55 protein-coding genes and 2 pseudogenes are annotated in these 57,671 nt (G+C 32.4%); 24 read left to right on the top strand and 33 right to left on the bottom strand.

Annotation, left to right across the window (positions count from 1 at the left end; translation table 11 throughout):
• Positions 1–169: 169 nt before the first annotated feature.
• From adcA to NST87_RS02675, 5 genes are all read right to left on the bottom strand, one after another.
• The gene (gene adcA / locus NST87_RS02695) at positions 170–1,708 is read right to left on the bottom strand and encodes a zinc ABC transporter substrate-binding lipoprotein AdcA (protein ID WP_340721291.1); all 1,539 of its coding nucleotides are present in this window, start codon (positions 1,706–1,708) and stop codon (positions 170–172) included.
• Positions 1,709–1,923: 215 nt separating this feature from the next.
• A complete protein-coding gene (locus NST87_RS02690) occupies positions 1,924–2,532 on the bottom strand; it encodes a DsbA family protein (RefSeq protein ID WP_019468824.1) in 609 nt (202 codons plus the stop codon).
• A 29-nt stretch (positions 2,533–2,561) separates the two neighbouring features.
• Complete coding sequence (locus NST87_RS02685) at positions 2,562–2,930, bottom strand: DUF4467 domain-containing protein (protein ID WP_019468823.1); 369 nt, start codon at positions 2,928–2,930, stop codon at positions 2,562–2,564.
• Positions 2,931–3,168: 238 nt separating this feature from the next.
• Entirely contained in the window at positions 3,169–3,498 is a 330-nt protein-coding gene (locus NST87_RS02680; protein WP_019468822.1) for an ASCH domain-containing protein, read from the bottom strand.
• Positions 3,499–3,617: 119 nt separating this feature from the next.
• Complete coding sequence (locus NST87_RS02675; RefSeq protein WP_019468821.1) at positions 3,618–5,066, bottom strand: MDR family MFS transporter; 1,449 nt, start codon at positions 5,064–5,066, stop codon at positions 3,618–3,620.
• Positions 5,067–5,287: 221 nt separating this feature from the next.
• Between NST87_RS02675 and NST87_RS02670 the strand changes: the two genes are divergently transcribed.
• The gene (locus tag NST87_RS02670) at positions 5,288–5,392 is read left to right on the top strand and encodes a putative metal homeostasis protein (protein ID WP_017722768.1); all 105 of its coding nucleotides are present in this window, start codon (positions 5,288–5,290) and stop codon (positions 5,390–5,392) included.
• 179 nt (positions 5,393–5,571) lie between these two features.
• Here the strand turns inward: NST87_RS02670 and NST87_RS02665 are convergent, their stop codons facing one another.
• Positions 5,572–6,258 (bottom strand): 2,3-diphosphoglycerate-dependent phosphoglycerate mutase, encoded by a 687-nt coding sequence (locus NST87_RS02665; protein ID WP_040030126.1) that lies wholly within the window; start codon positions 6,256–6,258, stop codon positions 5,572–5,574.
• Positions 6,259–6,616: 358 nt separating this feature from the next.
• On the opposite strand from NST87_RS02665, the gene NST87_RS02660 reads away from it, so the two are divergent.
• The gene (locus NST87_RS02660; RefSeq protein WP_019468819.1) at positions 6,617–6,979 is read left to right on the top strand and encodes a hypothetical protein; all 363 of its coding nucleotides are present in this window, start codon (positions 6,617–6,619) and stop codon (positions 6,977–6,979) included.
• Positions 6,980–7,321: 342 nt separating this feature from the next.
• On the opposite strand, the gene NST87_RS02655 is transcribed toward NST87_RS02660, so the two are convergent.
• Together NST87_RS02655 and NST87_RS02650 are read right to left on the bottom strand one after the other, a co-directional pair.
• Positions 7,322–8,191, bottom strand: a complete 870-nt coding sequence (locus tag NST87_RS02655) for a cation diffusion facilitator family transporter (RefSeq protein ID WP_019468818.1) — start codon at positions 8,189–8,191, stop codon at positions 7,322–7,324.
• A 241-nt stretch (positions 8,192–8,432) separates the two neighbouring features.
• Positions 8,433–8,813 (bottom strand): GtrA family protein, encoded by a 381-nt coding sequence (locus NST87_RS02650; RefSeq protein WP_019468817.1) that lies wholly within the window; start codon positions 8,811–8,813, stop codon positions 8,433–8,435.
• 257 nt (positions 8,814–9,070) lie between these two features.
• Between NST87_RS02650 and NST87_RS02645 the strand changes: the two genes are divergently transcribed.
• Positions 9,071–10,276 (top strand): multidrug effflux MFS transporter, encoded by a 1,206-nt coding sequence (locus tag NST87_RS02645; RefSeq protein ID WP_019468816.1) that lies wholly within the window; start codon positions 9,071–9,073, stop codon positions 10,274–10,276.
• A 276-nt stretch (positions 10,277–10,552) separates the two neighbouring features.
• Here the strand turns inward: NST87_RS02645 and NST87_RS02640 are convergent, their stop codons facing one another.
• Together NST87_RS02640 and NST87_RS02635 are read right to left on the bottom strand one after the other, a co-directional pair.
• Positions 10,553–10,915, bottom strand: a complete 363-nt coding sequence (locus NST87_RS02640; RefSeq protein ID WP_230620698.1) for a GyrI-like domain-containing protein — start codon at positions 10,913–10,915, stop codon at positions 10,553–10,555.
• A complete protein-coding gene (locus NST87_RS02635; RefSeq protein ID WP_019468815.1) occupies positions 10,894–11,037 on the bottom strand; it encodes a hypothetical protein in 144 nt (47 codons plus the stop codon). Before NST87_RS02635 ends, NST87_RS02640 begins: the two co-directional genes overlap by 22 nt.
• A 164-nt stretch (positions 11,038–11,201) precedes the next feature.
• Between NST87_RS02635 and NST87_RS02630 the strand changes: the two genes are divergently transcribed.
• Positions 11,202–11,813, top strand: coding sequence for a C39 family peptidase (locus tag NST87_RS02630; RefSeq protein WP_019468814.1), 612 nt, complete (start codon positions 11,202–11,204; stop codon positions 11,811–11,813).
• Here the strand turns inward: NST87_RS02630 and NST87_RS02625 are convergent, their stop codons facing one another.
• Entirely contained in the window at positions 11,814–12,626 is an 813-nt protein-coding gene (locus NST87_RS02625; protein WP_019468813.1) for a metallophosphoesterase, read from the bottom strand.
• A gap of 236 nt (positions 12,627–12,862) precedes the next feature.
• On the opposite strand from NST87_RS02625, the gene yidC reads away from it, so the two are divergent.
• The 3 genes from yidC (at position 12,863) to NST87_RS02610 (ending at position 14,307) form a co-directional block, all read left to right on the top strand.
• The gene (yidC, locus tag NST87_RS02620; protein ID WP_019468812.1) at positions 12,863–13,663 is read left to right on the top strand and encodes a membrane protein insertase YidC; all 801 of its coding nucleotides are present in this window, start codon (positions 12,863–12,865) and stop codon (positions 13,661–13,663) included.
• Positions 13,664–13,806: 143 nt separating this feature from the next.
• Complete coding sequence (locus NST87_RS02615) at positions 13,807–14,055, top strand: hypothetical protein (protein ID WP_019468811.1); 249 nt, start codon at positions 13,807–13,809, stop codon at positions 14,053–14,055.
• Between the two features lie 6 nt (positions 14,056–14,061).
• Entirely contained in the window at positions 14,062–14,307 is a 246-nt protein-coding gene (locus NST87_RS02610) for a GNAT family N-acetyltransferase (RefSeq protein WP_256217599.1), read from the top strand.
• Between the two features lie 119 nt (positions 14,308–14,426).
• On the opposite strand, the gene pcp is transcribed toward NST87_RS02610, so the two are convergent.
• The 6 genes and pseudogenes from pcp to NST87_RS02580 form a co-directional block, all read right to left on the bottom strand.
• Entirely contained in the window at positions 14,427–15,068 is a 642-nt protein-coding gene (gene pcp / locus NST87_RS02605) for a pyroglutamyl-peptidase I (protein ID WP_040030127.1), read from the bottom strand.
• A 44-nt stretch (positions 15,069–15,112) separates the two neighbouring features.
• Positions 15,113–16,039 carry a DUF979 domain-containing protein gene (locus tag NST87_RS02600; RefSeq protein WP_340721289.1) on the bottom strand — a complete coding sequence of 309 codons (927 nt, stop codon included), beginning with the start codon at positions 16,037–16,039 and terminating at the stop codon, positions 15,113–15,115.
• Positions 16,032–16,736 carry a DUF969 domain-containing protein gene (locus NST87_RS02595; RefSeq protein WP_340721288.1) on the bottom strand — a complete coding sequence of 235 codons (705 nt, stop codon included), beginning with the start codon at positions 16,734–16,736 and terminating at the stop codon, positions 16,032–16,034. Before NST87_RS02595 ends, NST87_RS02600 begins: the two co-directional genes overlap by 8 nt.
• A 302-nt stretch (positions 16,737–17,038) precedes the next feature.
• Positions 17,039–17,479: a DUF805 domain-containing protein gene (locus NST87_RS02590; protein WP_019468806.1), complete on the bottom strand. Its 441-nt coding sequence runs from the start codon at positions 17,477–17,479 to the stop codon at positions 17,039–17,041.
• A 98-nt stretch (positions 17,480–17,577) separates the two neighbouring features.
• Positions 17,578–19,173: a M20/M25/M40 family metallo-hydrolase gene (locus tag NST87_RS02585; protein WP_019468805.1), complete on the bottom strand. Its 1,596-nt coding sequence runs from the start codon at positions 19,171–19,173 to the stop codon at positions 17,578–17,580.
• A 229-nt stretch (positions 19,174–19,402) separates the two neighbouring features.
• Positions 19,403–20,796 (bottom strand): annotated as a pseudogene (locus NST87_RS02580) (MFS transporter).
• 346 nt (positions 20,797–21,142) lie between these two features.
• Between NST87_RS02580 and NST87_RS02575 the strand changes: the two are divergent.
• The 10 genes from NST87_RS02575 (at position 21,143) to NST87_RS13770 (ending at position 31,301) form a co-directional block, all read left to right on the top strand.
• Positions 21,143–22,900, top strand: coding sequence for a sensor histidine kinase (locus NST87_RS02575; protein WP_019468804.1), 1,758 nt, complete (start codon positions 21,143–21,145; stop codon positions 22,898–22,900).
• A complete protein-coding gene (locus NST87_RS02570) occupies positions 22,897–23,661 on the top strand; it encodes a response regulator transcription factor LytR (protein ID WP_019468803.1) in 765 nt (254 codons plus the stop codon). The genes NST87_RS02575 and NST87_RS02570 overlap by 4 nt, the downstream gene beginning before the upstream one ends.
• A gap of 120 nt (positions 23,662–23,781) precedes the next feature.
• A complete protein-coding gene (gene lrgA, locus NST87_RS02565; RefSeq protein WP_019468802.1) occupies positions 23,782–24,225 on the top strand; it encodes an antiholin-like murein hydrolase modulator LrgA in 444 nt (147 codons plus the stop codon).
• Positions 24,222–24,923, top strand: a complete 702-nt coding sequence (gene lrgB, locus NST87_RS02560) for an antiholin-like protein LrgB (RefSeq protein WP_019468801.1) — start codon at positions 24,222–24,224, stop codon at positions 24,921–24,923. The genes lrgA and lrgB overlap by 4 nt, the downstream gene beginning before the upstream one ends.
• A gap of 363 nt (positions 24,924–25,286) precedes the next feature.
• A complete protein-coding gene (locus tag NST87_RS02555) occupies positions 25,287–25,799 on the top strand; it encodes a DUF4242 domain-containing protein (protein WP_019468800.1) in 513 nt (170 codons plus the stop codon).
• Positions 25,800–26,051: 252 nt separating this feature from the next.
• On the top strand, positions 26,052–26,792 hold the full coding sequence (locus tag NST87_RS02550) for an ABC transporter ATP-binding protein (protein ID WP_019468799.1): 741 nt from the start codon (positions 26,052–26,054) through the stop codon (positions 26,790–26,792).
• A gap of 13 nt (positions 26,793–26,805) precedes the next feature.
• Positions 26,806–27,765 carry an ABC transporter substrate-binding protein gene (locus NST87_RS02545; protein WP_019468798.1) on the top strand — a complete coding sequence of 320 codons (960 nt, stop codon included), beginning with the start codon at positions 26,806–26,808 and terminating at the stop codon, positions 27,763–27,765.
• Between the two features lie 5 nt (positions 27,766–27,770).
• Positions 27,771–28,532, top strand: a complete 762-nt coding sequence (locus NST87_RS02540) for an ABC transporter permease (RefSeq protein ID WP_046207559.1) — start codon at positions 27,771–27,773, stop codon at positions 28,530–28,532.
• A gap of 13 nt (positions 28,533–28,545) precedes the next feature.
• Positions 28,546–29,583 (top strand): acyl-CoA/acyl-ACP dehydrogenase, encoded by a 1,038-nt coding sequence (locus NST87_RS02535; protein WP_019468796.1) that lies wholly within the window; start codon positions 28,546–28,548, stop codon positions 29,581–29,583.
• A gap of 174 nt (positions 29,584–29,757) precedes the next feature.
• Positions 29,758–31,301, top strand: a protein-coding gene (locus NST87_RS13770) for an IS3 family transposase (RefSeq protein ID WP_437129139.1) whose coding sequence is annotated in 2 segments (ribosomal slippage) — positions 29,758–30,432 and positions 30,435–31,301 — 1,542 coding nt in all. Because the reading frame shifts where the segments join, the coding sequence is not laid out codon by codon here.
• A 144-nt stretch (positions 31,302–31,445) separates the two neighbouring features.
• On the opposite strand, the gene NST87_RS02520 is transcribed toward NST87_RS13770, so the two are convergent.
• From NST87_RS02520 to NST87_RS02475, 10 genes are all read right to left on the bottom strand, one after another.
• Complete coding sequence (locus NST87_RS02520; protein WP_019470118.1) at positions 31,446–32,207, bottom strand: alpha/beta hydrolase; 762 nt, start codon at positions 32,205–32,207, stop codon at positions 31,446–31,448.
• Positions 32,208–32,222: 15 nt separating this feature from the next.
• A complete protein-coding gene (locus NST87_RS02515; protein WP_019470117.1) occupies positions 32,223–32,915 on the bottom strand; it encodes an ABC transporter permease in 693 nt (230 codons plus the stop codon).
• Positions 32,915–33,856 carry an osmoprotectant ABC transporter substrate-binding protein gene (locus NST87_RS02510; RefSeq protein WP_019470116.1) on the bottom strand — a complete coding sequence of 314 codons (942 nt, stop codon included), beginning with the start codon at positions 33,854–33,856 and terminating at the stop codon, positions 32,915–32,917. Before NST87_RS02510 ends, NST87_RS02515 begins: the two co-directional genes overlap by 1 nt.
• A gap of 15 nt (positions 33,857–33,871) precedes the next feature.
• Positions 33,872–34,507: an ABC transporter permease gene (locus NST87_RS02505; RefSeq protein ID WP_019470115.1), complete on the bottom strand. Its 636-nt coding sequence runs from the start codon at positions 34,505–34,507 to the stop codon at positions 33,872–33,874.
• Entirely contained in the window at positions 34,507–35,691 is a 1,185-nt protein-coding gene (locus tag NST87_RS02500; RefSeq protein ID WP_019470114.1) for a betaine/proline/choline family ABC transporter ATP-binding protein, read from the bottom strand. The genes NST87_RS02505 and NST87_RS02500 overlap by 1 nt, the downstream gene beginning before the upstream one ends.
• 289 nt (positions 35,692–35,980) lie before the next feature.
• Positions 35,981–36,448: a thioesterase family protein gene (locus NST87_RS02495; protein WP_019470113.1), complete on the bottom strand. Its 468-nt coding sequence runs from the start codon at positions 36,446–36,448 to the stop codon at positions 35,981–35,983.
• A 12-nt stretch (positions 36,449–36,460) separates the two neighbouring features.
• A complete protein-coding gene (locus NST87_RS02490; protein ID WP_019470112.1) occupies positions 36,461–37,414 on the bottom strand; it encodes a 3-hydroxyacyl-CoA dehydrogenase NAD-binding domain-containing protein in 954 nt (317 codons plus the stop codon).
• Positions 37,414–38,301 (bottom strand): BKACE family enzyme, encoded by an 888-nt coding sequence (locus tag NST87_RS02485; RefSeq protein ID WP_019470111.1) that lies wholly within the window; start codon positions 38,299–38,301, stop codon positions 37,414–37,416. The genes NST87_RS02490 and NST87_RS02485 overlap by 1 nt, the downstream gene beginning before the upstream one ends.
• Positions 38,302–38,480: 179 nt before the next feature.
• Positions 38,481–39,041: a TetR/AcrR family transcriptional regulator gene (locus NST87_RS02480; RefSeq protein ID WP_019470110.1), complete on the bottom strand. Its 561-nt coding sequence runs from the start codon at positions 39,039–39,041 to the stop codon at positions 38,481–38,483.
• 235 nt (positions 39,042–39,276) lie between these two features.
• Positions 39,277–39,873: a YdeI/OmpD-associated family protein gene (locus NST87_RS02475; RefSeq protein WP_019470109.1), complete on the bottom strand. Its 597-nt coding sequence runs from the start codon at positions 39,871–39,873 to the stop codon at positions 39,277–39,279.
• A gap of 409 nt (positions 39,874–40,282) precedes the next feature.
• On the opposite strand from NST87_RS02475, the gene NST87_RS02470 reads away from it, so the two are divergent.
• The gene (locus NST87_RS02470; protein ID WP_064264483.1) at positions 40,283–41,653 is read left to right on the top strand and encodes a CitMHS family transporter; all 1,371 of its coding nucleotides are present in this window, start codon (positions 40,283–40,285) and stop codon (positions 41,651–41,653) included.
• Positions 41,654–41,805: 152 nt separating this feature from the next.
• On the opposite strand, the gene NST87_RS02465 is transcribed toward NST87_RS02470, so the two are convergent.
• The 4 genes from NST87_RS02465 to NST87_RS02450 form a co-directional block, all read right to left on the bottom strand.
• Complete coding sequence (locus NST87_RS02465; RefSeq protein WP_019470107.1) at positions 41,806–42,987, bottom strand: MFS transporter; 1,182 nt, start codon at positions 42,985–42,987, stop codon at positions 41,806–41,808.
• Positions 42,988–43,244: 257 nt separating this feature from the next.
• A complete protein-coding gene (locus tag NST87_RS02460; RefSeq protein ID WP_037540022.1) occupies positions 43,245–44,018 on the bottom strand; it encodes an ABC transporter permease in 774 nt (257 codons plus the stop codon).
• On the bottom strand, positions 44,018–44,665 hold the full coding sequence (locus NST87_RS02455; protein ID WP_019470105.1) for an ABC transporter ATP-binding protein: 648 nt from the start codon (positions 44,663–44,665) through the stop codon (positions 44,018–44,020). The genes NST87_RS02460 and NST87_RS02455 overlap by 1 nt, the downstream gene beginning before the upstream one ends.
• A 115-nt stretch (positions 44,666–44,780) precedes the next feature.
• On the bottom strand, positions 44,781–45,554 hold the full coding sequence (locus NST87_RS02450; protein WP_019470104.1) for a CPBP family intramembrane glutamic endopeptidase: 774 nt from the start codon (positions 45,552–45,554) through the stop codon (positions 44,781–44,783).
• Between the two features lie 178 nt (positions 45,555–45,732).
• Here NST87_RS02450 and NST87_RS02445 point away from each other — a divergent pair, with 178 nt between their 5' ends.
• A complete protein-coding gene (locus tag NST87_RS02445) occupies positions 45,733–47,316 on the top strand; it encodes an FMN-binding glutamate synthase family protein (protein WP_019470103.1) in 1,584 nt (527 codons plus the stop codon).
• Between the two features lie 144 nt (positions 47,317–47,460).
• Here the strand turns inward: NST87_RS02445 and NST87_RS02440 are convergent, their stop codons facing one another.
• Complete coding sequence (locus NST87_RS02440) at positions 47,461–47,976, bottom strand: thioredoxin domain-containing protein (protein ID WP_019470102.1); 516 nt, start codon at positions 47,974–47,976, stop codon at positions 47,461–47,463.
• 199 nt (positions 47,977–48,175) lie between these two features.
• On the opposite strand from NST87_RS02440, the gene NST87_RS02435 reads away from it, so the two are divergent.
• Complete coding sequence (locus NST87_RS02435) at positions 48,176–49,252, top strand: M42 family metallopeptidase (protein ID WP_019470101.1); 1,077 nt, start codon at positions 48,176–48,178, stop codon at positions 49,250–49,252.
• A 115-nt stretch (positions 49,253–49,367) separates the two neighbouring features.
• Here the strand turns inward: NST87_RS02435 and NST87_RS02430 are convergent, their stop codons facing one another.
• The gene (locus NST87_RS02430; RefSeq protein WP_019470100.1) at positions 49,368–50,186 is read right to left on the bottom strand and encodes an SDR family oxidoreductase; all 819 of its coding nucleotides are present in this window, start codon (positions 50,184–50,186) and stop codon (positions 49,368–49,370) included.
• 193 nt (positions 50,187–50,379) lie between these two features.
• Between NST87_RS02430 and NST87_RS02425 the strand changes: the two are divergent.
• The 4 genes and pseudogenes from NST87_RS02425 to NST87_RS02410 all read left to right on the top strand — a co-directional run bounded on the left by NST87_RS02425 (position 50,380) and on the right by NST87_RS02410 (position 57,378).
• Positions 50,380–51,922 (top strand): annotated as a pseudogene (locus NST87_RS02425) (AbgT family transporter).
• Positions 51,923–52,084: 162 nt separating this feature from the next.
• Positions 52,085–53,614: an exopolyphosphatase gene (gene ppx, locus NST87_RS02420; RefSeq protein ID WP_026034838.1), complete on the top strand. Its 1,530-nt coding sequence runs from the start codon at positions 52,085–52,087 to the stop codon at positions 53,612–53,614.
• A 67-nt stretch (positions 53,615–53,681) separates the two neighbouring features.
• Positions 53,682–55,841 (top strand): RNA degradosome polyphosphate kinase, encoded by a 2,160-nt coding sequence (locus tag NST87_RS02415; RefSeq protein ID WP_019470097.1) that lies wholly within the window; start codon positions 53,682–53,684, stop codon positions 55,839–55,841.
• A 238-nt stretch (positions 55,842–56,079) separates the two neighbouring features.
• On the top strand, positions 56,080–57,378 hold the full coding sequence (locus NST87_RS02410) for a D-serine ammonia-lyase (protein WP_019470096.1): 1,299 nt from the start codon (positions 56,080–56,082) through the stop codon (positions 57,376–57,378).
• Positions 57,379–57,671: the final 293 nt, after the last annotated feature.

Genomic DNA, 57,671 nt, shown 5'->3' with positions numbered 1-57,671 from the left:
CCAAATTATTAACTTTCTATTGATGCATTTATTATATCAGGTATATTTTATATATCGATAGAAAAGCTCATATTTGTGTTTCTATGAAAAATATTCCCGTAAAACAAAATTTTACTCATTATCTATATAAATAATTAATTTCACTTAAATCCACACATTGATTTAGACTTTAATGTGCTAACATTTCTTTTTTAATTTGTGCTTTTGTTAATTCACTTGAGTAATATGTTGGCCAATTGTCTAATTCTTTTAATACTTTTTGTTTATTATCTCCCATAAATATATGGAAATGTACTGCTTTTTTAGGTGCAATATTATGATCGCTAAATTGTACATATTTTGGTAAATCTTTATTATAGCCTACTCGTTTAAATGAATATCTGACACCTCTATTACCTTTTTCATATTTCAAAATATCTTTCCCATCGTATTTGTATTGGCCAGTTAAGGTCTTACCGTCTTTTTTAAAAGTAATCGTATCCTCCGTAATATTTATATTACTAATATTTGTCTTATATCCTTTTTGGTAATATGCTTTATATTCTTTTGCAGTCATTTGATTATCTTCTTTTGCTTTGTGTTTCATGACATCATCTAACGTGCCATCTTTTAAAAACGGATAAACTGATTGCCATTCTCCTTCATAATCAGTTAATTTTCTATCTTTTACTTGACTATCCTTAAAGTAGCCATCAGCAATTGCTTTTTCATGTTTATCATGTGCGTGTTCATCATCTGTTTTAACATCGTCATTTAATGCCATATCAAGATGTTTTATATTTTTTTCCATTAGGGATTGATATGTCAGTTTATTATCTTCTGCTTGTTCTTTTGATAATGACTCCATGTTATTAAACTTCAATGGTTTTGCTTTTGTTTCTTTGCGAATCGTATCTGTGACTTTATTAGAAACATTGGCTTCATACAAAACGTATTTTGCGCCTGAATCATTAATCTCTTTCACAATTTTTGCTAATGCTTTTTGAGATGGATCTTCAGCATTCATATTTTGTATACCTTTTTGGACAAATCCATATCTTTCTGAAAGATAACCAATAGATTCATGTGATATATATACGGTATTACCTTGCTTATCTTCAGTGATGTTTTGCATTTTTTGATCTATACCCATCAAATCTTCTTTCAACTTATTATAGTTTTTTTCATAATAAGATTTGTGTTTAGGGTCTTGTTTTATTAATTTATCTCTGATCTCTTTTGCAAAGACTTGATTAAATTTTGGGTCTAACCATACATGAGGGTCATAGCCACCATGATGATGTCCATGTTCATGATGGTCACCATGTTCTTCATGTTCTTCGTCGTGTTGATCAGTTAATAATTCGCTTTTATCAATTTTATCTCCTAACGATACCTTTTTATCATCCTTTTTAATTGTTGCTGCCACTTCTTTAGCAATAGGATCCAAATCGTCACCTGTATACAGGAACATATCTGCTTTACTCGCATTCATAATATCTTTTTGTGTTGGCTCATATGTATGTAAATCTGCACCAGTAGGATAAATAGATTTAACTGAAACATACTTTCCACCTATTTGATTGGCAAATGATTTTAATGGAAATACAGTAGTATTAATTTTTATTTTGTCATTATCTTTTGATTCGTTAGACTTTGTGGCACTACAAGCAGTAACGATGATCGCTAATATAATGACAAATGACAGTATGTATATTGACTTTTTCATTCTTATTCCTCCTCAGATAGTAATCATTACGATTTAAAATTATAACTGTACTTTTCGAGATATGCAATACATATTTTGATTTTTTTCGTAATTGTTTCGATTCAATAAGTTAGTCCTTCTTTTTCATATAAACTAAAAAAGCCCGTTCCTAAATGTTTTATAAAACGTTCAGGAACGGGCTTTTGATATTAAAGTTTAAATCTAAATTTTAATATTTAACTTTCTTCAAGTATTTTTTTATAGTTCTTATATTTATACGGGTCCTCTACTTTTTTACCTGCTACAAAAACTGTAGGTGCTGTTTCAATATGGTTTTCTTTATATTGTTTTTGATCTTGTTCGGCTGCTTTCCATGATTCACTATCTTTTGTTTTATAACTCGCTTTTATCTTTTCTTTTTTACCATTTGAAATTTCCAATAGATTTATTTGTTGATCAACGAGTTGTTCGGTAATCCATTTTTTTTCTGAGTTCGGTTGTTGCTTAAACATTAACTTTTGAAATTTTAAATATTGTTTAGGTGCATATTGCCTTACTGCATGACCTGCCCTTGAACCTATAATTGAATCTTTTCCTAAAAATGCCATATTAACAAATTGATAATCTACTTTTTTCGTATCAATATATTCTTTTTTTAATTTAGGCATAATATGTTCTTCTACTTTTTTACAATATGGGCACTTAAAATCACCATACTCAATAATTTTAATCTTTCCACCTTTTCCATATTTGTCATCTTGATGTACATTTTGATTGTCATTCGAACATGCGGAAACAAAAATGACTACTGCCATTAATAACAAACTTAACCAACATTTCTTCATTTGTTAAAAACACACCTTCTTATCTTGTTTTATTCTTCTAAGTTCATATTTTCTTCTTTATAATCCGCATCATGTGCATGTGAATATGATTTTGAATTAAAGTTTTTTAAGTAATGTGCTTTACCATCTGTTATTTTATATGTATAAAAATGAACTTCATCATCATCTTTTAATGGTTTATAAGCAATAGTCACATATTTACCTTTGTCATACACATAGATATTCGCATTCTTTTTTTCAAACTTAGATTCCACATCGCCATTTTGCTTATCAGCTAAAATCTTTTGTTGTTTTTTCTGTTGATGCACTGCTTTGTCAATCTCATCAGCATATTTCCCACTACTGCACCCAGCTATAATGATTATTGAAATGAACACCATCGTCATTAATTTTTTCATATTTACACTCCTAATATTACTTCTCATATCTAATATTATTTAACCATAAGTTTTATCTTACAACGAAAATCTTTGATGTGCTAGAACTATAACATTATTTTTATATTTATATAAAAACACTTCCGAAAAATTCATTCATAAATGAATTTAACGAAAGTGTCATATTTACCGTAAAAAATTAAATTTTCACCTATGGTACAACTTTATCCTAGCTATAACTCAATTATTTTCATTTTCATCATATTAGTGCCACTTTGATTGCTAATGCACCGTAATTAAGTTCATCTGTTTGTGAATAAATTTGATATATAGCCGCTAATTTTTGAGAAAGTTGATCATCTGCTTTCGCTCCAACTTCTTCATTTGTATATTGATTCAACAGTGACTGAAACGAAGAAAACACTACAATTTCCTTAACTTGGACTGTTAATGTTTCTTCATTCATTAAATTTTGGAATACAATATAATCGCCGCTTTTAATTTCTTGTCTTTTTTCATCATTCAATCTAATTTCAATCGTTTTGACTTCGTTTTTCATTAATTGAAAAGGTTCATTATTTAAATGCATCGAGTGTTCTATAATCCATACGCTCCATTCATAATATTTATATTGATATCAAAGTATCATAATATTAATATCATTTACAAGACAATTTCGCTTAATGCAGTACGATGTCGCAAATTTAATTATTCAGCATTCTTTTCTTCTAATTTAAGTTGTCTTTTGCTTTTCAACATAAACACACTTATTAAACTAATAATTGATATAATGACTGCAAACCAAAAGGCACCGTGATACCCACTTAGCAATGCTTGATGTTGAATTTCTGCTGTCATTTGTTTTTGGCTCATATCTTTAAACTCAGACATATTTGGTGTGTAGTTTTTAGCAACCTGACTCATAATTGTAATCAAACCTGCTGTACCAATTGATGCAGATATTTGTTGTATAGTATTTGTCATCGATGAACCATGGGCATTCATTTCTGGCGCTAATTGATTCATTGTATGTGTCATTAATGGCATTAAACCAAGTGCGATACCAATCATACGAATAGCATATACAGTAGCTAATATCGCTGATGAAGTATGTTCATCCATGATTACAAAATAAGAAGTTGTTACAACTACAATAAACATACCAATGAATGCTAATATTTTAGCACCATATTTTTCATAGAGTAAACCTGAAATCACTGACATAATCCCCATTACGATAGCTCCAGGTAATAAAATCAATCCTGATTGAAGTGCTGAGTCATTCATAATATTCTGCACAAACATCGGTAACACAGTTTCAGAACCAATCATTGAAATCATCGTAAAAGCCATTATGATAATACCTACGGCAAATTGACTGTCTTTGAATACTGAAAAATCAAGCAGTGGATTTTCCAAACGTGTTTGACGAAATATAAAAGCAGCAACTAAAATAATGCCACCAATTACAGTAGTCAATACAATTGGATCGTTCCAGCCATCACGAGAAATTGAACTTGTACCGTATAGCAAACCACCAAAACCGAACACAGATAAGATTATTGATAAAATATCAATACGTGTCTTTCGATTAGTACCAACATTTTTGACGAATTTAAGTGCACCAATGAAAGTAAGTGCAGCTATTGGAGCAACGACATGGAATAATGAACGCCAATTTAAATACTCTACTAAATAACCAGACAGTGTCGGACCAATTGCTGGAGCTAAACCAATCACCAAACCAAAAGTCCCCATATATTTACCTCTTTCATGAGGTTCAAATACATCTAAGATCGTCGTCATCATCAGTGGCATCATGATACCAGAACCAAGTGCTTGAACAATTCTTGCACTTAATAAAACAGAAAAGTTTGGACTAAATCCTGCAATTAAAGTCCCGATAAAAAAGATAAATATTGCAGTTAAAAATACTTTTCTTGTTGAGTATCTTTGAATAATCATTGCTGACAATGGGATTATTACACCATTGGTCAATAAAAAGGCCGTAGTAAGCCACTGTACTTGTGTGTAATCTATTTTAAAATCTTTCATTATGCTTGGTAATGCTGTAGTTAATAAGGTTTCATTTAATAATCCAAAAAATCCACCACACAACATCATCAAAATCATTATAATTTTCGTCTTTTGATCCATTTTTGTACTCCTATTTTCTATTAATTTATCAACTCTTTTTAGTCGCATTTCTGCATTATACATATTTTAGTTTAATTTATCATTAAAAATACTTAAAATATTAGTTTTATTTTAATCTTTTATTTTGAGAGATTTAAAAAATAGTCATAAATCGTAATAATTACTATTTACATTTCAGGTTTTTTCTTACATAATATCTATAGATAAAGGAGGTCCTCACCATGAAATTAGATTTACAAACAGCACGTCGTAATTTAAATAGTCCTAATATTAAAACACGGAAACGTGCACGCAAAATTATCCAACAACATAAGCGCAATAAATAAAAATAGAAGTAACACTTCAAAACCAATGGTAATTTATTTCTGGTTTTGTCGCATTACTTCTAAAATGTGGCTTGATTCCTGAAAATATACATTTATATACTTCAGGATCAGCCATTATTTTATTTAAACGATTCATTATCTATTTATGAGGTCTTTTTTTACTTACATTTATTGAAAAACTATAAGTAATATTTATTTATTACTTTTAAATCATCTGTTAAATCATAAATCAAAGGCGCTCCAGTTTTAATTTCATATCCTACAATATCTTCATCTGATACATCTTCTAAATACTTAATTAATGCACGTAATGAATTTCCATGTGCAGAAACAAGCACAGTTTTTCCATCTAATAACTGTTGTGAAATTTGGTCGTTCCAATAAGGAATCACCCTAATTAAAGTGTCTTTCAAACTTTCTGATTCAGGCATAACTCTTCTATCTAAATGTTCATATTTTCTATCATTTAAATAGTCTTTTCTTTGTTCTTCACTTTGTTCAGGTGGTGCTATGTCATATGAACGTCTCCATATATGTACTTGTTCTTCTCCAAATTTTTCTCTTGCTTTATCTTTGTTTAAACCTTGCAATCCACCATAATGACGCTCATTTAAGCGCCAAGATTTAATAACAGGAATAAATAACTGTTGAGATTCATCTAATAAGTGAAATGTAGTTTTAATGGCGCGTTGTAATAAAGACGTAAAGGCGATATCAATCTCTATACCCTGTTCTTTTAATTTTTTTCCCGACGTTACTGCCTCAGTTCTTCCCTGTTCTGATAAATCTACATCAGCCCAACCTGTAAATAGATTCTCAGCATTCCAAACACTTTGTCCATGTCTACATAAAATTAGTTTTGGCATAATATTCCTTCTTTCCATTGAATAAAATTATATTATCACCCGTTTTACAAAAATATTACAGTGATATACAGATATAAATCTTGTTACGACAATACTTTATCTATAATTTCTCATGCCATACATTAAAATTATAACAATTTACACTTAATTTTGAAATGATTGTATTCATTTATTCATAAATGACTTTTTATTTTTATTTTACTGTAACCTGTCTATAAAAAAATGATGTTATAGTTGTAAACGTTGATAAACCGAGCAATACGACAGACAAAAATAAGCACTTTTAAAACAACTATGCAGATTAACAAATACAATTTGAAATTATTTAAAACAAACAATTATTAGGAGGATTTTTCAAATGAAAAAATTATTATTAGCTTCATTCGCATCAGTAACAATCGCTACTGCTGGTGTTGGTTTAACTTCAAATACATCTACAGCTGATGCTGCAGAAACTACTCAAGCAAACAATGATGTATATAGTGAATTTATTGCTGCTGGTGGTACAAAAGCACTTTGGGATAACATTGTAATGCCAGAATCAAGCGGTAACCCAGATGCGGTGAATGAATTAGGATATAGAGGTTTAGGACAAACGAAGGAAGCTTGGGGTACTGGATCTGTAACTGAACAAACAAAAGGTATGATTCAATATGCTGAAGAACGTTATGGCTCAATTGATGCAGCAATTGAATTCCGTGCTGCAAATGGTTGGTGGTAAAACGAATTTTATGCATTTCTTCAATATGTAAAAAAATAAAGCCCCACTTCTCAATTTATTGAGTTAGTGGGGCTTATGCATGGGCTGAATCTCAGGTGTTCCTCTATATTTTTTTAAAATTCTAGTCATTCTTACCAGGGTGGAGCAGTGAAATCTTTTTGATAAAAATAGATTTCTGTTCCACTCGTTTTTTTTTACTATAAAATAAGCTAATAAAATTTCAGTTTATACATCAATATTCATTAAATACCTTAATTCAGGTTATCCTTTAGTAGTTTATTAACTTAATATGAATATAAGTCATGATAATAATCAAAATTATTTACTTTCTCGACATCTTAGTTACTGTATTGACTGTGGCTCAGGATGCACATAAACTGAAGAAATGCCTTTGCTATGCATATGTTGTTCTACTTTGTCGCAAATGTGATGTGCTTCCTCTAAAGACAAATCTGATTTTACTACAATCGTTACATCTACAAAAACACTACTACCGTGGTAACGACCTTTAATATTTTGTACTTCTATTACATCTTCAATTTCTAACACATAATTTTTATAAGCTTCTAATTCTTGCTCGTTAAAACCGTCACTTAATGTAAAAATTGATTCTTTAAAGATACCAAAACCAGTATATATTATAAGTAAGCCTAAAATAATGGCTAATATCGTATCAATGATTGGAAATCCAAATTGTGTAAATACTAAACCAATTGCAGTTCCTAAACTCACTAACGCATCCGACAAATTGTCCTTAGCTGCAGAATTCAGAGAACTACTTTGGGTATGATTAGCAATTCTTTGATTAATATAAAACACAGCTAGCATAATCAAACCACTAATGACACTGACATAAATATTTATAATATTAGGAGTATGATGTTCGTTTGTGAATAATTCAGGAACATTCTCTATAATGACTTGGATACCTACAAACATTATAATAAATGACACGAGTAATGATGATATATTTTCAGATTTCAAATGTCCATATGGATGGTTTTGGTCTGCAGGTTTAATAGAAATTTTCAACCCAATAATTACGGCCAAAGAAACAATAATATCTGTCATGTTATTTAAACTATCTGCTTTTACAGCTGCAGAATCATATAAATAACCTACAATAAATTTAGTCACTGATAATATGATATAGACGATTAAACTTAAAAAGGCACCTTTTTGTGCTGTTTCCAATTTTTCTTTTTGACTCATCTTACGTTCCACCTTCAGTATGATTGAATACTTATTATGACTCAATACAAACATATTTACAACGATTTTTATTTAAAAATTATTTAATATAAATAAACTAATTTTTTTAGCCAATCCTAATATTAATTATAAAATTGAGCAAAAATAAGAGACCAAGTTTGAAACAAATCATATTTTTGATTCCGAAACTTGATCTCATAAAAATAACTATATTTAAAATGTTGGTCTATTAATCATTTAACTAATCTCTCAAAATATATTTAGAGAGCACAAATGTTATAGGTATCGTAATGATAAGCCCTGCAAAAGGTGCTATCACAGATGATATACCAAACCATTGTACAAAAATGTACAATAATAAAGTTTGCATGCCCATATTGACAACTTGAGTTAATGGAAACTTTAGGAATTTACTCCAAGTTGGTGTCACTTTATAAACAAAGTAACAATTTAAATAATAAGAAATAACAAAACTAATGATAAATCCACTGATATGACTAACTAAATAATTCATTTCTAATAACTTCAATAAACAAAGATAGACAATGTAATAATTTAAAGTATTCATACCGCCTACAATCACAAATTTAATCACTTCATAGTGTGTTTTAGTCAAATTCATTTTTTACTCCTTAGTAAATTTCCATGTCTTTTTGAATAATTGCTATTAAAAACATATTATTAACGCGCTATGTCTAGTATAATACTTTATCATATAAATGTATGTTTTGTATTATATTAATAATTACAACGAGCTCAATTAATATGCTCGTTTTTAAATATACATGGTATTTAATATATTACTTTTATAAGTAGTTACAAAACGAGATAACATGTATATAATTAAACATTAAAGAGTATTTTAAAGGAGTTTCAAACATGGACAAGATTTCAAATCGTCAACTGCCAATTATGGTCATTATTGTGTTAGGTATCATGACTACATTTGGCCCTTTAACCATAGATATGTATGTGCCATCATTACCGAATGTGCAACATGACTTTAGTACATCTGTATCTCAAGCACAGCTTACTTTATCATTTGCAATGATTGGTCTTGCTATTGGCCAATTTATATTTGGGCCTTTGTCTGATGCATATGGACGAAAAAAAGTTGCTTTGTTTATCATTTCAATCTATGCGCTCGCTTCTTTACTGGCGGTTTTCACTGCTTCCATGGGTGTCTTACTCACTTTGCGACTAGTTCAAGGTTTAACTGGCGGAGGCGCGATAGTAATTGCCAAAGCTACTATGGGAGACCAGCATGAAGGAAAAGCATTAGCTAAAGGACTAGCAGCATTACTTGTAATTAATGGTATCATTACGATTATTGCGCCAATCATAGGTGGATACGCACTAACGATATCCAATTGGAAAGCAATATTTGTAATTCTGGCAATCGTAAGTGTTATTATTTTATTTTTGTCGATCCGCCATTTAGAAGAAACATATCAACCAAATCGAGCAAAACTTAATTTTAAAGTTATTTTTAAAGATTTTGCTCATTTGTTAAAAACGCCTGCATTTATTATTCCAATGATTTTACAAGGCTTAACGTACGTAATGTTATTTAGTTTTTCATCTGCGGCACCGTTTATTACACAAAAAATTTATGACATGACGCCTCAGCAATTTAGTTATTTGTTTGCTTTTAACGGCATTGGCCTTATTATTATGAGTCAACTTACAGCCTTACTTGTGGCATATATAAATCGCTACTTTTTGCTAATTATGTTAACAATCGTTCAAATAATTGGGGTTGTACTTATTATTGTGACATTAACACTGCATTTACCATTATGGGTATTAATTATCGCATTCTTTTTAAATGTATGTCCTGTAACAGGTCTCGGACCTTTAAGCTTTGCATTAGCAATGGAAGGGCGTACTGGTGGTAGTGGTAATGCTTCCAGTTTACTAGGTCTATTTCAATTTATACTTGGTGGTATCATGTCTCCATTAGTAGGATTACAAGGTGAATACAGTATCTTACCATATACGATTATTTTACTAATCACTGCAGTGCTAATCATTGGGTTAGAAATTGGGTTAAAGTCGTTTCTTATTAATAAGCATATAACATGAATTAAAGCTTAAAAAATACATTCAAAGCATTATCAACATTCACAATTAATTTAATAACATATGTATTGATTTGGAAAACTTAGGTTAAAAAATTAATATAGACGCCGCTAAATTCATGTTTCAACATGCTATTTAGTGGCGTCTTTTCTTTTGCTTGCTCAATATACCAATCTATAAAATACTATAAACACAATAAATGTCCAATTCTACTTGACTTGAAATAGAAATGGACGATTACATGACACAATTGTGTTTATATTTCTAACATCGTTGATTTCAAACTTCTATTCTACTATTTGATTGGAAACCAAATTTCAGTAATATAGTCGTTTGAATGTAATTCACCTGGTTTATACAACTCAAAAAAGGAGCGCTTCGCAATTCATAATCTAGAGTATGTAAGATTTTTCTATGAATGGTTTGCATTGCTTGTTTAATCGATTCTGGAACTGGACCTTTGGCATCAAATACTAAGTATCTGCCTTCTACTAATTCTACTTGTTCCCAATCACTTTGCGTTTCCTCATTTGTCACACCTATTAAATAATGCATTTCGTCATTTTCTTTAGGAAGACAAACACCTAATAACCCTTCGAGGTATTGATTACTTTGTGATATCAAGTGATTTTTGTAACCCATTGCTTCAAATTCCTCCAAAATTTAAAAATATTTTCTTGTGCTTTTTGTCCAGTTGCATATGCTTTTTTTACCCCTACAACTGGCACTGGAATGTCGGGTAATGTTTCTATTCTATAATCCATTGTTTTCAACCCCTTTCGCACATTATAACCATTTTTATTAAAATATATCTAATATTAACTATGATTTAAGCATCTTTGTAGTCACTTAAATCGATATAGATATATAATAAAAGCAATCATCAATGTTAATAAATCTTTAATATTCGATACAGGAGTCTCTATCTATGAATAAAAAAATATTAGCCGTTAAACCAATTAGCCAATTGTTCCCGATACCTATGATTATGGGGTGCGAAGGCATAGCAAGTGCAATGATATTACAATTCAATAATCACAAAATACCAGCAACACATATCATGAAACACTGGCCGAAACACGCAAATAATCCATATAAAGGCTATGTAGGTCATCACTTATGGGTAAAATGGGGTTATCATCAAACGATTTTCCCTACAGCCTTAGCACCTTATTTACAAACGTATGATAAACGTATTGTTAATAGTACTGGGAAATCACTGGCTTCATTATGTGACGTCATTGATAAAGGGCAACCTGTCATCATTTATCACACTGTTTTAGGTCAAAAGCCTTTTAGCAAAACATTTAAAATTGATAATACACATCATCAATTGGTATCAAACATTCATGTTACCGTGCTGATTGGTTATGACGATAACCATTATTATTATATTGATCCATTATGGTCTAATTTATGGAAATCAATTATTATACCTGCTATTTTTCCGAATAAATATCAAATTATAAAAATTAACAAACAGAAATTAGAAAGCAGTTATAATGCACCTGGTCGTATGAGCATTCATTTACAAAAATAATTAATTAATTTCTATTTTGTGTAACGCATGGTTGATTTCCTGTTCTATATATGGTGTACGCCATTCCCGTTGATAGCCTAAACACGGACAAATATATGTCACGTTGTTTTCTTCAAAAACATTTCGAAAATGAACATGGCCCATAATACTATATCTAATATCATATTGGGTATAAATTTCATCAAAACCCGAAGTACCTATAAATGCATTAAAATAATCAAATATTCTATGTGGCATTGGTACTGCGAATTTACGATGAGTCACGATGTGTGTCATTAATATAATTTTTTTATCTTTTACTTTTTCAATATCCTTCATCGCTTGTTTGGCCGCTATCATTGATAATTTTTGGTCTTCAATTTGCCAATCTATTTTCACTTTATCTTGCCAAGTAGCGCCATAATATTTCCTACGTGCAATGCGTTCCAAAGAGAATTTAGAGTGTGCATATGTATAGTCATACCAACCTGTATTACCTACAATCGCCCACGCTTCATTTATGACAAAAGGATCATCTATTAAGCAATTATCCATTTTGATATAAGTATCCAAGATTTCAGAAGAAGTCGCCCCAGTATCCGTTGACCAAAAATCATGATTTCCCGGTACAAACAGTACTTTTATCATTGTTTGTATCTCGATTTCCTTCACAAATGATTGCGTTAACTTATAATGATTTGAAACATCTCCAGCGATAAGTAATAATTCAATTTTTTGTTGCTCAATTACTGTAACTAATGCCTGTTCATAATCTTTGGGCGTTAGTTTATTATGTCTATCGATATGTAAATCTGAAATCATGCCTATTAACATATTTATCACATTCCTCTACTCGTTTAACAATTTCATTATGACACAACTTCACTATATTCTTTAAATGTTCCGCTTGTATTCATATAAGTTTCGTTCAGCAAATCATTCTGTATATCAAACATACCTGTAAGTCATTCATTAAAATGTTTTTCGAAATTATTTAAATAATATTTAAAAATTGTATGCAATTGTGTTAAAGTTACATTGTTCAAAACCCGAGCAGGAGGAAATAACATATGAAGAAAAATTGGATTGTCTTAATGATGACGATGCTACCTTTACTTTTAACTGCTTGTGATTATTCAAAACAAGAGGATAGAAGTGGCTGGTTTTACTTTATTTTTGTAAAACCCATTGATATGTTTTTGCATGGATTGGGAAAGTTGTTTAACGACAATTATGGGTTAGCCATCATCATGATTGTACTGACCATACGCCTTATCTTAATGCCGTTTATGTTAATACAAGTTAAAAACATGCATCTGATCAGAGAAAAAACAAAGATAGTACAACCGCAAATTGATAACATCAAACAACGCGTAAGAGATGCGCAAACACAGGAGGAAAAACGTGAAGCTAATAGAGATTTGATGACCACTTATAAGCGTTATGACATTAATCCAATAAAAAGCGTTATCGGTTGTTTACCAATTTTAATACAGTTGCCCATATTATTTGGTTTAATCGTGACACTTAAATTTCCTAGCAGTGGTGGAATAGATCAATTCCCTCATTTTTTATGGTTCAATTTAACAAAACCTGATTTATGGATGTCATTAATTGCAGCTGCTATTTATTTCATACAACCTCTTGTAAATGCAATGCATTATCCTAAAAATCAACGCAAAACATATTATGTGATGATGATATTATCACCTATTTTTATAACTTACATATCTTTACATTCTGCAGCAGCACTTGGTTTGTATTGGACATTTAGTGGTTTGTTTTTAATTTTACAAATGCACTTTGCTCATTCATATTACAGTAAACAAGCAAAACAAGAAGCTTTAAAACTTGCGGATTCTCTCAATTAAACAAATATTAACTAAACAATGAGTCATGTTACTTTATTGAATTTTAAAATTCTTTCATTTACATGTAATGAATTCAAAAATTTCTTTTACACATCGTTAGATGCTATAATATTTACAATTTGATAAACAAAGGGGGAAGATGTATGGAGTTTACAATAAGAGCATTAACTGAAGCAGATAAGTATGGTAAAGCACTTGTCCACTATGAAAGTTGGTTGGAAACTTATGACCATTTATCTAAAAATAATTACTTAGAAAACCTAGACAAAGCTCAATTTATCAGAAAGTCTTATTTGCACAATGTTCCGACATTAGTTGCCCTCGTCGAAAACGAAGTAGTAGGTTTCATATCTTATGGCAAAACGGAATCCTCATCTTCTTCTGACGACTGAAGTGAAATCTTCGCACTTTATTTATTGGAAGATTATCAGCGTCATATGATTGGTTATGCACTTACACAACGTGCCTTGGAATTATCTTATCCTGACAATGTAACCCTATGGGTAGTTGAAGAAAATAAAAATGCGATTCATTTTTATGAGCAAGTTGGATTTAAGTTGAGCAATGATAAACAAGCTACTTATTTTGGAAAAACTTATTATGAAGTTCGTATGAATTATTCAAGAAATGAACACTATTATTAAAATAACAAGTTACGACTTTATTACTACATTGTTTTACGCACTAAAAAAAGCAATGACACCCGCTATCATCATAGTATGTGTCACTGCTTTTTTATTTTAATATATGTTCTAAAAATAATTTAATGCGTTTCACCTAAAGCAATTTTAATGTCCTCATCTGATTCTATAATCGCTTTGAGAGCAGCTTCCAAACCTTCTGCAATCGTTTGAATAGACATGGATGGTTTTTCAGGTTTGTCTGTGACTTGTTGAGGGATAAAAGGCACATGTATAAATCCAAATTTAATATTTGGAAATTGTGTTGCTTGTAAAAATCCAAGTTGATACAAAATATGATTACATACAAAAGTACCTGCTGTATTAGACAATCTCGCTGGTACCCCTGCAGACTTAATCGCCTCTGTCATACGTTTAACTGGTAAATTGGAAAAATATGCGGCATCGCCTGATGATTGAATAACTTCATCTATCGGCTGGTTACCTTCATTATCAGGTATACGCGCATCATCAATGTTTATACCTACACGTTCTGGCGTCAATTCAAATCTTCCACCTGCTTGTCCAATTGTCAATACAACATCATATTGTTCTTGTTTTAATTTATTAACTATAGTTTCTTTGCTTTTATTAAAAACTGTAGGTATTTCTATCTTATCAATCTGATGTGTTTCAATTTCATTTGGCAATAATTTAACAGCTTCCAATGCTGGATTAATCTCTTCTCCACCAAAAGGATCAAACCCTGTTACTAATATTTTCATCATTAACATCCCCTTTTCATTTTTTAATTTATACTTTTTACATTTTAAAACGCCCAAACATACATTAATCCTATATGCACCAAAATTAATATAAGTGCAATGGGCGCTTGCGCTTTAATCACGCCGAATTCTTGTTTCATTTCTAATAAAGCAACTGGTAAAGTATTAAAATTAGCTGCCATAGGTGTCAATAATGTACCACAAAATCCACCAGTCATAGCCAGTGCACCGGCTATAACAGGATCTCCACCTTGGGCGATAACAAATGGAATACCGATACTCGCTGTGATAACGGTAAATGCAGCAAATGCATTACCCATTAACATTGTAAAAAGCACCATGCCAATGACATATGCTGCCGCACCTATAAGATGATTGCCCTCTGGTAAAAAAGAGGATATGCCTTTGGAAATAACATCCCCCACACCACTCACTGTAAAAAGTACGCCTAATGCAGCCAAGAATTGCGGTAGTATACCAACTGTTCCAATTTGTTGGATTAGACGGTCACTGTCATAAAGTATATATTTACCATTTGGCTTAATAACAATATATGCAGCAAGTAACCCTAATATCGAAGAAACACCTAAACCTATTGCTCCTCCTAATGGTGTCCAATTAGAAACGATAATCTCAGCTATAGCTAAAACAATAGCGGGGATAAATAATTTATTTCCATATTTTTGTGAACCTAAATTTCCCTGTGCTTCGTTGACATCTATAATATTTTTAATAACCACTTGTTTACATAGCGTTAATATTCCCATAACTATGATAAATATGCCATTGATTACGTTAGGTATATAAGGACCGGCAATAAATAAAATAGCTAATAAAATCCAAAATAAAGCTGTACCATATTTTTTGCTATTTGTTGATGCTTTTAACACGCGATATGCCGTATAAAGTAATTGTAAACCAATTAATATGTAAAATAGTTCTAAAATTTGATTTAATGTATGCTCACTCATGTCTTTCCACCTGCTTTTTACCGTATTTCCGATCTAAATATTTATCAAATCTAATATTATTTATCCACACAATAAAAAAGACAATAACAGCGATTGGTAATGATGCTAATACAAGATCAATGGCATTCACTTTAATATCTAAAGACTGAAACGTACCAACCATTAACAATACACCTGCTGCCCCTACAAACAAATTTTGACCGAAGAAATTACCATAATTTTCCATCGCAGAAGTCTGCGCTTTAATCTTTTCGATATCCTTTTCGTCTACTTCATGTTCTTGCAAATGATAGCGTGTTCTTAACGCACCCTGTACCATTGGATTAATCAATGGACGTACAAACTGTGGATGTCCTCCGATACGTATTGATGCAACACCCGCTAATTCTCTAATGAATAAATAGATAGTCATCAATCGCCCACTCGTAACTTTATTCACCTTACCAATCATATTCGAGGCCTGCTTTTTTAAACCAAAACGCTCAATTAACCCCACCATAGGTAATGTTAAAATAAAAAGTGTAACTAAACGATTATCAACAAAAGCTTTTCCTAATGTTTCAAGAATAACGTACAAATTTAAACCTGATACAAGTCCCTTCGCTACAGCGGCGATTAAAATCACAGCAATCGTATCAATCTTGAATAAAAAACCAAGTACTATAATTAAAATTCCAATCAATTTTAACCATTCCATGTTATCTCCACCTTTCTTCTTTTATATTAAAGGTTTACTTTTTTAATACAATGAATTTTCAGATAATTTTTATACCCTAATAACATAAACAAAAAAGTCCAAAACATCTTTTACATGTTTCAGACTTTTAATGACAACGGCTTATAAGCGATAAATTTTAATTTTTCATTTTTGGAAAATTACTTGAACATCTTTGTTAAAACGCGTGTATTATACTTATTCCTCTACTACGACATTAAAGTTCGCCATAATTCATACATCTAAACACTTGCTATCTCATATCTTCATTCGCATTTAAAATGCTATAACCATTTTAAAGTGGCATCCGATTCATTACGAGAAGGTAGCAATGTTTCAATGATTAATAAAATCGTACATATCCATGCAATCACATTAAGTAAGATGGCTATGCTATTGATTTGAATCAAATCAAATGAAATGTTCATAATAATAGACACAGCTATAAGAATGATGGCAGAAGTTCTTCTTCTTCCTGCATCATAAAATCGTCGCAATGTAATAGCAAACATTGGTATAATCATTGCCAAAACAAAAATCCCAACCAATATTGACAGGATTGTAGCAACAACAAAAGCACCTGAAATAAAAGCAATAACACCAATAATAGCTACAATAAATATACAAACAATATGAATCAGCACTGGTGTCCAGAACTCTAATCTATTGGATTTACTTTGAAAATCTATATATTTTTTCCAAAAATCTTTATACGCCTCTATCATATTTGACACTCCATTTTTCAATTAAAGTTATTTAAATATTTATTATTCATAATAGCGTAATCGCACACCTTCTAACAAGTACTAGCTACATATCTAGTTTAAATATATGACTTAACTACTTTTTCTAGCACGACAGGTAATTCTATTAATGCGCTCTGCTTATGCAGACGCTCACTTAATTTATGAGCATCTTTGCCGTTGGGTCCTATCAACAATGTAGGTGCACTGATGGCTTTTATTGATTCAAAAGGAATAGTGTATGTACGATTGAAATTTGGCGTATTTTGCTCATATATAACCATCTGTTCCATATCTCCATCAAACTTTAAATAACTCGTATCACTGATGCCATTAAAATAATATACTTGTTCACTACTACGCTGAAATTGTTCATTTAGTGTATGTTTCACTAATTCTATAGTTGAGGATACGTGCTTGTCGGATGAAGCATTAACAGCTGGATAATAAGGTGAAGCAAAAAATGTCACTACAGCTGGCGCTATATTCTTACATATTTGCATCAGCTTATCTGCAACATGAATATTCTGTAAATGTAACTCTGACGTTTCTTGAAGTGTTTGATCTATAAGATTAGTGATTGCTTCTTCACCGTACTGTTTAACAACATATTGCCTAAGTTGCTCATATGTCAGAACATTAATTTTTTTATCGAATTGGTAATCTTCTGTTTCTAATACAGATAGCCAATCCGATTCACAACGCTCAACAGCAGTGATGACCGTATTTATGAATTCTCTAAAAACATCTTTAGGTGTTTTGTTAAATAGAAAGAAGTTAAATAATCCTATGGTTTTGTATGGCGTTTGCACATCATATGTATCTTTAATATCTTTCATCATTAATGTTACAGGTACAGGTGTGGATTCATTTTCAAAATGTTCTTTTAGCTGTGTGTTATATTCTACCGCTTGTGCAATATAACTCATCATAAAGTTAGCACTCAAACCTTCAAGAGGCTGACCGACATGTGTTTCCTTTCCATAGCACAGTACTGCTGGCATGATTTTACCAATTGATCCTGAATATATATAATGTTTTTCATCTGAAGTAGCTTGCTGAAAAGTAGGTTCACTATTCAAATGTAATTGTATATCTAAATCGTAGTTAGCTTTTAATTCTGCTAATTTTTCTACCGCTTTTCTCATACCAGAAGAATTTACTTCCTCGTCTGGAACCGTAACTAAAATCAAATTAATATCCCATTGTTCAATGGATGCTAATTCAATTAAAGACATATGCAACATGAGACCTGCTTTCATATCCATAATCCCACGACCAAATAAGTAATCTTCACTAAGTAAGTCTTCTACAGCCCCTTTATCTAAATAATTTTGGTTTTCTAAAAAATACTGCTTTAATTTATCAGGATTACAAGCTAAATCATGAGCTAAACCAAATTCCGACACATCGACCGTATCATAATGACTAACAAGTACAATAGTTTTACCGGATTGGGAACCCTGATAAAAAGCAATTAATACTTCTTTATCATCATCCGTTAGTATTTTTTGAATTTGATTGGGATTGGTCTTAAAATATTTAAGTTGAAATAACAATTGGTTTACCAGATTAGGGAATGTTTTCTCTCCTTGTGTATTCGTAATTGATTGGTGATTTACAAGTTGTTTTAGTAAAGTTAAACGATCTTGTTCATTTTGCCATAAAGTTTGCATCAATCCAGACCTCCCTGTAAGCGTTTACTAAATTATAATATGATTTCCCAATGATAACCAATAATTTTACTGTACATTTCAAACTAATTTACGCATATGAGGTTTGTCTATATCCTAATTTTTTCAAATATACTACTCTAAAAAATGCACCCTTCTATGCTTGATGCTTAATCTAGCATAGAGGATGCATTTCATTTTGTTATTTACTTCAAAAATCTTATTACCATAACTAATTATTAAATTGCTTTTTCGGAATTAATAACCATACAAATACAAATGCAATGATTGCTAATGCAGCATTAAACCACAGTCCATACATGGCACCAACATGAATATTGTCACGAGCTGACATAATCGTAAATATTGTCCCTGAAATAGCTACACCAAATGAGTTACCAAGTGAAGATGCCATTTTATATACACCAGACGCGACACCTACCTTATCTTCTGGCGCAGTAGTAACAGCTGTATCTGTTGAAGGTGTGGCATACATACCTAAGCCCACACCATAAATTAAGTAACCTAACACACAACTGATGACATAAACAGGTGTAGGTAAAAAGGTTAACGAGATTAATAGAATCCCTATCGCATTAAGCCCTGCACCTATAAGCATTGGTTTTTTAGGACCGATTTCCTGTAGGATTTTTTCTCCGACTCTAATCATGATTAAAACAGCTACTAAGTAAGTAATAGTCATCATACCAGATTGGAATGAGGTGAAATGTAATCCCGATTGAAAATAAGTATTCGCAACAATAAGCGTCCCTGCTACAGCATTTAGTAAAAAGTTTGACACTGTAGCACCACTGTATGCTTTATGTTTAAAAAGTTTAAAATCTATCAATGGGTTTTTAACTTTGTTTTCAAATAATATAAATACAATAATTGAAATGATGAATATCACAATTAACATCAAAATAAGCGGTGAAAAGAAACCATAATTTGAAGATTGTGTAATGATTAAATTGACACTCAGCATTGCAACTATTAATATAATTAGCCCTACAAAATCAAATTTGGCACGCTTTGATGCCTCAGTTTGAATGGCTTTCGTTTCTGGCGTGTGTTTGATTAAATACATAGACACTAAAGCTACTATTATCGAAATAATAAATATAGATCGCCATCCTACAAAGGTAGCCATGATGCCACCAAAAAACGAACAAATTCCAGTACCACCCCATGAACCGATAGACCAGTAACTTAACGCACGTTGTCGCCTTCTTCCAATATAGTATTCATTTATAATTGCTAATGTCTAAGGCATGATACATGCTGCAGACAGCCCTTGTATTGCTCTCCCAAGTACTAACAAAGGGACAAAAATCCTGGAATGATAATAAGTAATGATCCAAGAACGCTTAAAGTCAAACCGATATAAGTCATTTTGACCCTACCATATCGATCTGCAAGTCTTCCTGTACCTACAACAAACAAACCACATAATAATGTGGTTAAACTTACGGCTACGTTTATCGTTCCATAACTAGTTGTGAAAGATGCTTCTAATGCAGGAACGATATTAACGAGCGATTGAGCAAACAACCAAAATGTTATTACGCTTAAAAAAATACCTAAAAGAAGTCTGTTATCTCCTTCAAATGGTTGTTCTGATTCCATATTATTTTGCCTCCTAAATCCCCGTAAAACAACCATAATCATTATTAATGATTTAACTTGTCCAGCTCCAAAACATTTTCTCTTGTCTTATAATAATGATTACATGGTAAACATGACTTTTTAAAATTCAAAACATTTTTTAAAAAAGTCAATAAGATAAAAATAACATTTACTTCAATTTATTGCTAAAAAAGAGCACACAAAGTGTATTAAGTAACTTTTTAATTATTCCACAAAATATATTGATAGCGTTTAAAAATTCTATTCTTTTCTATAAGAATAATTAATACATAATCAAAAATATGTATTATACTAGATAGACAAATTATCTATAAAGGTGTATGAGATGTTAAATTTATTTATTTTATTACTAGAACGTGTAGGTCTTATTATTATTATCGCTTATATATTAATGAATATTAATCACTTTAAAACAATGATGAATCAAAGAGATAAACGAAGTTCACAATGGCAGCTCATCATCATTTTCGGGTGTTTCTCTATGATTTCAAACTTCACAGGTATACAAATCAATGGCAATGAAGTCGTTAATGGCAGTGTCTATAATCACTTAGATCCTGAGGCTTCTCTCGCAAATACGCGCGTACTTACCATAGGCGTTTCAGGGTTAATTGGAGGACCATTCGTCGCTATTTTCGTCGCAATAATTTCAGGCATTTATCGTGTTTATATTGGTGGTGCTGATGCTTATATTTATCTGATTTCATCTATATTTATTGCGCTAGTATCCGGTTATTTTGGTTATAGAGCAATGCGTGCACGTCAGTATCCTACCATAGTTAAAGGTACTATCATTGGAGGTACTACAGAAGTTATTCAAATGATTTGTATCTTAATCTTTTCTGATAATACGGAGCATGCTTGGTCACTAGTTAAATTAATTGCTTTACCTATGATTTCAATCAACTCAATCGGTACAGCAATTTTTTTATCAATTATATTATCGACAATCAAACAAGAAGAAGAAACACGTGCTATTCAAACACACGATGTTTTACAACTAGCAAATGAAACATTACCATTTTTCCGCTCAGGATTAAATGAGCATTCTGCCAAACAAGCAGCTACCATTATTTTAGATCTTATGCGTGTTTCGGCAGTCGCTATCACTAATCGTAAAGATATATTAACGCATGTAGGTGCAGCAAGTGATCATCATGTTGCCCAAAAACAAATCATTACCAATCTTTCAAAACAGGCAATACAAGCAGGTACTTTAAAAGAAGCATATTCAAGGGAAGATATTGGTTGCAATCATCCTGAATGCCCGCTTGAAGCAGCCATTGTCGTTCCATTAAGAGTCAAGAATGATGTTATTGGTACTTTAAAACTATATTTTACTAATAGGCACGATGTTTCTCATTCCGACAAACAGTTAGCATCTGGCCTTGCAGAGATATTTTCTAGTCAACTTGAATTAGGACAAGCTGAAACACAAAGCGCTTTAGTTAGAGATGCCGAAATCAAATCACTACAAGCACAAGTAAATCCGCACTTCTTTTTCAATGCCATTAACACAATTTCTGCCTTAGTCAGAATTGATAGTGAAAAAGCAAGAAAGTTACTGTTACAGCTCAGCCAATTTTTCCGCTCAAATTTACAAGGTGCACGTAACAATACGATTTCACTTGAAAAGGAATTGCAACAAGTTGAGGCTTATTTATCACTGGAACAAGCACGTTATCCAGATCGTTTTGATGTTTCATTCAATATTGAAGATTCATGTTATGGTGCACTTGTACCACCATTTGCAATACAAATACTTATAGAAAATGCCATCAAACATGCCTTTAAAAACCGTAAATATAACAATCGTATTATCGTAACCGCTTATAAAACAGCAGATGGATTATATATATCAGTTGAAGATAATGGTTCAGGAATCCCTGATGATAAAATTAATAATATAGGTAATACACGTGTTTATTCTGATTTAGGCACAGGTAGCGCCTTAGAGAATTTAAATCACAGATTGGAAGGCTTATTTGGTATTACAGCTAAAATGCATATTCATTCCAGCAAAGAAGGTACCAACGTAAGTTATACTATTCCATTTTTCATAAGAGAGGACGAAAAACATTGAAAGCAATTATTGTAGATGATGAACCTTTAGCGCGTAACGAACTTCATTACTTATTAAATGAAATTCGTACGTTTGATGTAATTAATGAAGCAGAAAATGTTTCAGAAACATTAGAACTCTTACTTTATGATCGTTATGATGTAATTTTTTTAGATATTAATTTAATGGAAGAGAGTGGACTCGATTTAGCAAATAAAATTAACAAAATGCAAAACCCACCACATATTATTTTTGCTACGGCACATGATACTTTCGCCGTTAAAGCTTTTGAGCTAGATGCGACGGATTATATTTTAAAACCATTCGAACAAAAACGTATTGCACAGGCCATCCATAAAGTTGAAACAGCGCTCGATCACGATACTTATAAACAAGCAAATGATGTCAGCCAGCATCAAAATGATGCTCACAAAGAAAATACGCCAACTTCACAAATGGTTTTACCTATTGAAGTAGATGAGCGTATTCATATCATTAATTTAGAAGATATTATTGCTATTTCTGTTAATAACGGTATTACTACGATCAACACCTTACAAGAAAATTATCATACAACTGAACCACTTAACCATTACGAAAAAAAAATTGCGGATCCTTTGTTTATGAGAATTCACCGTGCCACGCTTGTTAATAAATTACACATACAAACAATAGAACATTGGTTTAACTATACCTATCAACTTACGATGACAAATGCATTAAAATTCCAAGTCAGTCGCTCATATATGAAAACGTTCAAGCAGAATATGGGCTTACTTTGAATGTCACATCGTAATTAATGCAACTCAGTATATACGTTTCGTAATTCACCTTTAAAACGACTAGTAGCAACCGTTTTCATATTATAATTAACTCAAGATTAATTCGGGAGGAAATACATTATGGAAACAAACAAAAAACAAACTGAGAAGCAGCCTAGTCATTCAAAAACGTATAACTTTTTTCATCAAGTACTAGTGCTGGCAATCATCATGCTTTTATCAAATATTATCGAAAGTTTCATGCCTATTCCAATGCCAGCATCAGTGATAGGTCTAGTCTTATTATTTATCGCTTTATGTACAGGGATTGTTAAACTTGGGGAAGTTGAAAAAGTGGGTACGACGCTAACAAATAATATTGGTTTCTTATTTGTACCTGCAGGTATTTCAGTTATTAATTCTTTAGGCGTATTAAGCCAAAGTCCGATCTTGATTATATTGCTAATTATCATTTCTACAATCTTATTATTACTATGCACTGGATTTTTCTCACAAATGTTAATTACAAAATCATTTATACCTAAGAAAAGAAAACCTAAACAGTTAACGGAGGAAAAATTATGATTGAACATTTAGGCATTAACACACCATATTTTGGAATTTTATTATCTATTATACCTTTTATCGTAGCAACGATATTATTCAAGAAAACGAATGGCTTCTTTTTATTTACACCATTATTTGTCAGCATGGTCTTCGGTATAGCATTTCTAAAGTTAACAGGTATAGATTATGCAAATTATAAAATCGGTGGCGACATCATCAATTTCTTTTTAGAACCTGCAACTATCTGTTTTGCGATTCCGTTATATAAAAGACGTGACGTGCTCAAGAAATATTGGAAACAAATCCTTGGTGGTATTGCTTTCGGAACGACAGCTGCTTTGGTATTTATCTATTTCATTGCAAGTGCTTTCCAATTTTCAAATGAAATCATTGCATCTATGTTACCACAAGGTGCTACCACTGCCATTGCTTTACCAGTATCAGCCGATATTGGTGGTATTAAAGAACTAACATCATTGGCAGTAATCTTAAATGGTGTCATTATTTATGCTTTAGGTTCCAAACTCATTAAATTATTTAACATTACAAACCCTATTGCTCGTGGGCTCGCACTTGGTACAAGTGGCCATTCATTAGGAGTATCATCTGCACAAGAATTTGGTGAGACAGAAGCTTCAATGGCCTCTATTTCACTAGTAATCGTAGGTGTAATCGTAGTCGTTGTTGCACCAATTTTAGCAACAGTCTTACTATAATATCTAAAATCACAACGATAAAAAGTTAGAACATAAACAATGCTTGCTCAAGCTTAAGCGTCAATTTCTATGATAAATATAGAAGTTGACGTTTTCTTTAGTTTTATGAAACCTAAAATTTTCTCCCCCCGTTTTTTCTTATATTTAATACAGTTTAATTAAATATAAATGTTTATATCATTTTATATACGTTTTGAAATTTTTTAAAAATTAACGTTACATGTTTCCCGAAAGATTTTACTTTACATAGAATATAATTTTTAACAATTATCAGAAAATTAAAATAACATCCTTTTATATCCTTGTATTTTGATAAGAATTATAGTACTATGCATTTATTATAAACATTGGAGGTTCTATTAAATGACATTATATTTACTCGAAGCAAATAATCTTGATTTCGCAAAGTCTAAAAAAGACTTAGAAGATAAAGCAGCAAAACTCACTACTGGTGAAGTACCAACATTAATTGAAGTACAAGCAACAGAAGATTTAACACATGGCTATTTTATTGTAGAAGCGAACAGTGATACAGAAGCTAAACAATTTCTTGAAGATGCATCTATCAACATTAATTTAGTTAAAGAAGTACGTTTAGTAGGTAAAGACTTAGAAGAAGTTAAAAAAGGTGATGCACACGTTGATTATCTTGTTACGTGGAACATCCCAGAAGGTATCACAATGGATCAATATTTAGCGCGTAAAAAGAAAAATTCTGTCCACTATGAAGAAGTCCCTGAAGTTCAATTCCAACGTACTTATGTATGTGAAGATATGTCAAAATGTATCTGCTTATATGATGCACCTGATGAAGACGCCGTTCGTCGTGCAAGAAAAGCTGTAGATACACCTATTGATGATATTGAAAAATTATAACTAAACTTTCTCTTTATATTTATAATTCCATAGGTTTAGTTAGCAAAAGTTATTTATAAGTATGTATCATACTCGTCACACCATTGCTAGCTAACAATCTTATTTAAGCTAAAAATTGGGGTAAACTTATAAATAACCTAAACACTATTCAAGGAGCGGCAATATGAAATCAAATGATACATTTTAGATTTCTGCCGCTTTTTTTTTATCAAAAAAACATATTAATTAGATAGGAATAATAGAGGTGTTGCCATGATTCGCATTAATCACATCCAACATCAATTTGGAGACCATCGTGTTATCGATGATTTTAATTTAAATATTGAAAAAGGTAAAATAGTTACTTTTCTAGGTAAAAGTGGTTGTGGAAAGTCTACCATGTTAAACATTATAGGCGGATTTTTAACACCTTCGTCAGGTACTGTTAAAATTGAAGATCAATTAAAACAAAATCCATCACCTGATTGTTTAATGATTTTTCAGCATCATAATTTACTGCCGTGGAAAAACATTAATGACAACATTCGTTTAGGATTAAATCGCGAAATGAGTGATGGTGAAATCAATAATTATTTAAAATATGTTGATTTAGATCATAAAGGAAAGACGTTTCCAGAGCAATTATCTGGAGGAATGAAACAACGCGTAGCACTTTGCCGTGCACAAGTCCATCAACCCAAAGTCATATTGATGGATGAACCATTAGGCGCACTGGATGCTTTTACACGTTATAAATTACAAGATCAACTTGTACAACTCCAAAAACAATCTACAGCTACGATTATATTAGTTACGCATGACATTGATGAAGCCATTTACCTTTCTGATCACATTATCTTACTCGGCGATGGCTGTAATATTATAAGCCAATATTCAATTGAACAATCACATCCGAGAAATAGAAATGATAGTTATTTATTAACTTTAAGAAATAATATTATGGAAAAATTCGCATTAAACCACCATCAAGCAGAACCTGAATATTACATATAAGGAGTTGTAACTATTGAAAAAAATAATCATCTTTCCAATAATTATGATCCTTATACTAAGTGCATGTAATAATCAATCTATACAGAAGAATAATCAACATAATCAACCGCAAAAGACTTTAAAAATTGGTTATTTGCCAATTACACATTCTGCTAACTTAATGATGACTCAAAAAGTAAAAGCACAAGCTAAACATAATGGTTATAAATTAAAATTAATTAAGTTTAATAATTGGCCAGATCTTATGGATGCATTAAATAGTGGGAGAATTGATGGCGCATCAACCTTAATAGAATTAGCTATGAAATCTAAACAAAAGGGTGCTGATATTAAAGCAGTTGCGCTAGGACACCACGAAGGTAACGTCATTATGGGACAAAAAGGTGAAACGGTAAACAATTTTAATAATGAGCATCAGTATCGATTTGCCATCCCTCATCGTTATTCAACGCACTACTTATTATTGGAAGAAATGAGAAAACAATTAAATTTGAATGCTCAAACATTCAGTTATCATGAAATGGCTCCAGCAGAAATGCCAGCTGCCCTAAATGAACATAGAATTTCTGGATATTCTGTGGCCGAACCTTTTGGCGCATTAGGAGAAAAGTTAGGCAAAGGAAAAACTTTAAAACATGGTAATGAAGTGATTCCCGATGCATACTGTTGTGCTTTAGTACTTAGAACTGACTTAATAAAAGATCAAAAACATGTTGCTCAAAGTTTTATATCTGATTATAAAAAAGCTGGATATCGAATGAATGATAAATCACAAAGTGTTGATATTATGTCTAAGCACTTTAAACAAGATCGAAAAGTATTGGAACAATCCGCAGAATGGACATCATATGGCAATTTATCTATTAAAGAAGATGGTTATCAAAAAATTACACAGTTGATTAACCAACATCAACTTTTCGAAACACCATCTTATAAATCATTCGTTGATCCAACACTGTATAAGGAGGCATAAGCAGCATGTCAGGTAATTTAATTAAAAAGCAAACTTTACCTATACTAACATTTATACTTTTCTTATTTATTTGGCAATGTGTCATTTGGATTGGAGATTATAAACCGATATTACTCCCAGGTCCTATCCTAGTAGCACAGAGTATTTGGCATTTTATTATTACCGGGGAAATATTTACCCATCTGGGCATCAGTTTATTTCGATTTTTTATTGGATTTAGTATCGCAATTTTAATTGGTGTCCCAACAGGTTTTATTTTAGGTCGAAGCACCTTATTGCACACTGCAATAGAGCCGTTATTTCAACTTATACGACCTATTTCACCTATAGCTTGGTCGCCATTTGTTGTTTTATGGTTTGGTATTGGTAGTTTACCAGCAATGGCTATCATCTTTATCGCTGCTTTTTTCCCGATTGTATTTAGTACGATTAAAGGCGTTAGGAATGTTGAGCCACAATACTTAAAAATTGCGTCAAATATGAATTTAAGTGGTTGGACGTTATATCGTAACATCTTATTCCCCGCTTCATTTAAACATATTATGGCTGGTATTCACATGGCAGTGGGAACAAGTTGGATTTTCTTAGTTTCAGGTGAAATGATTGGAGCCCAATCTGGACTAGGATTTTTAATCGTAGATGCGCGTAATATGTTAAATTTAGAAGATGTATTATCAGCGATCTTCTTTATTGGACTCTTTGGATTTTTGATAGATAGAATAATTAGTTATTTAGAAAAATTAATTTTAATCAGATTTGGAGAATAAAGGAGTAATTTATATGACTTTACAAAAACGTATTGAAACAGAATTAGATCCCTATGTTATTGAAATTGATGAAGGGAGTTATTACCCACGACCATTCATTCAAGGCTTATTTAGAGATGGCTATTTTTCTGAAAATGACTTAAAAAATAATCTAGAAGTCATTGAAGAAGTCTCAAAATCCTGCTTAACTACAGGTTTTTGTCTATGGTGTCAATTAGCATTTTCAACTTATTTACAACACGCAAATCAACCACATTTAAATAAAACTTTACAGCAACAGTTATTAAATGGAGAAATTTTAGGAGCAACAGGTTTATCTAACCCTATGAAATCTTTTAACGATTTAGAATCATTCAATTTAACACATCATTATAATGACAACACATTAATTATTAATGGCAAATTACCTGCAATAAGTAATATTGCGTCTGATCATTATTTTGGAGCAATTTCTAAAGCAAATGATACAGATGAGTTAGTGATGTTTATTGTAAAAGCGAATCAAAAAGGTATAACTTTAGATGAAAAATCAAATTTCTTAGGTGTCAATGGGTCGGCTACATTTGCTATTGAAATGAAAAACGTAGAGATCCCTGAATCACAAATTATAACAAAAGAAGCAAAAAGTTTTGCTTCTGCCATTCGACCACAATTTGTAGCTTTACAAATTCCTATAGCGCTCGGTTCAATCAGAGCTTCGTTAGATTTAATTCATAAATTTTCTGACGCACAAAATGGCATCAATAAATATTTAGAATTCGATATCAATGCGTATGAAAACCAATATAAACAGCTTAAAAACGCGTTTTATCATATTATTGAAAACGATGATTTAGACGATAATTTTGCTGAACTGATCAAAATTAAAAAAGAAGCTGGTTACCTATTATTAGAAGTAAATCAAGCTTCGATGGTAAACGGTGGTTCTAGAGCATATTCTTCACGTGCGCCACAAGCTCGTAAATTGAAAGAAGGTTTCTTTTTCGCTGCGCTTACACCTACGTTGAGACATTTAGGAAAATTAGAAGAAGAATACCGCACTACAGTTTAGTATACGAGTATAGATGAAAAATCAAAATCATAGACACACGATGACGACATGAAAAATTCGACAATGATATAAAATGATCGTCTAATATAAAAATAAATGGCTAATCCCTATCATCATGATATGCTCCCTTCAAAGTAGACACTTAAAAATGTAAACTTTGAAGGGAGCTTTTTTATGACTCATAGAAAATTATCACCTGAAACTTATCAAAAAGCTTTCAGCTTATATGAAGAAGGATATAGTATGAAAAATGTAATTCAAAAATTAAATTTAAATTGTTCTCCTAGAACATTATTGATTAACTATTATAAATTTAAGAAGCATGGAATAAAGGTGCTTTTACCAATTCAGAGAAATAATACCTACTCAAATGAATTTAAGCTTAAAGTTGTGCACGAATATATAAATGATGGCCTATCTTTAACTGATTTAGTAGTTAAATATAATATCCCCACTACTTCAACTGTAAACAAATGGATTTCAAAGTATTTGTCGGGTAAAATATTAAAAACATATTCTCCAAAACCCGAGGTGTATCAATTGAAATATAAATCATTAACATTTGAAGATCGTGTAGAAATCGTTGATTATTATATGAATCATGGCCAATCGTATAAGACAACAGCAAATCATTTTAACATCAATTATAGCCAAGTATATAACTGGGTAAAAAAGTACAACTTGCATGGATATGATGGGCTTAAAGATGGACGTGGAAAAGGGAAACCCCAGTCTGTATTAACACCTGAAGAGGCATTAAAAGCTGAAATTAAGATACTTAAAGAGAAAAATAAATTTCTTCAAATGGAAAATGACGTTTTAAAAAAGGAAGAAGAAATAGAAAGGAAGTTGATGAAACAGGCATCAGACAAAAAGCATCATACCAAACGGTAAAAGCATTTAAAAACCTTTATCCGATAGCTTGGTTATGTTCAGTATTAAAGATATCACGTTCAAGTTACTATAAATGGTTACATCGCAAACCATCAAATAAAGAAATTGAAAACCAAAAATTGATCAAAGATATCGTTGATATCTACAATAAATACAAAGGCATATATGGATATCGTCGTATATACATATATTTAAGACTTAAACTACATCAAAAAGTAAATCATAAACGTGTCTATAGATTGATGAATCAACTGAATCTAAAATCTACTATCCGCCCTAAAAGAAAACGATATATTAAAACAACACCTGAAATTACAGCACATAATATATTAAATAGAAAATTTGAAGAACAAATCCCAAATAAAAAATGGTTAACTGACGTTACAGAATTCAAACTAAGCAATGGTAAAAAACTTTACTTAAGTGCTATTTATGACTTAGGCAGCAAACAGATTATCAGTCATAAATTAAGTACCTCAAATAACAATAAATTTGTATTAGATACGCTCAAAAAAGCAGTCAAACTTGTGCCGAATACCGAAGGTATACTCTTACATAGCGACAGAGGATATCAATATACAAGCAGATTATTTAAAGTTACGTTAGAGCAACTTGGTATAAAACAAAGTATGTCACGACCAGGATGTTGCATAGATAATGGACCTATGGAAGGTGTATGGGGAACTATTAAAAGTGAATTGTTTAGAGGAAGAAAAAAAGTGATTTTTAAAGACAAGGCTACAGCAATAAAAGCAATTAATTCATATATAGAATTTTTTAATCAAGAAAGAATAACATTAAAAATGGCTACCCTTATATCGTAAATATAAGGTAGCCATAAACATTTTTTTTTTCACTGTCTACTTGACAGGGTGCAGTTCATCATCAAGTGGATTAGCCATTTTGTATTTAAATTGATTTCGTCGTCTCGACTTTAAACGTTACTTAGTGATATGATTCACCATATATTACCCTTTTACTAACCAGTCTATAGCACGTTTGATAGCATAGTCCCAATAAGCATAATCATGCTCACCTGGCCCATCCTCAAAACAATATGAAATTTGCTTTTCATCTAGATATTTAATAAATTTTTTATTATCTTCATGTAGTGCATCTTCTGTACCACACATAATTAATAAATCTGGTATCTCTTTACCTTGTTGAATTGCCTGGTCAACTAAATAATATGGGTCCAAGTCATTACCTGTAGCATTTTTTGAAACACCTGCAATTGCTTCTCCAGAATAATCGTACCAATCATAATCCATGAACGTCTGAGCATCATATACTGCCGATAAGGGACAAGCCTTTGCAAATCGATGTCCCTCAGCTAATGCAAACTTGATTGTTCCGTAACCTCCCATGGAATGACCAGCGATAAAATTATCTTCTCTCTTTTGTGACAAAGGTAAAATTTGATGTGCATAATCAAGTACTTCTAGCACATAATCATAATACTTATGACCAAAAACCATATTACTATAACCACTGTGATCTGCATTAGGCATAATAACTGCAAGTTGTTGCTCATTCGCATAGCGCTCTATACTTGTGTAACGCATATACGAAGTTTCATCACTAGACAAACCATGCAGTAATAATAGTGTTTTTAGTGGTTTAGGCTGTGTACCTTTTTTAAAATAACTTTCAACCTCTGGAAGAATTACCATAAAATGATGATGCATACCTATTGTCTTTGAATTGTAATTAATCGATAATAGTGCCAATGATTTCACGACCTTCTATTCATTAATACTTTGCGGCTTAGTTTTACCTCTTTTTTCTGCTTTATGTGCAGGATCTAAACGTTTCTCCAATAATCTTAAACCGACATCTATAATAATAGCGATTAATGCGATTGGTATCGCACCAGCTAAGATAAACGTTGTACCATCTGTAGCGTTTGTTCCTCGGATAACGATGTCACCTAATGTAGGTGCACCAATAAACGAACCAACTGCTACAACACCAATTGCAACAACCAGTGCAATTCTTAATCCACCTAATATGACTGAGAGTGATAAAGGTAACTCAATCATTCTTAATACTTGATTTCGCGTCATACCCATACCTTTACCAGCATCTTTAATATTCGCATCAACACCCATTATACCTGTATAAGTATTTTTTATAATCGGTAATAGCGCATATAAAAATACCGTTACCACGACTGTAGTAGTACCTAATCCCATGACAAGCATGAGTATCGCTAACATTGCAATAACCGGAACGGTTTGAATAATATTCGCGATAGTAATAATAACACCAGAAAACTTACTATATCTTGCAATTATGATACCAATTGGAATACCAACAATAGATGCAAAGAGTACACCGTAAACAGACATTAATAAATGTTTTAAAAATAAATCCCAAAGGTAGCCATAGTTGACTGAATAATATTCTACTAATTGTTGTAATAAATTACCTTCCATTAGTTTTGACCACCTTTCTTATCATTTTCAAAATAATTATGTTTTTTTAAGAAGTTCTCAGCAACGACTGCTGGTTCTTGTCCTTCACCATCTGCTTGATAATTAAGTTTTTGCATTTCAGATGTCGAAACTTTTTTGTCTAGTTTATTGATGATTGGTTTTAACTCTGGATGTTTATCTAACAATTCATTCGTAGCAACCGCACTTGCATCATATGGTGGGAAAAATTGTTTATCATCCTTTAAAACTTTTAAGTCATATGCTGCAATACGTCCATCCGTTGAATAACCTACAGCTACATCTAAATTATTAGAGTTTAATGCATCATATACTAAACCAATTTGCATTGGTCTGATAGTATCAAATTTAAAACCATATTCTTTTGTAAATCCAGGATAACCGTCACCTTCACGGTTTAACCAAGAACTATCTATACCGAGTTTAAGTTCAGGATGTTTTTTCAAATCAGATACAGTTTCTAAATTATATTTTTCTGCTGTTTCCTTAGTGACCATAAATGCGTATGTGTTAGCAAAACCGTAAGAGTTAAAGAAGGTTTGGTCGAATTTTTTTTGGAAACCATCTTGAGTTGCTTTCATAGCTTTTTTAGGATCTTTAATTGGATCTTCATTTAAGGCACCAGTTAAATCAGTACCATTATATCTAGCACCTGACATATTCGCGTCACCATTTACTAACGCATTGTGTTGAATGGTACTTGATCCTAAATTATTAATTAAAGTGGGTTTAATTTCACCATTTGTATCGTGTTCTATTAACAGTCTCAACATATGAGACATAATTTGTGATTCACTTGTTGCAAGTGCTGTGATTTTAATATCTTGTTCTGAACTGTTGCTACCTAATCCTGGTAAACTACATCCAGATAAGACCGTCAGACACAACACAAGCACAATACAATATTGTTTCAATTTCTTCATAATGTCCTCCTTAAATTATCTGGATACTTTTAATCCCTTAGGTACAGCCCATCTTTCTACTAGTGACAGTAGGAAATCTACGATCAATGCTAAAGCAGTCACTAATACTGCTGCACTTACAATCATTAATGGGTCATACAAGTTTAATCCATTAAATACAAAATCACCTAAACCACCTGCGCCTACATAACTGGCTAAAGTTGCCCAACTAATTACGTAAACAGAAGATAAACGAATACCTCCTAGTATAAGCGGTAAGGCTAACGGTAATTCCACATCTTTCATTAATTGAAAACGTGTCATACCCATACTTGTGCCTGCTTCTTTAATGTTATCATCTATGTTTTGCACACCTAATACAGTATTGTTTAAGATTGGCAATAATACATAAATAAATAAAGCTACAATTGCAGGTAATTTACCCACACCAAAGATTGGAATCATGACTGCTAACACTGCTAATGTTGGTATCGTTTGTAACACACCAGCAATAGTTAGCACAATATTAGATGTTCTTTTCATTTTTGATAATAAAATACCCAATGGTACAGCGATGACGATAGCAATTAACAAAGCGATGATTGAGATATAGAAATGTTCAACGGTTTTTGATATCAGTTGACCACCATACTGCTCTACAAAATCTTTCATTACTTATCAGCTCCTACATTATCGGGCTCAACAATAGCATTTTTTTGTGCACTAACATCTTCGTCTAACTCGCCCCAAATACTATCGTAAACGATGTCAACTAAGTTTGCTCTTGTAACTAGTCCAATCAATGTCTCTTCATCACTATCTACAACTGGTACATTTCTTACATTTCGTTTTAATATCGTACGCACCGTATCTTGTAATTTACTATCTACTCTTACTCTGTATATATCACGTTGCATTGTGTCAATGAGTTCTTTATGAGCTCGTAAACCTTGGTTAATATCTTCTATATCTAAATATCCAAGTAATCTATCATTATTACCTACGACAAATAATGTATCGACACGTCGATCTCTCATAACCTTAACCGCTTCATTTAATGAACTATCTGCATGTACAGTTACTGGTCGGATCATTGCATCTTTGACGGTTCTCATATTAGGTCTATCTTGAATCAATCTATTTTGACCAATAAAGTCACGTACGAAATCGTTTGCAGGATGTCGTAAAATATTATCTGGTGTATCATATTGAACGACTTTTCCTTCAGACATAATACAAATTTTATCTGCCAATTTAATCGCTTCATCCATATCATGTGTGACAAAAATAAATGTTTTACCTAATTTTTGTTGCAGTTCTTTAACCAAATCCTGTAATGTATCTCTCGTAATTGGATCTAACGCACCGAATGGCTCATCCATTAAAATAACATCTTGTTCAGCTGCTAAAGCACGCACAACACCAATACGTTGTTGCTGTCCTCCAGACAATTGTGAAGGATATCTATCTAAGTATTCTTCTGGTAAATCTACTAATTTTATCAATTCTTTAGCTTTTTTTTCTTTCTTTTCATCTGACCATTTTAATAATTTAGGTACTAAGACTATATTCTCTTTAATGGTCATATGAGGCATTAGACCAATTTGCTGAATCACATAACCAATTTTTCTACGTAATTCAACGGCGTTCATTTTGCGCACATTTTTACCATTGATTGCAATTTCGCCTTCTGTAGCTTCTATCATTCTATTTATCATTCTTAAAGCAGTGGTCTTCCCACTCCCACTTGTACCGATAAACGCTATAAATTCACCAGATTCGATTTCCAATGATATATTATCTACAGCTTTTTTTGTGCCACCATAAACTTTAGATAAGTTTTTTATACTTAACATGTGTTAATTCCTTTCTATTTTTGTATTTACATTTAACATTTCATTTATAAATATAAGGCTAACTGTGGATGTTATACAAATCCGAAAATAAGTAAAAACATGTAGCACAACTAGCCCTACTTTATTCATGTGTTGGTCAAAAATATCAATTTTGACTAATTTTTTTCATCCTATATCTATTAAGATAACTCAACAAATGAAAATAAACAATTTATAACCTTAAGTTTTGTTAATTAAACTATTGAAATTAATTATCAATTCAATAGCTCAAAACAATGTTTCAAAAATATTATTTTCGTTTTATGCCAATCAGTCGGCCTAATTCTTTTGGCGCTTCATGAATTGTTCCAACTTTAGTATAATCATCTATAGCATTTTTTATTTGTTCAGGGAAAGCTGCAGGTCTGCCTATTGTAGTGTCCATGCCCATAAGCATTACTTCATATGTTGCACAACGGTTATTTTGAGCATCTACTAAAGTCATAAAAACATGTAAACGTTTGGCATCATAATCATATAGACTTACGTTCACAGTAATAAGTTCAGCTACGCTTATTTCTTTTAAATACACTACATGATTTTCTAAAGTGAACACTGTATAATTCAATTTTTTAATTGTATTCACATCTAAGCCTAGTGATGCCAGCCATGCATCTGTGGCATCACTAAATACTCGATTATATTCAGCGTCATTCATGTGCTGATTATGATCGACCCAAATATCTTTAACAGTGGTTTGATATTGAAATTGAGTCATATGAACCTCCAATTATTTAATACCCTTTTTCATTGATGCAGTGTCTTCTGGCCAATATGCTTCAGCTAATTCTTTCACTTTAACTAAGAATTCATTACGCTTTTGGTCTAATTCTGACATCGTTTGCCCTTGTGAAGCCGTTTCACAACCATTCACCACATTATCATATAAATCCTGAGTTAGTTCAGGCGCAATTAATTTTGTCCATGGTTTCTTCAATGCTGGACCAAATTGTTTCAGCATATGACGCATACCGCCTTCTCCTCCAGCAAGATGGAATGTCATAAATGGTCCATACTGTGCATAACGTAAACCTGCTGCATGGGTAAATGCTTTATCTACTTCTTCAGTAGTTGCTATTCCTTCATTAACAATGTGTAATGATTCTCGCCATAGTGCCTCCATCAATCTATCTGCGATGTGTCCTTCAATTTCATGTCTGACATGTAGCACATCCATACCAATGCTTTCGTACACTTTTTCTGCTTCTACTGTGACAGCTTCAGTTGTTTCTTTACCAGGTACAATTTCAACTAATGGCAAAATGTATACTGGGTGAAACGGATGTGCAACAACCAAACGTTCAGGATGTTTTAAATTTTGTTGTAATTCTGAAGGCATAATGCCAGAAGTACTAGAACCAATAATGGCATCCTGACGTGCATAGGTATCGATTTCAGATAATACCTGTGCTTTTAGTTCTTCAATTTCTGGAACATTTTCTTGAATATGATCTGCATCTTTAACAGCCTCTTCTAAGCTTACCGTAAACGATAAATTCTCTAAAGACGCACCCTCTGCTAAACCTTGTTGCTCAGCATATGGCCAGTTTTGTTTCACTTGTTTTAACATGCTTTCATAAGCACCTTCACTGGGATCTGTCGCAATTACTTCGTGACCATGCGCTAAAATACGCGTAATCCAACCACTACCTATAACGCCCGTACCTACAACTGCAAATTTCATTATTTGCCTCCTTTAGGATCTCTAAGTTGGTATTGCTCACGCGCTTCAGCCGGTGTCATTGGCTCTATATCTAATGTTTTTAGTATTTCAACTGCACGTTCAACTAGTTGTTCATTTGAAGCTTTAACACCTTTTGATAAATACAAGTTATCTTCTAAACCTACGCGGACATTTCCACCACGTTTCGCCGCTTCTTCTACAGTAGGTAGTTGCATTCTCCCAATACCAAAAGCTGACCAATGCGCATTTTCAGGAATACGTGTTTTAAAATATTCAATTGTCTCTGCATCGTTTTCAGCACCCCATGGAATACCTAGACAGAATTGGAACATGGGTTCGCCTTCAATGAGACCTTCATTAATTAATTGTTTTGCAAATGAAATATGCCCACTATCAAAGCATTCTAATTCAGGTTTTACACCTGCATCTTTTACTAATTGTGCTTGTTTTCTTAACCAATCAGCTGGGCTTAAGTAAACAGCGTCACCCATATTCACACTACCACAATCAAGTGTGCACATTTCTGGTAATAATGCGCCAATCGCTTCATGTCTTTCTTCAGGTGTTTGCATATCTGAACCTTCACCTGCTGTATATGGATCTTCTAGGTTAGGGATAAAATCTCCGCCACCACCTGAAGTAATATTAATAATAATATCTTCATCAGCTTCTCTTATTAATCTTACTGCTTCTTTAAAAAATTCAACATCATGGCTTATGCCGCCTGTTTCTGGGTCACGTGCATGAATGTGTGCAACAGTAGCCCCTGCTTTCGCACATTTAATTGCTGAATCTGCAATTTCCTGAGGTGTTACAGGAACACTTTTATTTTTTTCTACAGTATCTCCAGCACCTGTTAAAGCTGCTGTTAGCATAACTTTTTTCATATATAAACCTCCAACAGAGTTTTGATCACAGTTGATAGTGTACCAACCGGACGGTTTAGTTTCAACCCTTGCTACAGCTAAAAAAAGGGATAAGTGATGGTTTCTCATCACTTATCCCTATAGCATCAATACTTTCAACGAATCGAAAATTTTATTATTTTTTTATAATTTCAACTTTTTCATGCATCTTTTAATTCGATTTGTTTGTTTTCTGTATAAGATGTTAGTCGTTCTAAAACTTTTGCTCTCATTGTTTCATCAAGTGCGTCTAGTCCAAATATTTCCGATAACCATAAGCCGTCCACTGCTAAACGTATGATTGTTGCATCGACTTTATCAATGCCATCTTTTTCAATTTTTTCTTGCCAATCTTTATAGGTATCTTGTAGTGGTAATAATAAATTACTATTAATACCCTGTGCAGCCAGCATACCAGAAGTAATTGATGCATTTTCTGAACGGTGTTCTCTAGTAGCTTCAATAAATGCACGCAATAATTTGCCAACTTCTTGTGACTCATTTTTAACATGTTCATTCACATTATTTCGATACAACTCATCTGCATGATCCACAAGTCCTTGTATCAATGCGAATTTATTTTTAAAATGATACAGTAAACCACCTTTACTAACACCTGCTTTTTTAGCAACTGCATCAAGTGTTAAATACTCACTACCTTGCTCATTTACGATAGCCGCTGCTGCTTCTAATAGTTGAATACGTTTAGACACTCTTGCCATATCTACACCTTCTCTTACAAAATATTACTTGATTCATCTACTATATTTATATTTGAGCAAACTATAAACGATAAATGACAAAGTTGCAAGATTAATCTGGATTTTATAAACGACGCGATATCTATTTTTAAATAAATACGATGGTTTGGTTCAACCAAAATACGATTAAAAAATTTTGACAACCACGAACACTTTTTTGTCATTGAAGACTTAAGTCATGCTATAGCTTAATTGGTTACTTATCATTCATGCCTTTACCTTCTAGGATATGATTGATATACTTTTCAACTCTATTTTCCCTTGTTGAAGCACGTTTAGCTTGACCTATATAATACATATATTGACGTTGTCTTCCAGGCGTTAAATTATTAAATGCTTCTTTTAACTCTGACGAAGCTTCTAATTTATTTTTCAATTCCTCAGGCATATCGAATTCTTCTGTCGTTTTCATCGGTACTTTTTCACCCGACTTTTCTACTCTAATGGCTTCTTCTACATACCAAGCAATTTCATCTTTACGTTGTTCTATTTCGTCTAAACTTTCAAATCTCAACTGGCGAGCAGCTTGAACATTTTTCGTTTGTTGAATTAAAGTATGATATGGATCTTTCATAATGGCACCTTTTTCAAATAACAATGCACAATAATGTTTAAAATCTTGAATGATGACAACATTTTTATTGTCCAAAGTATAACAAGGATGCATCCATTTATAATCTTCTGTTAATTCTGTTTGATTGATTATATTTCTTAATACTTTAAAAGCATCTTGCCATTGATCTAAGCGTTCAATAAACGCATCTACTTTATCGTTTTTAATTGATTCATTCATAAAAAACCGCCTTTTATTTTAATTTTACTATAAATATATACATTTAATCCATACTATCTTTTATATCATGTTAACGTCTTATTTTCTATGAATATAATACTTATTTATATCTTTAATAATTCAAAATATTTCTTTAAACCATTTTTAAATGTGCTCAATTTAGATAATCCTTTATTGATCTTCTTCACACTACTCTGGTACAAAACCTATATATTGTCATACTAATACAATTCAAAAATACATTTGTTTTACTTATAATTTAATATAAGTAAAATTATATAAGTATTTATATATATTACTGATACACTTCGCTTTTCTCTGTTACACTTATAAATAATCACTTTTTAGAAGTGTGAACAATCATTGTTCAGTTTTTTGTAAGCGCTTTAATATTTGGAGGGGATATTTTATGCAACAAGAGAGTGTTTGGCTAACAATTATGGGGCTAATTATTATTATTTCCATTGTTGGTTTACTAATTGCTAAACGTATTAGTCCAGTTGTAGGCATGATTTTAATACCGAGTGTAGGTGCACTCATATTAGGTTACAATATAGGCGATTTAGTAAAATTCTTTAATAGTGGTTTAGATCAAGTTATTAACGTCGTCATCATGTTTATTTTTGCAATTATTTTCTTCGGCATCATGAGTGACGCTGGCTTATTTAAACCATTGGTAAAGCGTTTGATTTTGCTTACTAGAGGTAATGTTGTAGTTGTTTGTATTGTAACTGCACTTATCGGAATATTCGCGCAACTCGATGGTGCTGGAGCCACAACATTTTTATTATCAATACCAGCATTATTACCGTTGTATAAAGCACTAAATATGAATCGGTATCTACTACTTTTGTTACTCGGACTGAGTGCATCGATTATGAACATGGTGCCTTGGGGTGGTCCTATGGCTCGTACAGCTTCAGTAATTCATTTTAAGAATGTCAATGAATTATGGTATGGTGTTATACCTGTTCAGATTATCGGTTTTATTTTAGTTTTACTATTCGCTGTAATTTTAGGTTTTCGAGAAAAATCAATTATACAACGTAAAATCAATTCGGGAGAAGTAACTAATACACAAGATGTGGATATACATAAATTGGTTGAAATATACGAACAAGATCAAGATATTAAATTTCCAATTCGTGGTGTTGCCGTTACGAAACCTTGGATTAATTGGATTAACGTGATACTTACGCTCGCTATCATCGTAGTAATGCTAGCTAATATCGCTCCGCCTGAATTTGCATTTATGATTGGTGTTGCGATTGCTTTGATTATTAACTTCCCAAATGTAGACGAACAAATGAGTAGGCTTAAGGCTCATGCGCCAAATGCACTTATGATGGCTGCCGTGATTATTGCAGCGGGTATGTTTTTAGGTGTACTTAATGAAACTGGTATGCTTGAGGCAATAGCAGTAAGCTTCATCCACATTATACCGAATGCCGTAGGGCCATACTTACACATTATTGTCGGTATTTTCGGTGTACCACTAGATTTATTAACGAGTACGGATGCTTATTATTTCGCAATCTTACCTATTGTTGAACAGACAGCCGGTCAGTTTGGTGTGTCATCTGTGTCAACAGCATATGCAATGTTAATTGGAAATATTATCGGTACGTTTGTCAGTCCATTTTCACCTGCATTATGGTTAGCAGTAGGGCTTGCAGAAGCAAATATGGGAACATATATAAAGTATGCGTTCTTTTGGATATGGGGTTTTGCCATCGTCATGTTAATTATCGCTATGTTAATCGGAGTCGTTACATTTTAAGTTCTAAACTGTGTGACTTTAGTAAAAACATTTGCACAAAAATTTAAAAAACAGGGTGTCGAACTGAAATTACATTTCAATGTTCCACGCCCTGTTTTATTTATATATAATTCAATTTTGCAGTCTTATATTACCATTAGCCCATGCTCAAATCATGATGCTTTATTGTATTTAGCGACATTTTTAAGGCTAATAACTAAAATAAATGCTACTAACGCAATTGCAGCTGAAAAATAAGTCGTTGCGTAGACATTTAAGTTCGATACTACTAATCCACCTACAATACCGCCGATACCGATACCTGCGTTTAAACTAGACATATTCCAGCTCATCACTTGGCTCGTATCACCCTCAACATGTTCTATAATGCCACTTTGCACAGCTGGATTCGTACTCCATTGCATGATATTCCAAATGAAAATAATCATGAGTAATAAACCTGTACCTGGTAAAAACATATTAAGAATAAGCATCATAACAATAAATACGGCTGTCGCAATAACCAACCAGCGTTTGCTCGTAAGTCTATCTGATAAAAAGCCACCCATTGATGTTCCGATTACACCTGCAATACCATTGATTAATAATGCAATAGAAACAAAGGATAGTTGATGCCCACCGGAAAGGATTAACGGATTAATATAAATAAACGTCACCGAGTTGGCTACTAATAATAAAAACGTGATACCTAAATATTTTGTAACTTCAACGGGTCTTAACACTTTAGAATAAGCGTTTGAACGATTTGAACCTGTCTCCATGTCAGTGTTTGACGATAGATGATCACTTAGCTTCGGTACATATATATACATTAGAATACCAACGAATAAACTAATAATCACAATAAATAAAAACGTATATCTCCAACCGACTAAATCACCAATGACTGTCCCGATTGGCACACCAAAAACATTTGCCCCACTAAAACCGGAATACACAATACCAATCATTTTCCCTCGGTGTTGTGGCGCAGTTAATAACGCAGTTAAAGCTAATATTTTAACCACAATTAATGCTGCAGCTGCAGATGATAAGATACGTCCAATCACTAAAATAGAAAAATTAGGCGCAATCGCAATAATGATATTGCCTACAACAAATGTTAACAGTGCCCACAATAAAACCATTCGTGGTGAAAAACGATTTGTTAGCTTTACTAAAATAGGTCCTGCTACTGCAAAAGTAATGGCATATAAGGTAACTAATTGTCCAATGATTGCTTCAGAAACATGTAAATCACTACTCATCAAGTTCATAATACCTGCAACCATCATTTCAACCATTCCTACAATAAATATACTTAATATAAAGGTAAATATGCGCATAACTGACATAAATATCCTCCTCTCTTTAATCTGATTTCAAAAATTCTATAACTGCTACATTATAAACCATTCGTCAATATATATGAATACTTAGCAATACATGCTATTAAATTCATTTCAAAAAACAGGAAACGCAAGAAATATCAATAACCATTTTGATACTTCTTGACGTTTCCTGCTCATCTAAATTTAAAATTTCTCATCAAATAGATTTGATTTTAGTAATTGTCATCATGTTTATTATAACAAATATACATCAAAAACTTTTAGCGATTGTCTTTGGGGATATGTCGCGCAATTAATTGGTCTCGTTCATTAAAGAATTGACGATAACTCAAGTATGTTGCAATCAACGCTGACATAATTGTCGCTGTCATATGAATAAATACTACTAAAAGTTGAAATTTAACAGCTTCCAATGGATCTACACCACCGATAATCAACCCTGTCATCATACCAGGAATCGAAACAATACCATACGTTTTCACTGAATCTATCGTTGGCACAATTGCCGTTTTGATACTTTCACGGATCGTTCCTTTGGAAGATAGTTTTGGATTAGCACCTAATGCCAATTTGGCTTCGATTTGACTCATTTCTTTAACGAATTCACGATCTAAATTTTGATACGCAAGATTAATAGCAATCAAACCATTACTTCCAAGCATGCCTGCAATTGGAATTACTTCATTAGGTTTGAATTCAATTGCGCCAGTGATCACAATACCGACTAATGGTAGCGCTACACCTATAAATATGGCAATAAAAGAAATCCAAAATACATGATGCATCACAGGTGAAGCTCTACTGATCGTGTTCCACGATGCATTAATAATGATGATCAATACAAACAAGAGCAACAACCATGTTTGGTTTACATCAAATATAAAATGAAGTAAATAACCTAAAATCACCAATTGAACAACTGCTCTTAAAGTTGCAACGAGTAAATCTTTAATTATGTGTAATTTTTCTTTATATGACACGATGATTGGAAAAAGTAGGAGTGTCGCAGTAAGTACTAAAGCAGTGGTACTCATCATAATTCCTCCTCCTTTTCAATTTGTCCATCCACAATTCTAATGCGCTTTTGGAAATGTCTCATACTTTGATCGTTACTATGTGTAATCCATAAAATTGTTGTACCTTCCTCCGCAAGCTTAAAGATTAAAGATTCAATTTTTTCACTGTTATGTACGTCTAAAGCACTTGTTGCTTCGTCTAATAATAATACTTTGGGTTTATACATTAGCTGTCTCGCAATCGTTACACGTTGTCGTTCCCCACCAGAAAGATGGTTTACGCTTGTATCAAAGTTATAATGACCTAACCCTACCGACTTCAAAAGTGCTTTAGCTCTTTTACGATTAAACTTATCATTTCTAATTTGAGCGGGGAAAGCTAAGTTATCACCAATAGTACTTTCAAACAAATCGCTTTCTTGTAATAAATAACTAATTTCCATTCTTAACTTTTCTGGACTAATATCTTCATATACTTGATTATTAAAATATAATTCCCCTTCTGTAGGACTTATCAAATTATTCATTAAGCGTAACAAAGTACTTTTACCACTTCCTGAAGGCCCAACAATCGCAATCGTTTCTCCTGCTTCGATTTTCAAATTAATGTTATTGATAATTTGTCGGTTATCCACCTGGTATGAAACATTTCTAAGCTCTAACATTTTGAACCTCCTAGGTCATATATAGTTTATACCCTATTACGACTGTTTGATTTCCTATCATTGTAGCATTCAATCGTTTTATTCAAAACACAACATTAAATATCACACGCAAACATTATTTTAAAAATACAATCGCAATAAAAGATATTAAATTATTAAAAGTATGCAGTGATATGGATACTGCTAGGTTTTTCCCACTTTTCAAATATACAAATACTAGACCAATCGCAATAAAAATATAGCTTCCGATTTCAAATGGGGATGTAGCCCCTAATACATGAATACCAGCAAATAATATAACTGATAATACACTTGCAGCAGCATATGTAATTTTTTTACCTAATTCATGAATGATGAGATGCCTAAATAATAACTCTTCAATAATCGGCGTCAAAATAACAATATCTAAAAATAAAAATGGGAGCATCCAATTGTCTTGAAATAGTGCTTCTAAAATCAATTGATTCTGTGTTTCATGATATTGTAATGACTTCGGTAAAAAAGTCATAAGCCAATCATATAAATTATTCAACAAGAGCGTAGATATGTATGCTATAAAAATAAGCAAAATATATTTACGAACTGATTTTAACCTGTTGATCACAATTGCTGTAATATTATCTTTAGTATGCATGCCATAAAAACTTAAGATGATACATATTTCAGCAATAACACCACCAAAAATCAGTATATTCATATCACTTAAACGATACTTACTACCAATATTAAAAATGTCATATGATACGATTAATATCAGCGTTAATATAAGTGGTATAATATAATTAGCAATGATGTATATAGGGATTAACCAAAAGTCTTTTTTAACAATTTTCTGATGCTGCCATATATGCTTTTTGGTTAATGGCGTTGCTGATGATTTGTCAGTCATATGTCACCTTCCTTGTAGCTGTTTAACAATAATATAACACAATATTTTATCATTATTATAAGTTGATTTACTTTTCTATTTGAAAATTACAATTAACCATTCTACCCCTTTACAGTGGAACACATTGTAAATTGCATAATTTATTGTATTATATAACTATATTAAGGGGGAATGTTACATGACTATTTTGACTATTTTACAGTTTATCGTCAACGTAATCATTGTCGTTTGTTTAATAAGCGTACTTGTTTTAGGGGCTGTATTGCTTTTTAAGGATAAACGACAAAAGCAACATAGCGTTTTACGCAATTATCCATTACTTGCACGTATTCGATATTTTGGTGAAAAAATAGGTCCAGAATTACGCCAATATTTATTTTTAGCAGATACCAAAGGCAAACCTTTTTCTCGTAATGATTACACCAATATTGTATTAGCTGGTAAATATAATTCAAGAATGACTAGTTTTGGTACACAAAAGGATTATGAAGATGGGTTTTACATTCAAAATACGATGTTTCCGTTGCAATCTAAAGAATTACATATTAATCAATCACCGTTGATTTCATCATTTATTTATACAATTGATAATGAACGACTCTTTAATCGTGACGAACATCGCACAAAAGCAGAGATAGATCCATTTTATTTAACAGATGAAGATGCCATTATTTTAGGTCCTGAACTGAAACATCCGTTCAAACTTAAAAGGCTTGTTGGTCAATCAGGAATGAGTTATGGCGCATTAGGAAGTCATGCAATCACGGCGCTATCCAAAGGATTAGGACAAGCTGGAACTTGGATGAATACAGGTGAAGGCGGTTTATCAAAACACCATTTATCGGGCGATGCAGATATCATCTTTCAAATAGGTCCAGGTTTATTTGGCGTACGAGATAAATCGGGAGAATTTGATATGAATGCTTTCCAAATTTTAGCAAATGAAGATACGGTCAAAGCTTTTGAAATCAAGTTAGCACAAGGTGCAAAAACAAGAGGCGGCCATATGCAAGGTAATAAAGTCACACAAGAAATTGCTGATATTCGTAATGTTGAACCTTGGAGGACGATTAATTCCCCTAACCGTTTTGAATCTATAGATAATCCAACCGATTTATTAGAATGGGTTACACAATTACAAAAAGTAGGTCAAAAACCTGTTGGTTTTAAAATTGTAATCAGCAAAGTATCAGAAGTAGAAGCGCTCGCACAAACAATGATTGAAACAAATCAGTTTCCGAATTTTATTACTATTGACGGCGGCGAAGGAGGCACTGGTGCAACATTTCAAGAATTGCAAGATGGCATAGGTTTACCTTTATTCACTGCTTTACCAATCTTAACAGGTGTACTCGAAAAGTATGGTATACGCAATCGAATTAAAGTATTTGCTTCAGGGAAACTTGTAACACCTGATAAAATTGCGATTGCATTAGGTCTAGGTGCTGATTTAGTCAACGTTGCAAGAGGTATGATGATTAGTGTCGGATGTATTATGAGTAGGCAGTGTCATATGAACACATGTCCTGTAGGTGTTGCAACAACAGATCCAAAACGTGAAAGGGGATTAATTATAGATGAAAAAAAATACCGCGTCACTAATTTTGTAACCAGTTTACATGAAGGCTTATTTAACATTGCTGCCGCTGTAGGTGTAACTTCCCCAACTCAGATATCGAAAGAACACATCATTATCAAAAAGAAAGACGGTAACATTCAATCCATACATGATTATAAATTAAACTTACTAAATCATAATTAACTTCAAAGATTAAAAGAAACACCTTTGTTAAAAATAAGCTTCAACAACATTTCGAAGGATAAGATAAGCATACGTCTGGGACGAATCACTGATGTCCAGACGTATTTATTTTGCAAATAGATATTTAAGTCCGATGGTTCATTATCATATAAAGTGATTCAATTGCTTTGTTAGCTTAGATTCTATCGTTTCTTGTTGATCTTCCAATGGATTGAATTCAAATAAATTACCATTAATAAAAACGGTCGGAATGCCTTTAATTCCTCTTTCAAATGCTTCTTCATGAATCGCTAACGAACGATCGTCAGCTTCTTTATGAGGTGTAAGATTATATTCTTCTTCCATTTTGGCTTCAATTGTCGAAAAACTTACTTTCCATTGAGCTTGTGTTTGGTATAACTCACGAATAATATCTAAGGTTTCTTCAGGTCGTTGATAGTTTAAATATATATTTGCTATTGTTCCTTTTAATAAGCCTTGCTTCGTTTTATCAAAATGTTTAATTGTATGTTGAACCTTCCCTTGATCAATGAATGGCTTTAATACAGTGTCTGCAGCGAAAAAGAAGTTTTTACAGTATGGACAAGCTAAATTGATAAAAGACTCCACTTTAATCGGTGCTGATTCTGATCCTATTGTTAAATAATTAATTTCTGTCATCGTCTATCCCTCCACTTTGTTTATAATTATATTGAATCATGGACAGGTATTGAATGCACACGTTTAGCCTTACAATAGCGTGCAACGTAAACTTCATCTAATGTTATGTAAATTAAATTAATAACACAAAGCTCAAACAATTAGCTTATATCGAAGTTCATGATAAAATGAATATAAATATTTGATTAGGGGGTATAACATGAACAATTCAATAAAATTACTAGAATCATTAACAAATGTTGACGGTATTGCAGGTCATGAAAAAGCAGTGAAAACACTTATGCGTGATTATTTGACGCCAGTAAGTGATGAAATTATTGAAGATAATCTGGGAGGTATTTTCGGTAAAAAAACGACCTCTACTGGTAATAAGACATTAATGGTGGCAGGTCATTTAGATGAAATTGGTTTTGTAGTTACTAAAATTGATAAAGATGGATTTTTAAAATTCACACCTATTGGTGGTTGGTGGAACCAAGTGATGTTATCTCAAAAAGTAACTGTCACAACTGATGAAGGCAAGAAAATCAGAGGTATTATTGGCTCCAAACCACCACATGCTTTATCACCCGAAGAACGTAAAAAAAATGTAGAAATAAAAGATATGTTCATTGATATTGGAGTTAAAAGTAAAAAAGAAGCTGAACAATTCGGCATTGAAATTGGCAATATGATCACACCATACAGTGAGTTTGAAACACTAGCTAATAGCAAGTATTTAACTGCCAAAGCTTTTGATAATCGTTATGGTTGCGCCCTTGCTGTAGACGTTTTAAACAACCTTAAACAAGAATCCATTGATATTAATTTAGTTTCAGGCGCTAACGTACAAGAAGAAGTAGGTCTTCGTGGCGCTAAAGTTGCAGCTAATAAGATTAAACCTGACTTAGCTCTTGCTGTCGATGTAGCTGTTGCCTATGATACACCAGGCATGTCTGGCCAAACTAGCGAGACAGCTATTGGACAAGGACCTGTAGTCATTATTATGGACGCTTCAAACATAGGTCATGTTGGTTTTACAAACCATATTAAAAAAATAGCTAAAGCACATAATATAGATATCCAGTTAGATTCTACACCTGGTGGCGGTACTGATGCTGGAAGTATTCATGTTGCCAATGAAGGTGTGCCTACGGTCTCTATTGGTGTCGCTCTACGTTATATGCATTCAAACGTCTCTGTATTGCATACAGATGACTATAAAAATTCGGTTGCCTTAGTCACTGAAATCGTTAAATCTTTAAACGACGATGCCGTAGATAACATCATTTGGTAAACCACTCAAACCTATAAAAAATAAAGCCGTAAACAAAGTGCTACCACTAATGTTTACGGCTTTTTGGTGCTTCTTAATAACTATTAAACTCAAATAATATCACTTTCACTCTAAATTATTCTGTAGAATCTTTCCAACGCGCATCACTCAACATTTCTCCTGGCCAAGTATATGCCGTCACACCACCATCAATTGTAATGGTTTCACCAGTTATAAAAGAACTGTCATCAGAAGCCAAGAAAGCAATGAGTTTACCTACTTCATCAGGTGTGCCCAAACGACCTAAAGGCGTAACCCACTTCTGATTTTCTCTAAATATTTTTCCTTGTTCATCTTCTTTAGTACCTGTTAATTTATCTACAAGTGGTGTTTCTATCGTACCTGGTGCGACTGCATTCGCTCTGATATGCTCACGTCCATATTCTATCGCTGTTGATCGAGTGAAATTGATGATACCTGCTTTTGCAGCATTATATGCTGAACGATTTAAATCTGCAGCAATTCCAGAAAATGACGCCATATTGATGATAGAGCCACCATTTGACATCATTAGTGGTAAAAAGAATTTAGTCATCAAAAATGTACCTCTTAAATCAACATTCATAATTCTATCAAACACATCGATTGGAAATTCATGAATACGTCCAGCGGCATTATCAATACCAGCATTATTACATAAAATATCAATATGATTATAATCTTCTTTAATAGATTGCGCAAGCCGTTCTACTGCATGTGCATCTGATACATCTACATTATATCCTGAAGCTTTATTACCGCCCTGGTTAATTACTTTTACTGTATCATGTACAGATGCAGAAATATCAATCGCTAAAACATGTGCCCCTTCTTTTGCCAATATTTGTGCAGAAGCAGATCCTATGCCAGTACTAGCGCCTGTTACCACAGCAATCTTATTTTCTAATCGTCTCATCTATGAACTTCCCCTTTCATTTCCCTACTGTTCAATATTAATTTATCTGTAATACATTTCCTTTTTAAATCAATTTTAAAACCTTTGTATAAAGCATTCATAGATGCCTTTTGCTTGGAAACATAAAATTTATCATACTCATTTCAAAATGAGTTTGTTATAATTTCGATAACTTATTTGGGAGGTAATAATAATGGGGTCAAATACGAGAGAAAAATCGACAATTATAAATAAATTTCTGAAATATTGTAGAAAAAATTGGTAATAGATTACCTGATCCAAGTATATTGTTTTTTCTAATGTGTCTTGGGCTCGCAATCATTACATGGGTTGTTTCACTTTTTCATGTCACAGTAAAACATCCTGGAACAGGTAATACCATTGGCATCAAAAATATTTTAAGCAAAGATGGTATTGCTATGATTTTGAATGATGCGATCAAAAACTTTTCTGAGTTCCCTGCACTCGGTTTAGTATTATCAGTGATGCTTGGGGTAGGTATTGCTGAGAAAACAGGTTATTTTGATAAATTAATGGTACAAATTGTTCATAAAGCACCCAAGCAAATCATTGTGCCTGTAATCATACTTATAGGTATTATTGGCAATTCTGCAGGAGATGCTGCAACGATTGTTTTACCACCGTTAACAGCGATGGTCTTCATTAAATTAGGCTATCACCCTATTGCCGGGTTAGCGATGGCTTACGCATCAGCACTTGGTGGTTTTTCTGCGAATGTCATGATAGGAATGTCAGATGCATTGCTTTATGCCTTTACAGAACCAGCAACAAAGATTGTTTCTGATAAAATTGCAGTTAATGTAGCGATGAATTGGTACTTTATTGCAGCTAGTGTCGTTGTATTATTGCCAACAATTTATTGGGTTACAATGCGTTTTGTCGTCCCCCGTTTAGGCTCATATGACGATACACAGTCTAATATTAAAGTGGATGATACTAATCAAGGATTAACACTTAAAGAAAGTAAGGCTGTGTTTGGGGCAAATATAAGCTTTTTCACTACACTTATTTTACTTATCATTATAGCAATACCACAAAATAGTTTCTTACGTAATGCCAAAACTGGCAGTTTATTGAATGATTCTCCTATTATTAATGGGGTTGGTTTAATTATTTTACTTATTTTTTTGGTGCCTGGTTTGGTGTACGGCATGTTAATGAAGGAATTTAAAAATTCTAAAGATTTAGGTAAAATGCTTGCTGATTCTATGGCTTCTATGGGGTCTTTTATTGTTATTGTCTTTTTTGCAGCACAATTACTGGCATTTTTAGAATGGAGTAATTTAGGTGTGATTGTAGCAGTACAAGGTGCTGAAGTACTTCAAGATCAAAACGGTATCGTCCTTATTTTAGGAGTGATTTTTTTAGGTGCGCTCATTAACTTATTAATCGGTAGTGCATCTGCTAAATGGGGAATTCTTGCTCCAATATTTATTCCAATGCTGATAATTGTAGGATTTCATCCTGCATTCACACAAATGTTGTATAGAATTGGAGATTCAATTAGTAACCCAATTACGCCAATGATGCCTTATTTGCCATTACTTTTATCTTATGCTCAAAAATATGATAAACATATGAAATTAGGCTCACTGTTATCTAGTTTAATGCCTTATACCATTATTCTAAGTATTGTATGGCCCATATTCATGATTATATGGTACTTACTTGGCTGGCCATTAGGCCCTGGAGGCCCTTTACACATCAATGAATAAGTCAAAAACAATATTAAATTTCAAACTATATAAAAATCATTAACATGAATTGAACAATATTCAATTGATGTATCACAAATCATGCTATTTATTGTAATATTAAAGAGAAAAGTGGGTAAATAAATTTATAAACAACTATTTACCTCATATATACAGGAGGAGATTATGGAACGCATAGGATTAGTAGACATCGGATCAAATACAATAAGGTTAGTTATTTTTGAATTCGATACTAAAACAGGATTAAATGAAATTTTAAATATTAAAACGCCCGCACGCTTAAGTCAATATTTAACCGATGATTTAAAGATGAACCAAGATGGTATCGATGTGTTGACAACAACATTACACAGCTTTAAAAGCGTCGCTAATAAATTTGAAGTAAACGAATTACATCCTGTTGCGACAGCTGCTATTAGACAATCTACCAATCAAAATGAAATTATCAAACACATTAAAAGCGAACTTGACATCAGCATCAAAATCATTCCTGATCAAGAAGAAGCTTTTTATGGTTTTTATGCCATCACTCATACTACAGATGTAGAAGATGGTGTTTCTATCGATATTGGTGGTGGTTCTACAGAAGTCACTTTATTCAAAGATAAAACGATCATTGAAGCGCATAGTTTCCCATTTGGCGTTGTAACATTAAAACGAAAATTCTTCGAAGATAAAGATCATAATGATAAATCAGCAATTAAAGCAATGGAAAAATTTATAGCTAAGCAATTCGAACAGCTACCATGGTTACAAGACCAAAAAATTGCTTTAGTCGGTATTGGTGGATCGGCTCGTAACGTAGCACGCATTCATCAGTCAGAACATTCTTATCCCATTGGTGGTGTTCATAACTACTCAATGACTGAAGAAGATATGGATGAGGTATATAAAATAATTAAAAAGAGTTCACGTGATGACTTAAAAGATATTGATGGATTAAGCAGAGACCGTATAGACATCATATTACCAGCAGTATCCGTATTCAAAACTTTATTCGAACAAATCAATGCAACCCACTTCACTTTCTCACGCAAAGGGCTACGTGAGGGCTATATAATGAAGTTGATATCCGAACGTCACCCACAAGAATTTAAAAAAGAAAATATTAGAAAAGATGCATTATATCATTTAGCTAATGAATATAGCATCGAAGAATCTAGTGCAAAACAACGCGTTAAATTGGCTCAATCATTGTTATCACAACTGATTGACTTAGATAAAATTCAAGTTACTAAAAAAGAGCAAGAACTTTTTGCGGAAGGTGCATATTTATATTATTTAGGAAGATTTATTGACGCAGATTCTAGTTCACCGCATACGTATTATATTATAGCGAATTCAATGATTGATGGTTTTCCACATGAAGATCGCGTCAAACTTGCAATGTTAGCAAGTTTTAAAAATAAATCTCTTTTAAAATTTTATAGCCAAGAGACCGCATGGCTACGTGGCAAAGAGTTGGATCATATTCAATTTTTAGGCGGTATTATTAAATTTGTAAATGCCCTAAATATATCACATACTAGCCCAGTGGAACGTGTGGCATTACAAGAAGAAGATGGTGCTTATACTTTGTATGTCCATTATATTGGTGAACCGATTGCTGAAGAATATCAATCACTTAGACAAAAAAAGCATATCGAGAAAATTTTAAAAGAAAATCTTTCTATCATCTTTACAAAATCTTAAAATTCATATGATAAATTGTACGTAGCAAAATATGTTAACAAGACTACAATAAGGTGGAATTAGAATTATGCAAAAGAAATTGGGAGAGAGAGATTTAAATTTACCACAATATTATAATAATAGAGAGCTCAGTTGGTTAGATTTTAATTATCGCGTATTACAAGAAGCTGAAGATAAAAACAATCCTTTATTGGAACAATTAAAATTTATTTCTATATTTAGCTCTAACTTGGATGAATTCTTTATGGTGCGTGTGGCCGGATTACAAGATCAAGTTAAAATGGGCTATGATAAACCTGAGAACAAAGCACAACTCACACCTAAAGAACAACTTGAGCAAATAAAAATAAAAAATAAAAAATATGTAGATTTACAGTATGCACGTTATAACGAATTAGTAGAACTGTTAAAACAACATCGTGTGGAAGTAACAAAACCTGAATCTTTACCAGAGTCTTTATTACCACAGTTAGAACGTGAATTTAAAACAGGTATCTTACCTACATTAACACCATTAGGTATCGATGCTTATCATCCTTTCCCAAAATTAAACAATAAAAGCTTGAATATATTTGTAGATATTGATACCGATGATGCAATTAATTCGGCTATTGTACAAATACCATCATTAATTCCAAGATTTTATACATTAAATCAAGGTCAAACTCAATACGTTGTAATGTTAGAAGATATTATCACTTATTATATTAATGAGTTATTCACTGGCTATGAAGTGTTAAATACCTTCACCTTTAGAATTACACGTAATGCCGATCTAACCATCCATGAAGATGGTGCCGAAGATTTGTTAATTGAAATAGAACGCTTCTTAAAAGAGCGTAAACGCGGAACAGCAGTACGTTTAGAGATAGACGGAAGACAAGCAACTTATGAAGACGTTGTTTGGATTATCAATCAGTTGGAAGTTCATGATAATGATGTCTATTTTGTAGACGGTCCATTAGATTTAACACTGCTTTTCGATCTTGTAGACCATTTATCTAATAGTTTAAAACATTTAACATATAATAAATATCTACCACAACCACCTCAATCTTTGGGTAATGAAGACATTTTTGATTTATCATTAAAACGTGATATTTTCTTTCATCATCCCTATGAATCCTTTGAACCAATTGTAGATTTCATTCGTGATGCTGCAAATGATCCGAACACGATTGCTATTAAACAAACATTATATCGTGTAAGTAAAGATTCACCAATCATTAATAGTTTGAAAACAGCTGCAGAAAATGGTAAACAAGTAACTGTGCTCGTTGAATTAAAAGCACGTTTTGATGAAGAAAATAATGTTCACTGGGCAAGAATGTTAGAAGATGCAGGCTGTCATGTTATTTATGGTATGACATATTTGAAAACGCATAGTAAAATTTCGCTTGTGGTCAAACGCAACAATAACAAACTCACATCTTTCGTACATTTAGGTACTGGAAACTACAACGATAAAACAGCTAAGCTCTATACAGATATGGGCATTATCACAACAAATCAAGAAATAGCAGAAGATGCTATTAACTTCTTTAACTACCTCAGTGGATATACATTGAAACCAGAATATAATAAACTCATTGTAGCTCCATACGACATACGTGATGTATTCTTAGCTCGAATAGACAAAGAAATCAAATCACATCGTGAAAACGGTAATGGAAAAATTATGATGAAGATGAATTCATTAACAGATAAAGATATTATTCTTAAATTATTTGAAGCTTCTCGTGCTGGTGTCAAAGTTAAATTAATTATTCGCGGTATTTGTTGTTTAAAACCAGGCATCCCAGATGTCAGCGATAATATTGAAGTAGTAAGTATCGTTGGTCGTTTCCTTGAACACTCTCGTATCTATTACTTCCATAATAACGGTGATGAAAAAATTTACCTCTCTTCAGCAGATGCAATGACACGTAATATGATTAAGCGTGTAGAAATATTGTTCCCTGTCGAAGATAAAAAAATTGCTAAACGCTTATTAGATTATATGAATTTACAATTATCAGATAACCAAAAAGGTCGATATCAGGACGAACAAGGTTATTATCATTATATTCATAATAATTTATCACCATTAAATTCACAGGCTTATTTAATGAAAGAAGCGATGACATTTGGTCAAAAATTAAAAGAAGCTTCTACCCTGCCACAAGAAGTTCCTATACAACATAAAAATCGATGGTTTTCTAAACTAAAAGATACGTTTAAACGATGATAAAGAACCACTTCCCAACTTGTTGGGTTAGTGGTTCTTATGCATGAGCTAAAGCTCAGGTAATCCTTATTGCGAAATCATCTTTATCGGTTTCGTATGATATCCTCTTATTAAATAATAAAAAATTCATCTCATTCTCAACTTATAGCATTTTGAAATATCAGTTATATAACATCTTATGTATCTAATTTTGCTATAATAAACACTAAATACTATTAACTTTTATGAGGTGTCACTTATGATAAATGTTGAAAAATTAAAAAGTAACTTTCCTTTAGTCAATGACATGCAACAATATAAACCGATATTTTGGAAAAATCCAAATTTTCGTAATGATGAAACATTCCCTTTTTCATTAGATGATATAGAAGATGCTGCAGCAAGGTTAAAACGTTTTAGCAGTTATATACGTAATGTTTTTCCTAAAACTGAAAAAGACCATGGTCTGATTGAATCCCCACTAAAAGCAATCCCTTTTATGCAACAAGCATTAGTTGACTCTGAACACCTTGAGCAAAGTGGTAAATTATGGCTTAAATGCGATAGTCATCTTGCTATTTCAGGCTCTATAAAGGCAAGAGGTGGTATATATGAAGTTCTAAAACTAGCTGAATCTATCGCTATAAAGGAATGTGGTTTAAAATATACAGATGATTACAAAATTTTATCCGAATCAAAATATAAAGCGTGCTTTCGTAAATATACCGTTGCTGTCGGTTCAACTGGTAACCTAGGTTTAAGTATTGGCATCATAAGTGCACAATTAGGCTTTCAAGTTATTGTACATATGTCTAGTGATGCGCGCCAATGGAAAAAGGACTTACTTCGGTCACGCGGTGTGAAAGTTGTTGAACACCAATCTGATTATCAATATGCAGTTGCTGAAGGACGGAAGGCTGCAGAAAACGACCCTACTTGTCATTTCATAGATGATGAAGGTTCTGCTGATCTTTTCTTAGGTTATACAGTTGCTGCTTTACGGTTAAAAACACAACTTAGCAATGAAGGTATACAAGTAGATGCACAACATCCCCTTTTTGTTTATCTGCCTTGTGGTGTTGGTGGAGGTCCAGGTGGTGTTGCCTTTGGATTAAATCAAGTATTTGGCGATCATGTGTATTGTCTTTTTGCTGAACCTACACATGCACCATGCATGACATTAGGAATGATGACACAACTGCACAACCAAATAGCTGTAACAGATATTGGATTAGACGGCCGTACTGATGCAGATGGTCTTGCTGTTGCCAGACCTTCAAAACTCGTTGGTCATATAATGAATTCATTATTATATGGTGCTTTTACTGTAGAAGATCAACAAATGTACCGATATTTATATTTGCTTAGTCAAAAGGAACGTATATTTGTTGAACCCTCTGCAGCATCAGGGTTTGCAGGTTTAAAAGCAGTGTTGAAACATACCGACAAAACTCATTTTAATTTATCTAATGCCAATCATATTGTATGGGCAACTGGCGGTAATATGGTACCTAAGGAAGAAATGTTAAAATATGTGGCTCAAGGCAAACAATCATAAACGTCAACGATTTAGAAACATACCTGACAACAAACATTTAACTTTAAGTATACACCCCACTTTATGTTTTGCTCGATACCTTATCTAAAAAACGCATATATAATAACCTTGCTTCTTTTTCAATGATGGCATTAGGCTTGGTTAAAATTTATAATAAATATAATATGTTCGAAGTGGTATCGTCACACTTACTTTCATTCTAAAACCTAAAACAATATTTTAGGTTTTATTTTTTTATATAAATATAGATAAAAGCGTCTAAAGTCACGTTGCTAAGAATATTTTCTGAATAT

The sequence above is a fragment of the Staphylococcus sp. FSL W8-0271 genome (assembly GCF_038006605.1).
GTDB classification, from domain to species: domain Bacteria; phylum Bacillota; class Bacilli; order Staphylococcales; family Staphylococcaceae; genus Staphylococcus; species Staphylococcus cohnii.
The sequence above is the reverse complement of the archived record's forward strand: the minus strand, read 5'-3'. Positions and strand labels throughout refer to the sequence as shown.

What these genes read in the sequence shown, in the direction of transcription:
- adcA (WP_340721291.1), bottom strand. Translation starts at nt 1,708, where the DNA reads ATGAAAAAGTCAATATACATACTGTCATTTGTCATTATATTAGCGATC.
- NST87_RS02690 (WP_019468824.1), bottom strand. Translation starts at nt 2,532, where the DNA reads ATGAAGAAATGTTGGTTAAGTTTGTTATTAATGGCAGTAGTCATTTTT.
- NST87_RS02685 (WP_019468823.1), bottom strand. Translation starts at nt 2,930, where the DNA reads ATGAAAAAATTAATGACGATGGTGTTCATTTCAATAATCATTATAGCT.
- NST87_RS02680 (WP_019468822.1), bottom strand. Translation starts at nt 3,498, where the DNA reads ATGCATTTAAATAATGAACCTTTTCAATTAATGAAAAACGAAGTCAAA.
- NST87_RS02675 (WP_019468821.1), bottom strand. Translation starts at nt 5,066, where the DNA reads ATGGATCAAAAGACGAAAATTATAATGATTTTGATGATGTTGTGTGGT.
- NST87_RS02670 (WP_017722768.1), top strand. Translation starts at nt 5,288, where the DNA reads ATGAAATTAGATTTACAAACAGCACGTCGTAATTTAAATAGTCCTAAT.
- NST87_RS02665 (WP_040030126.1), bottom strand. Translation starts at nt 6,258, where the DNA reads ATGCCAAAACTAATTTTATGTAGACATGGACAAAGTGTTTGGAATGCT.
- NST87_RS02660 (WP_019468819.1), top strand. Translation starts at nt 6,617, where the DNA reads ATGAAAAAATTATTATTAGCTTCATTCGCATCAGTAACAATCGCTACT.
- NST87_RS02655 (WP_019468818.1), bottom strand. Translation starts at nt 8,191, where the DNA reads ATGAGTCAAAAAGAAAAATTGGAAACAGCACAAAAAGGTGCCTTTTTA.
- NST87_RS02650 (WP_019468817.1), bottom strand. Translation starts at nt 8,813, where the DNA reads ATGAATTTGACTAAAACACACTATGAAGTGATTAAATTTGTGATTGTA.
- NST87_RS02645 (WP_019468816.1), top strand. Translation starts at nt 9,071, where the DNA reads ATGGACAAGATTTCAAATCGTCAACTGCCAATTATGGTCATTATTGTG.
- NST87_RS02640 (WP_230620698.1), bottom strand. Translation starts at nt 10,915, where the DNA reads ATGGGTTACAAAAATCACTTGATATCACAAAGTAATCAATACCTCGAA.
- NST87_RS02635 (WP_019468815.1), bottom strand. Translation starts at nt 11,037, where the DNA reads ATGGATTATAGAATAGAAACATTACCCGACATTCCAGTGCCAGTTGTA.
- NST87_RS02630 (WP_019468814.1), top strand. Translation starts at nt 11,202, where the DNA reads ATGAATAAAAAAATATTAGCCGTTAAACCAATTAGCCAATTGTTCCCG.
- NST87_RS02625 (WP_019468813.1), bottom strand. Translation starts at nt 12,626, where the DNA reads ATGTTAATAGGCATGATTTCAGATTTACATATCGATAGACATAATAAA.
- yidC (WP_019468812.1), top strand. Translation starts at nt 12,863, where the DNA reads ATGAAGAAAAATTGGATTGTCTTAATGATGACGATGCTACCTTTACTT.
- NST87_RS02615 (WP_019468811.1), top strand. Translation starts at nt 13,807, where the DNA reads ATGGAGTTTACAATAAGAGCATTAACTGAAGCAGATAAGTATGGTAAA.
- pcp (WP_040030127.1), bottom strand. Translation starts at nt 15,068, where the DNA reads ATGAAAATATTAGTAACAGGGTTTGATCCTTTTGGTGGAGAAGAGATT.
- NST87_RS02600 (WP_340721289.1), bottom strand. Translation starts at nt 16,039, where the DNA reads ATGAGTGAGCATACATTAAATCAAATTTTAGAACTATTTTACATATTA.
- NST87_RS02595 (WP_340721288.1), bottom strand. Translation starts at nt 16,736, where the DNA reads ATGGAATGGTTAAAATTGATTGGAATTTTAATTATAGTACTTGGTTTT.
- NST87_RS02590 (WP_019468806.1), bottom strand. Translation starts at nt 17,479, where the DNA reads ATGATAGAGGCGTATAAAGATTTTTGGAAAAAATATATAGATTTTCAA.
- NST87_RS02585 (WP_019468805.1), bottom strand. Translation starts at nt 19,173, where the DNA reads ATGCAAACTTTATGGCAAAATGAACAAGATCGTTTAACTTTACTAAAA.
- NST87_RS02575 (WP_019468804.1), top strand. Translation starts at nt 21,143, where the DNA reads ATGTTAAATTTATTTATTTTATTACTAGAACGTGTAGGTCTTATTATT.
- lrgA (WP_019468802.1), top strand. Translation starts at nt 23,782, where the DNA reads ATGGAAACAAACAAAAAACAAACTGAGAAGCAGCCTAGTCATTCAAAA.
- lrgB (WP_019468801.1), top strand. Translation starts at nt 24,222, where the DNA reads ATGATTGAACATTTAGGCATTAACACACCATATTTTGGAATTTTATTA.
- NST87_RS02555 (WP_019468800.1), top strand. Translation starts at nt 25,287, where the DNA reads ATGACATTATATTTACTCGAAGCAAATAATCTTGATTTCGCAAAGTCT.
- NST87_RS02550 (WP_019468799.1), top strand. Translation starts at nt 26,052, where the DNA reads ATGATTCGCATTAATCACATCCAACATCAATTTGGAGACCATCGTGTT.
- NST87_RS02540 (WP_046207559.1), top strand. Translation starts at nt 27,771, where the DNA reads ATGTCAGGTAATTTAATTAAAAAGCAAACTTTACCTATACTAACATTT.
- NST87_RS02535 (WP_019468796.1), top strand. Translation starts at nt 28,546, where the DNA reads ATGACTTTACAAAAACGTATTGAAACAGAATTAGATCCCTATGTTATT.
- NST87_RS02515 (WP_019470117.1), bottom strand. Translation starts at nt 32,915, where the DNA reads ATGGAAGGTAATTTATTACAACAATTAGTAGAATATTATTCAGTCAAC.
- NST87_RS02510 (WP_019470116.1), bottom strand. Translation starts at nt 33,856, where the DNA reads ATGAAGAAATTGAAACAATATTGTATTGTGCTTGTGTTGTGTCTGACG.
- NST87_RS02505 (WP_019470115.1), bottom strand. Translation starts at nt 34,507, where the DNA reads ATGAAAGATTTTGTAGAGCAGTATGGTGGTCAACTGATATCAAAAACC.
- NST87_RS02500 (WP_019470114.1), bottom strand. Translation starts at nt 35,691, where the DNA reads ATGTTAAGTATAAAAAACTTATCTAAAGTTTATGGTGGCACAAAAAAA.
- NST87_RS02495 (WP_019470113.1), bottom strand. Translation starts at nt 36,448, where the DNA reads ATGACTCAATTTCAATATCAAACCACTGTTAAAGATATTTGGGTCGAT.
- NST87_RS02490 (WP_019470112.1), bottom strand. Translation starts at nt 37,414, where the DNA reads ATGAAATTTGCAGTTGTAGGTACGGGCGTTATAGGTAGTGGTTGGATT.
- NST87_RS02485 (WP_019470111.1), bottom strand. Translation starts at nt 38,301, where the DNA reads ATGAAAAAAGTTATGCTAACAGCAGCTTTAACAGGTGCTGGAGATACT.
- NST87_RS02480 (WP_019470110.1), bottom strand. Translation starts at nt 39,041, where the DNA reads ATGGCAAGAGTGTCTAAACGTATTCAACTATTAGAAGCAGCAGCGGCT.
- NST87_RS02475 (WP_019470109.1), bottom strand. Translation starts at nt 39,873, where the DNA reads ATGAATGAATCAATTAAAAACGATAAAGTAGATGCGTTTATTGAACGC.
- NST87_RS02470 (WP_064264483.1), top strand. Translation starts at nt 40,283, where the DNA reads ATGCAACAAGAGAGTGTTTGGCTAACAATTATGGGGCTAATTATTATT.
- NST87_RS02465 (WP_019470107.1), bottom strand. Translation starts at nt 42,987, where the DNA reads ATGTCAGTTATGCGCATATTTACCTTTATATTAAGTATATTTATTGTA.
- NST87_RS02460 (WP_037540022.1), bottom strand. Translation starts at nt 44,018, where the DNA reads ATGAGTACCACTGCTTTAGTACTTACTGCGACACTCCTACTTTTTCCA.
- NST87_RS02455 (WP_019470105.1), bottom strand. Translation starts at nt 44,665, where the DNA reads ATGTTAGAGCTTAGAAATGTTTCATACCAGGTGGATAACCGACAAATT.
- NST87_RS02450 (WP_019470104.1), bottom strand. Translation starts at nt 45,554, where the DNA reads ATGACTGACAAATCATCAGCAACGCCATTAACCAAAAAGCATATATGG.
- NST87_RS02445 (WP_019470103.1), top strand. Translation starts at nt 45,733, where the DNA reads ATGACTATTTTGACTATTTTACAGTTTATCGTCAACGTAATCATTGTC.
- NST87_RS02440 (WP_019470102.1), bottom strand. Translation starts at nt 47,976, where the DNA reads ATGACAGAAATTAATTATTTAACAATAGGATCAGAATCAGCACCGATT.
- NST87_RS02435 (WP_019470101.1), top strand. Translation starts at nt 48,176, where the DNA reads ATGAACAATTCAATAAAATTACTAGAATCATTAACAAATGTTGACGGT.
- NST87_RS02430 (WP_019470100.1), bottom strand. Translation starts at nt 50,186, where the DNA reads ATGAGACGATTAGAAAATAAGATTGCTGTGGTAACAGGCGCTAGTACT.
- NST87_RS02415 (WP_019470097.1), top strand. Translation starts at nt 53,682, where the DNA reads ATGCAAAAGAAATTGGGAGAGAGAGATTTAAATTTACCACAATATTAT.
- NST87_RS02410 (WP_019470096.1), top strand. Translation starts at nt 56,080, where the DNA reads ATGATAAATGTTGAAAAATTAAAAAGTAACTTTCCTTTAGTCAATGAC.